This window comes from Aeromonas sp. 96A, assembly GCF_051919165.1.
GTDB lineage: Bacteria > Pseudomonadota > Gammaproteobacteria > Enterobacterales > Aeromonadaceae > Aeromonas > Aeromonas veronii.
In genome coordinates this window covers 859,077-915,994 of sequence record NZ_JBQBFE010000001.1, presented here as the reverse complement: position 1 = coordinate 915,994, position 56,918 = coordinate 859,077, and the positions used below count along the sequence as shown (strand labels likewise).

Genomic DNA, 56,918 nt, shown 5'->3' with positions numbered 1-56,918 from the left:
GCGCGACTGGCTCGCCAGGGTGTGGCAGTGGCCAGAACCCCGCCTGCCGGGGCGAGATGTGCCCTGGGCTGAGTGGCCCGGCGTTACCTACCCCTGGTGACATCCCGCTTAAGGGCATGATTGTGTAACACGCAGCTCCGGGTCGGGGCTGCGTTGTTACCACGTCACCTGGTAACCAACAACTCATATAACAGAACCATGTTGCCGATGGAGGGCGTTTCACCCATATCGGTACGCATTCATCGCTTACAAAGGAGTCTGCTCGCAATGAGTCACGATATTGCGCCCATCTGGCGTAAACCCATGAGTCTGGAGGGGCTCAACGCCACCTCTCGCAACACCCTGATGGCCCACCTCGACATCCTCTACACGGCTTTTGGCACCGATTGGCTTGAAGCGACCATGCCGGTGGATCATCGCACTCACCAGCCCCTTGGCATGCTGCATGGCGGCGCATCTGTGGTGCTGGCGGAAACCTTGGGATCGATTGCCGCCAATATGGCGGTCGGGCCAGATAGCTACTGTGTGGGGCTGGAGGTGAATGCCAACCATCTGCGAGCTAAACGGGAAGGGGTGGTGACCGGGCGTTGCACGCCGCTCCATCTGGGAGCAACAACCCAGGTGTGGCAGATTGAAATTCGGGACGAACGTGAGCGTTTATTGTGCACCAGCCGACTGACCATGGCGGTGCTCAAACACAAGCGGGGCAAGGACTCCAGCGAGGAGTGATCCGCAATAACGCACTATGAGTGCAAAATAAGCAAGCCATACTCGTCAGATCCCTCTATAATTGCCAACGTCTTGAGAGGCTTATCACATTTTTCAAGACAGCAGAACAAAGTGGCGCTATAATCGCCGCCTTTTTGCTATTCCGCGGTGTTAGCCGCCTGCCTTAATCTGGAAGAATCTATGTCTGATACCGAACAACTGCCCCTTTTTAGTGAGCTTGGACTGGCCGCGCCTGTATTGAAAGCGCTGCAGGACGTGGGCTATGAGCGCCCGTCACCGATCCAGGCCGCAGCAATTCCCCACCTGATGGCGGGACACGATCTGCTGGGGCAGGCGCAAACCGGTACAGGGAAGACCGCTGCTTTTGCCTTGCCTCTGTTGTCTCGTCTGGAAGCTGGTAACCGCAACACCCAGATCCTGGTGCTGGCGCCTACCCGCGAACTGGCGCTGCAAGTGGCTGAAGCGTGCCAACGCTACGCCCACCACATGCCTGATTTCCACGTACTGCCCATCTACGGCGGTGCCTCCTACGAAACCCAGACCCGCGCTCTGCGTCGCGGTGCCCAGGTTGTCGTCGGTACTCCGGGCCGCGTGATGGACTTGATCCGTCGCAAGAACCTGGACCTCTCCGGCCTGAAAGCCCTGGTACTGGACGAAGCTGATGAAATGCTGCGTATGGGCTTCATCGACGACGTTGACTGGATCATGGAGCAGTGCCCGAGCACTCGTCAGGTTGCCCTGTTCTCTGCCACCATGCCGGAGCAGATCCGTCGCGTGGCCCAGAAGCACCTGAAGCAGCCCAAAGAGATCAAGATCGCCTCCAAGACTGCTACCGCTACCACTATTCGCCAGCGTTACTGGCAGGTAACCGGTTTGCACAAGCTGGACGCCATGACCCGTCTGCTGGAAGTGGAATCCTACGAAGCCCTGCTGGTGTTCGTGCGTACCAAGAACGCTGCCGAAGAGCTGGCTGGCAAGCTGGCCGCCCGTGGTCACGCCTGTGAAGCGCTGCACGGCGACATCCCGCAGAAACTGCGTGAGCGTACCGTTGACAAGCTGCGTCAGGGCCAGCTGGACATCCTGATCGCCACCGACGTTGTCGCCCGTGGTCTGGACGTTGAGCGCATCACCCACGTAGTGAACTACGACATTCCGTACGACACCGAATCTTACGTTCACCGTATCGGCCGTACCGGTCGTGCCGGTCGTAAAGGCGAAGCCATCCTGTTCGTTGCTCCGCGCGAGCGTCGCATGCTGCGCGCCATCGAGCACGCAACCCGTCAGGCCATCGAGCCGATGAAGATGCCGAGCACCGAGGACATCAACCAGCATCGTCTGGCCAAGTTCAAGGAGCGCATCCGCGAAACCATGATGGGTGAAGAGCTCGAGATCTACCACAACCTGGTGAACGAGCTGATCGAAGAGGATTCTGCCGATCCGCTGGAGCTGGCTGCCGCACTGGCCAAGCTGGTACAGGGTGACCAACCGCTGCTGCTGGATGACTCCATTCCGGATCCGCTGCTGAATGCTGGCAACGATCGTGGTGGCTTCGAGCGCCGTGACTTCAACGACCGTGGCGGTCGTGACTTCGGTGACCGTGGTGATCGTCCTGCCCGTCGGATGCCGTCCCTGGAGCCGCGTCCGCTGAAAGACAACCCGGACGTGGAGATGGAGCGCTACCGCGTAGACGTGGGTGCCCATCACGGCGTCAAGCCGGGCCAGATCGTGGGCGCCATCGCCAACGAAGCGAACATCGAGAGCCGCTTCATCGGCAACATCGACATCGCCGATGACTTCTCTACCGTCGACCTGCCGAAAGGCATGACCGCCGATGTACTGGAAGTGATCAAGAAAGCCCGTGTTTGCCAGCGTCCGCTGCAGATCACCCGCTACACCGAAGTGCCGGCCGGTGGCAACACCAGCAGCCGTCCGCCCCGTGGTGATCGTCCGTTCCGTGGTGACCGTCCTTTCAACAAGGATCGCCGTCCCCAGGGTGACCGCCCGTTCAACAAGAGCGGGGAACGCCGTGAAGGTGGCTTCAACAAAGATCGCAAATTCGGTGGCAAGCGTCGCGAAAGCTGATTGCTGATCCCGTTATGAAGAAGGCCGCTCATTGAGCGGCCTTTTTTGTATCTGCGATAGGGACTACACCGTCAGTTTGCCTGTATGGGGGTTATATTTCTGTTCCACAAGCCAAGTCGTGAACCAAAGGGACATGAATATTTTCCGATGCAGTTGTGACATTCGGAGCCTAGATGTCATGCTTTTAGTGGCATTCGGGTACAGCCTGATGCTGGTTGCCTGTTGTGGTGAGCTGCTTGCCGCAACATTGTTTTGCATTATGACTCTGCCGTTTCCCTGTGGGTGGACAGAGTGAAACCAATAAAACAAACAGTACGCTACGGAGGTCTATCATGGGTGGATGGCTTGTCAGGATGCTGCTGTTATCCGGCTGTCTCGTTTCTGGCATGGTGTTGGCTGATGAGCCTTTCCTCAAGATCAAAGGAGATGGCTGTTGCAATGGTAAGGGGGGGGCGTGTTGACCCGGGCCGAGTTTGAGGCCTTACCTCAGACAGAGGTCAAGACCCAGACCCCGTGGACCGAGGGGGACCACACCTATCGTGGCGTGCTGCTGCGAGATCTGGTCAAGATATATGGTCTCAAGAGTGGGGAGGTCAAGGCGGTCGCCATCAATGACTACTGGGCGGCGGTGCCGCTGGAAGATGGAGATAAATATGCGGTACTGCTGGCCGAGAAGCAGGATGGCAAGGCGTTGACCCTGCGCAACAAAGGGCCGCTCTGGATTATCTATCCCCTCTCTGATCACCCGGAGCTGAACAAGGAGCTCTATCACAGCCGGATGGTGTGGCAGCTGACGGCGATCGAGAGCAAATAAGATGCTGCGCGGCAAGTTTCTGAGCTTGATCCTGATGGTGACTGCCTTTTTGGGGGTCGCCATCTGGTCGGTCTGGAACTATGACCGTGCATTCAATGCAGTGACTCGCTATACCCAGCTCTCCGCCTGGGCGTTGGCGCAGCTGGAGTTGGAAATCCATGGCTTTGATGAAGCGCTCTCTCTCTATCGTACCGGTTCGACCAGTCAGGAAGAGATGAACAAGCGCTTTGATATTGCCTGGAACCGGCTCGATGTCTTCCTGCACGGGGAGGAGGCCAAGCCGGTGAGAACCCGCTTTGGGGCAGAACAGGCAGCAGGCAAGATCATGACTCTGTTCGAAAAGTATGAGCAGGCCGTGGTCAGCGGAGAGCGAGATTCAAAAGAGCTTGCTCGTTTCGCCGAGGAGTTGGCTCGGGATCTGGCTGCCATCCGCGATGTGATGGTGAAAAATTTCACCGGCCCATCCGCTATTGCCCAGCGGGAGGTACTCAACTCGTCGCGTATCCAGAACTTCTTCATTCTGGCTTTCTTGATGTTGGCGACCGTGGTGATGCTGCTGATGCTGTTTCGCGAAGTGCGCCACCAGCACTTTCTTGCGTGGAATGATGCGCTAACCCGCTTGCCGAACCGGGCCTCCTTGATCAAACACCTCAAGCAGCTGACGGGACATAAAGGGGGGCGCAGCAGCGTGACCGTCTGTCTGGTGGATCTTGGCCATTTCAGGGAGGTAAATGACAGCCTGGGCTACGAGGTGGGGGATGCATTGCTGACGCAACTGGCCGAGCGGATCCGCGCGGTATCGGTTGACGGTATCTTTGCCGCCCGCACCGGTAGCGATGAGTTTGCCATCATTATTTCCGGAGTTATGCCCACCTATTTGCGCTTTCCATTTCTGGAGCAGCTGCGTAACGAACTTGCCGGGCTCGCCTTGGCGACTGATCCCGCCCACCGGGTGCGGGTCTTTATGGGGGTCAGCCAGTACGTGCGACCGGTACACACGCCGGAGGAGATGCTGCTGTTTGCCGATATTGCCCTCGACAGTGCCAAGCGCAAGCGGCTGAATCGTTACGTGGTTTTCTCCAGCAGCATGTATCAGCACTATCTGCGTAACCGCCGTTTGTCGACCGAGTTGCGCGAGCTGATCCAGCACCACAGCAATTTGCAGTTGAGCCTCTACTATCAGCCGATTGTCCGTGGTCAAGGCACGGTGCGACTGGGAGCCGAGGTACTGATCCGCTGGAATCACCCGGAGTACGGGTTTATTCCGCCCCTCGATATCATCTCGCTGGCAGAAGATAACGGGCTGGGGGAGGCGCTCGGGTTATGGATCTTCCGGCACTTGCAACATGATCTCGCCACTTTCCCGAGCGACTTGATTGAACCGCTGGAGATCTCGGTCAACCTCTCGAGTTCCATGTTCACTATGGGGTTGGCAGCCCAGTTGGATGAGAACATGAGAGAGGGGCCGCTAAGCCTGCAACAGCTGATCGTCGAGCTGACCGAAACTATTGCTCTGGATGATATCGAGCTGAGCAAGCAGATCATCGATACGCTGCGTCAGATTGGAGTGCGGGTGGCTCTCGATGATTTCGGTACCGGCTGGTCATCGTTCTCCTACTTGCGGGAACTCTATTTCGACAAGCTCAAAATCGACCGCTCATTTATCACGGCCATCGACAATGACACCCGTCAGGCGCTGTTCGTCGAGGCGATCACCAGCCTCTCTCATCAACTCGGTGTGCGGGTTGTGGCGGAAGGGGTGGAAAACAATGATGAGCTGAAGGCGGTGCTGAGCATCGGCGTTGATGAAATTCAGGGCTATTTCTACTCGAGGCCCTTGCCGTTGCAGGACTTTTTGCTGTTCTGCCATCGCTATTTTATCAATCGGAGCATCATGCAGGAGGTGGCGCTGGGTTAGCGAGCGGTACCTTTTCACCGTCACCACAAGCTAACGTGCTGTTGTTTATCTAGTCGAATACAACAAGAAGGCGACCATCTGGTCGCCTTCTTGTTGTGCATTGTGACGTGCAGAGTTCGCAGCCCGAGGGGCTATCAGAGCACCATGGCGGCAATCCAGCCGAAGATCACCAGCGGGATGTTGTAGTGAATAAAGGTGGGCACCACGCTGTCCCAGATATGGTCGTGCTGACCATCTGCGTTGAGGCCGGAGGTGGGGCCCAGAGTCGAGTCGGAGGCTGGTGAACCCGCATCCCCCAGCGCGCCAGCGGTACCAACCAGGGCGATGATCGCCATTGGTGAGAAGCCAAGCTGCAGACAGAGCGGCACATAGATGGTGGCGATGATGGGCACGGTGGAGAAGGAAGAACCGATCCCCATGGTGATGAGCAGACCCACCAGCAGCATCAGGAAGGCGGCGATCCCCTTGTGCTGACCGATGCCGGAGGCGACCACCTGTACCAGAGAGTCGACACCGTGAGTTGCCTTCATCACCGCGGCAAAACCGGCTGCGGAGATCATGATGAAGCCGATCAGCGACATCATCCGCACCCCCTGAGTGAAGGCATCCTGGCTTTCGCGAAACTTGATGACGCCGCCGCAGGTGAAGATGACAAAACCGGCCAGCGCACCCAGTACGATGCTGTTGGTCATCAGTTGTAGCCCCAGCGCCACGCCAATGGCCAGCAGGGCCACCCAGATGTGGGTGAGGTTGAGCTCGACCACTTCGGGCTCGGCATCCAGGATCTTGGCCAGATCGTACTGGCGCGGTTTGCGATAGCTAATGAATACCGCAATCAGCAGGCCCAGTACCATACCAGCGACCGGAATGGCCATCGCCAGCGGGATCTGGCTGGTGGTGATGGGCACGCCGTTATCGATCAGGTTCTTGGCCAGAATATTGTTCAGGAAGATGCCACCAAAGCCGACCGGCAGCACCATATAGGTAGCTGTCAGACCAAAGGTGATGACACAGGCCACCTGACGACGGTCTATCTGCATCTGCGCCATCACATGCAGCAGCGGCGGGATCAGGATGGGAATAAAGGCGATATGAACCGGGATCAGGTTCTGGGAGGAGATCGCCACGGCCAGCACGGAAGAGAGCAGCAGGGTTTTGACCCACATGATGCGGGTCGAGCTGGCATCCTTGCCCAACTGGTTGATCACCTTGCGGGCCAGCAGGTCGGTGATCCCGGAGCGGGAGATGGCAACCGCAAAGGCGCCCAGCATGGCGTAGGAGAGAGCTATCTCGGCGCCACCGCCCAGGCCACCGCTGAAGGTGGTGAGGGTATCGGTCAACGACAGCCCACCGACCAGGCCGCCAGCAATGGCCCCCAGCGCCAGCGAGACCACCACATTGATCCGCAGCAGACTGAGCACCAGCATCAGCCCGACTGCGATAACAACTGGATTCATTTGATTTCCTTATAGTTTGTTATTGCTGTCTGTCATGTGAAGGGGAGTTAGTTTGCGAAAAATGTGACAAATGTCGAGAAAAAAATCAGTCAAACCCCTCATATCGCAGCAGCATGTGGCAAAAGGTTGCTCAACATGAGGGTTTGTGACCTGTTTGTCTCCGTGCATCCCGTGCGCAGCGGTGGATAGTGACGTTGATAGCGATTTCCGGTGCGCTGTGCAATCAATCACTTCCCCAAAAAGCGAAGGCTGCCAGTGGCAGCCTTCATCGGTTTATTCTTGTCCCTCATCATCGGCAGGGGCATCGGTTGTGTCATCATCCGGATGCGCTGGCGGCCAACCCCCCATGCTCTTCCAGCGGTTAACAATATGACAGAACAGCTCTGTGGTGCGTTCGGTGTCATAGAGGGCAGAGTGCGCCTCTTTATTGTCAAACGGGATGCGGGCGCTCTGGCACGCCTTGGCCAGCACGGTCTGACCCAGCGCCAGCCCAGAGAGAGCTGCGGTGTCGAAGGTGGCAAACGGGTGAAACGGATTTCGCTTGAGGCCAGCGCGCTCGGCGGCAGCCATCACGAAGCCGTGATCAAAGGTGGCGTTGTGGGCCACTATGATGGCGCGGCCGCAATCCTGCTCCTTCATCCCCTTGCGGATCCCCTTGAAGATCTCGGTCAGAGCCTCTTTTTCCGAGACAGCGCCACGCAACGGGTTGTAGGGGTCGATGCCGGTGAACTCCAGCGCAGCCTTTTCCAGGTTGGCCCCTTCGAAAGGCTCGACATGAAAGTGGAATACCTGATCGGGAACGAGCCAGCCCTGCTCATCCATTTTCAGGGTGTAGGCCGCGATTTCGAGCAGGGCATCGGTCTTGGCGTTGAACCCGGCTGTTTCAACATCGATGACGACGGGGTAAAAACCACGGAAACGGCCCTTGAGGGTATGAACTGCGTCGGTCATGGGATCTCGGTCGGGATAAAATGAGGCGACATTATGGCAAAAAAGCGCTGGCTTGTCCCCCCATCCCACGCAGTCGGCTGCGGCAAGGTGGCGCCGGATTCAATATCTGTGCAGCCACCAGCGGGCGGCAATCAGCGCCGTGAGCGACCCCAGCAGGGCGCTGGCCAGCACATCCACCGGCCAGTGCATCCCCATTACCATGCGCGACAGACCAATTCCCAGTGCCCACAGTGGCAGCAGCCAGACGCCTGTGGGGGCTCGGGCCAGCCAGATAAGCCCAAAGAACTGGGCCAGGCTGATGGCGGCGATGCTGTGGCCGGAGGGGAAGGCGTAGTTCACCTCGGCCTGCCAGTGGTGGCCGAGCCATTCTGGCAGGGCCAGCAACTGGCTGGCGGCGTGAACCTGTTCACTGCGCACATCGACGCTACTGGCGTAGAAGTGCTTGATGGCCGGGATCAGCGCCTGACTCTCCAGCCAGAGCAGATAGGGTCTGGGCTCTTCGGTCAGGTGCTTGATCAGGCTCTTGATCACCCAGTCGCTGGCAAGCAGGGCCGCCAGTGCACACCCCAGCGCAATGAAGGAGGCCCACTCCAGTCTCAGTTTGTAGCGAGTCAGCATCAGCAAGAGGGCGCCACTGACCCCGATCCCGGGAAGGTCGACCATGCGGGTGAGGGCGTATGACCACCATAACCAGCCTGATTGCAGGGAGCCGGTCAGAAAAGGCTGCCAGGGCAGGGTGGCGAGCAGCAGCAGGGGCAGGATCAACAGGGCAGTGAATCCAAGCACCTGACTGCGGGTGAGTGAGGCGGTTGACGTTGGGAGCGACGAAGCGTGTGGCGGCATGGTGGATATGGGCGATCGCGAAAAAGAGGGGCATTGTGCCACCGTGATATGCCCGGACAAAGCCGAGCAGCACGTTTGTTACCTCTGCTTACACATTTGTGGCGACATCCTCTGTTTTAGCAGGTTGATGGAGAGGCTGCCGCGCAATGTGGTCCCGTTTCGTGCCGGATTGCATCACAGGCTGAAATCTCGGGCGGCTTTGCGCTAGAATGGCGCCCCCGTGGCGGTTGTGACCAAAGAGAGCCCGATGAAGATAGTCGTTGATGAGAATATGCCCCATGCCGTGGAGCTGTTTGCCGAATTTGGCGAGGTGATCCCCTTGCCCGGACGGCAGATGCAGGCCCGCGATCTGCTCGATGCCGATGTGCTGCTGGTGCGTTCGGTCACCCGCGTCAACGGCGATTTGCTGGCGACCAGCCCCAAACTCCGGTTTGTCGGCACCGCCACCATAGGCACAGACCATGTGGACAAGGCCCTGCTGGCAAGCCGCAATATTCCCTTCTTCAGCGCCCCCGGTTGCAACAAGTATTCGGTGGGGGATTATGTGCTCTCTGCCCTGCTGGTGCTGGCGGAGCGCTATGAACTCGACCTCCCGGCCATGACGCTGGCGGTGATTGGCGCGGGCAATACCGGCGAGTGTGTGGCTGGCAAGGCCCAAGCGCTCGGCATGCGGGTACTGCGCTGCGATCCGCCCAGGGCGCGGGATAATCCTGATGCGGGCTTTGTCGATTACCAGACCGCCCTTGGCGCCGATATCGTCAGTTTCCACGTGCCCATTACCCGTGAAGGGCTGGATGCCACCTACCATCTGCTCGATGCCGAACAGATTGCCGCGCGCCCGGCAGGGCAGATCCTGATCAACGCATCCCGTGGCGAGGTGTGGGATAACCGGGCCCTGCTGGCGCGTCAGTTGGGCGATGCGCCATTGCGACTGGTGATGGATGTGTGGGAGAACGAGCCCGAGCCACTGACTGCGCTGGTGCCCCATACCGAGATTGCCACCCCCCATATCGCTGGTTACAGCCTGGAGGGGAAGGCCCGCGGTACCTGGATGCTCTATCAGGCGCTCTGCCAGCAGCTGGGACGCCAGCCTCGTCAGGATTTGAGCCAGCTGTTGCCTGCCCCCGATGTGCAGGCAGTGGTGCCGGGCCGCGCACCGGATCAGGCGCTGATCAAGCAGCTGGTGCATCTGGTTTATGACGTGCGCCGCGATGATGCCCGTTTCCGGACCCGGCTCGGCCTGCCCGGCAGCTTTGACGAGCAGCGCAAACACTATCCCGAGCGCCGTGAACTATCCTCCCTGCAGGTTGAGGGAGCCTTTGCCGACCGGGCGCTGGGCGCGTTGGGATTTGCGCTGTCATGCCCCTGAATCGGGGACCAAGAGTTGGAAGATAACCGGAAGGGGTGAGCCGTATTGGCCACCTCGACCCCATTTTTTACTGAGCTGGCGCAGATGCTACTGCGCCTGCTCAGCCATATCAGGCAGCGTCATCTCGCCGTGCGGGAGCCTGCCGACCATGGCGCCCCCGGCGCCATTGCAGCATTATCAGAGGAGAACAGAATGAGCCAGCAGTTTAACGTAGCGGTATTGGGTGCCAGCGGCGCCGTGGGTCAGGCGATGATCGAGATCCTGGAAGAGCGCGAATTTCCGGTAGCGACCCTCTATCCGCTGGCTTCCAGCCGCAGCGCCGGTGATACCGTGCGCTTTGGCGGCAAGAACCTCGAGATCCTCGATGTGGAGGAGTTTGACTGGAGCCAGGTGCAGATCGCACTCTTCTCCGCCGGTGCCGAGGTCTCGGCCAAGTGGGCGCCGATTGCTGCCGAGCACGGTTGTATCGTCATCGACAACACCTCCTGCTTCCGTTACGACGAAGATATCCCGCTGGTGATCCCGGAAGTGAACCCGGATGCGCTGGCCGATTTTCGCAATCGCAACATCATCGCCAACCCCAACTGCTCCACTATCCAGATGCTGGTGGCCCTGAAGCCGCTGCACGACGAAGTGGGGATCGCACGTATCAACGTGGCCACCTATCAATCCGTGTCAGGCTCCGGTAAAGAGGGGGTCAGCGAGCTGGCGGGTCAGACAGCTCATCTGCTCAACGGCCGTCCGGTGGAACCGACCCTCTATCCGCAACAGATCGCCTTTAACCTGATCCCGCAGATCGACAGCTTTACTGACAACGGCTACACCCGTGAAGAGATGAAGATGGTATGGGAAACCCAGAAGATCCTCGGCGATGCCAGCATTGCCGTGAACCCGACTTGCGTGCGGGTGCCGGTCTTCTACGGCCACGCCGAGGCGGTACACGTCGAACTGCACCAGCCGCTCGATGCCGAACAGGTCAAGGACCTGCTGCGCAATGCGCAGGGTGTGACCCTGTTTGATGACGAAGGGGACTATCCGACCCCGGTGCGTGACGCAACCGGCAAGGATGAGGTGCTGGTGGGTCGGGTGCGCCAGGATATTTCTCATCCAAGTGGTATCAATATGTGGATCGTGGCCGATAACGTTCGTAAGGGCGCGGCAACCAACAGTGTACAGATTGCCGAGCTGCTGGTTCGCGACTATCTGTAAGGCTGGTCAGATGCCACCGATGCGCAGCAGGGAGTGCTGCGCATCCGGCCTGTGATCAAACCGGGGTGTGACCCATGCCGCACTCCGTCACTTCAAGATTCTGTTGCGATATCAACTGATTAAGTTTTTTCCTACACTCAGGGTCAAGTTGGGTGCTAAATGTGTCGGACTGCTGGCTTGCCAGGCGAGCCTGATTTATATTGAACCGACTGTTTTGGGGTAACTATCCAGATTTTTCAATGTGATAGGGCCGTCATACGAAGGAACGAATATGGGACATTCCCGCATAACATTGGCAACGCTACTCGCATTGGGTCTGCTGGGCACCGTCCAGGCTGAAGACTCGGCGCGGGAGCCTTTTTTTGTCGAGCTAAAAGGCCCTGACGAACCCGCACCTCCCGCCGTCAATTCCCAGCCGCTGGCGCAGCCGGTCGCCCGACCCGTCGCTCAACCGGTGCGTACAACCGCCCAGCCGGTGGTGCGTCAGGTCACTGCCAATGCCGGTAGCTATGGCCCTGTTCGTCCGACCGATACCCTATGGAGCCTGGCGAGCAAATATCGCCCCTCCAATCGGGTCAGCGTCTACCAGACCATGGTGGCGATTTACGAGAAAAACCCCCGCAGTTTTGCCGATGGCAATATCAACCACATTCTGGTGGGTTCCCGCATTCTGCTGCCGACCGCGGCCGAGGCGAGCGTCATCACTGATGCACAGGCCCGCGCCAAGTTCCGCAGCGACAACGCCAGCTGGAAGGGGTTAAGCCCCAAATATCTGGCTGACAAGCAGACCCATACCGCCAAGCCGGCTGCCGCCAAACCCGCGAAGGTTGAAGCCGCCAAGACCGAGCTGGTGAAGGCTGCGCCTGCGCCGCTGCCAGTGGCGAAAGCCGCCCCCATTCCCGCCCCGGTGGTGGCTCCGCAACCGGCGGCTGAAACCAAAGAAGTGGCCAAGGTGAGCGAGCCTGCGCCGAAAGAGGCGGTAGCACCTGCTCCTAGCGCAGCAGAAGGCACCACCCCGGCGCCTCTGCCTTCCGATCTGGATAAACCGGTGGGCAAACCGGCTACCGAGATGGCGCTGGCACTGGAAGATGCCAATGCCCAGCTCGGCCAGGTGACCGAGATGAACCACAGGCTCAAGCTGCGTCTGCAATCCCTGACCGAAGAGGTGGAGACCCTCAAGGCCCAGCTGCAGGATCAGACGGCGCTGCAAAAAGAGATTGCCGAGCTCAAGGCCCAACCGGTCCCGCCGGTGGCAGCCGAGCCTGAGCCTGAGAAAAACTGGTTGATGGATCTGCTCTCCTCACCGCTCAACCTCGCCATGATCATCCTGCTGCCGGTGCTGCTGGTATTGGCACTGGTGACTCTGTGGCTGCGTGCCCGTGCCCGCCGCGAACTGGAAGAGCAGGAGAAGAGCCTCTCCGAATCCACCGCCATGATGATGGATCAGGAGCAGAGCGAGTTTGATGATCTGCTGAGCGTCGATGTGACAGACAACGAGCCGGTGCGCCCGGTACCGGATCTCAACACCCCGGATGGCTTTATGCCGATGGAGCCTGACGAGCCGGCCGCCAAGCCGGATGTCGATCTGGTGTTCAGCGACGAGGGCGAGATGGAGCTGCAGGGCTTCGAGCCCGAGCGGATGGCGGCCCAGCCAGCCAGTCGTGACCCGGATCTGGTGCCGGATCTCGATCTCTCGCTGGATGAGCCCATCGCGCTGGCCAACGAGCCCGCCATGGATCTGGCCAGCGAGTTCAACCCCAAGCCTAAGGCCGCTGACGAGATCATGAGCGAAGAGGAGCTGCAGGCAGCCCTGTTTGCCGAGCTGGATGCGGATCTCTCAGCCGACCTCGAGCCCGATTTGAGCTCCATCGACGAAGTCGGTGCCGCTGACGACGATCTGGCGAGCTTCGATCTCGGCGATTTCGACAGTGCCCTCGACGAGCCTGCTGCTGGCAAAGATGATAACGCCATTGATCTCAGTGCCGCAGAGGACGCTGACGAGAGTGCGGATGCCATGCTGGCCGAGCTCGGTCTTGAGCCTGTCAAGGCGAAAGAAGCGGAGCTGGATCTGGAGTGGGATCCCAACGAGCTGGCGCTCTCCGATTTCGAAGATGCGTTCGCCGAGGTGGAATCTCATCCGGCAGATCTCCAGCCCCGTGAGCAGGCACAGGAGAGTGGCTACGTCGAGATCGACAAGCTGCTGGCCGAAGCGGATGCCACCGCGCCGGAGCAGGAGCCTTATCAGGGCTTCTCGCTGGATGTGGGGCTCGATGGCTTCCCCGAGGTGCTACCGGAATCCACCGGATTTGATGTGGATGCCGACGATGGCGGTGTGGGTGCCAAGCTGGATCTGGCCCGTGCCTACCTCGAGATTGACGACAAGGATAGCGCCCGCGAGCTGCTGCAAGAGGCGGCGGAGCAGGGCAGCGATCACCAGCGCGCCGAAGCCGAGAAGTTGCTCAAGCGGTTGGGCTAAAGCATTTCCCATCACGGGATCAGCAAAACGGGGGCAGCCAGCAGGCTGCCCCTCATATTTTGGCGATTTGCGATGGGGGATCATGGCCGCGCAGGCTCGCTATCTAGGCCAATTGCGCGTGTGGTGGGACTTTTCGGGCTGAGCGCGTATAATCCGCCCCGTTTCTTTCACTGCGTTTTCACAACAAGACAAGTTTATCCATGCGAATTGCCCTAGGTATTGAATATGACGGCAGCCGGTATTTCGGCTGGCAGCGTCAGCGTGAAGTGATCAGCGTGCAGGCTGAACTGGAGACGGCTTTGAGCCGGATTGCCAACCACCCTGTCTCCATCCAGTGTGCCGGGCGCACCGATGCCGGTGTCCATGCGACCGGTCAGGTGATCCACTTCGATACCGAGGCGAACCGTGCCGAAGGGGCCTGGACCCTGGGGCTCAATTCCAACCTGCCGCCGGATATCGCCGTGCGCTGGGTCAAGCAGGTAGACGAGAGCTTCCACGCCCGCTTCAGCGCCACCGCCCGTCGCTACCGCTATGTCATCTACAACCACAACTACCGGCCGGCGATCCTCGGCAGTGGCGTCAGCCACTACCACGAGACCATCGATGCCGAGTTGATGCACCAGGCGGGCCAGAGCCTGCTGGGGGAGCACGACTTCAGCACCTTCCGTGCCGTCGCCTGCCAATCCAACACCCCGTGGCGCAATGTGACCCATCTGTGTGTCAGCCGCTCCGGCCCCTACATCGTGCTCGACATCAAGGCCAACGCCTTCCTGCACCATATGGTGCGCAACATCACCGGCTCCCTGCTGCTGGTGGGGCAGGGGCTCAAACCGGTGGAGTGGATTGCCGAGGTGCTGGCTGCCAAGGATCGCAATCTGGCCGGGCCGACCGCCAAGGCCGGTGGACTCTATCTGGTCGACGTGGATTACCCGGCCGAGTTTGCTCTGCCGCAGTTGCCGCTCGGCCCGCTGTGGCTGCCGGACTCGGCACCGGGTACGACCAGTTTTTAGTAACTGCGCCCGAAAAATTGTGGTTTAATGACCCGTCATTTGTTGCCATCGAGCTATTAAGTCATTGAACAATCTAGGCTCGATGCGTTTTGTCAGGCACAAAAGCATTAAGGAATTCCATGAGCTGGCTTGAGAAGATTCTTCCCAAGAGCAAGATCACTGCGCCTCGTCGTCACAACATTCCGGAAGGGGTGTGGACCAAGTGCAGTGCTTGTGAACAGGTGCTCTACCGGGCAGAGTTGGAGCGCAACCTCGAAGTGTGCCCCAAGTGTGATCATCATATGCGCATCAGCGCCCGCGCCCGTCTCGAGAGCTTCCTCGATGAGCAGGGTCGTACCGAGATCGGTGCCGAGCTGGAGCCGCAGGATGTACTGAAATTCAAGGATTCCAAGCGCTACAAGGATCGTTTGTCTGCCGCTCAGAAAGAGACGGCGGAGAAAGATGCGCTGGTGGTGATGAAAGGGACCCTCAAAGGGGTACCGGTTGTCGCCTGTTCGTTCGAATTCTCCTTCATGGGTGGCTCCATGGCCTCCGTGGTCGGTGCCCGCTTTGTGCGCGCCGTCGAGGAGTGCATCAAGGAAGGCCGTGGCCTGGTCTGCTTCTCCGCCTCTGGTGGTGCTCGCATGCAGGAAGCCCTCTTCTCCCTGATGCAGATGGCCAAGACCAGTGCTGCGCTGGACCGACTCACCAAGGCGGGCCTGCCCTATATCTCCGTGCTGACCGACCCCACCATGGGTGGCGTCTCTGCCAGTCTGGCGATGCTGGGTGACATCAACGTGGGCGAGCCCAAGGCGCTGATCGGCTTTGCCGGCCCGCGCGTTATCGAGCAGACCGTGCGCGAGAAACTGCCGGAAGGCTTCCAGCGCTCCGAGTTCCTGCTGGAAAAGGGTGCCATCGATATCATCATCGATCGCCGCGAAATGCGTAACCGTCTTGCCAGCCTGCTCGCCAAAATGCTGAATACTCACGTCATCGAAGAGTGAAGATGAGTTCAAACATGCAACAATCCCAAAGCCGGTCGCTTGTCGACTGGCTTTCTTATTTGGAGCAGATCCATCCGGTCAATATCGACATGGGGCTGGATCGGGTCGGTGCCGTTGCCCGGCGCATGGGTCTCACCCAGCTGCCGTTCAAGGTGATCATGGTGGCGGGTACCAACGGCAAGGGCTCCAGCTGTGCCATGGCGGCCAGCATTCTGATGGCCGCAGGCTACAAGGTCGGCGTCTACTCCTCGCCCCATCTGCTGCGCTTTACTGAGCGGGTGCGGGTCAACGGGCAGGAGCTGCCTGACAGCGATCACTGCGCCGCCTTTGCCGAGGTGGAAGCTGCTCGTGGCGAGATTGCCCTTACCTTCTTCGAGTTCGCCACCCTGGCCGGCTTGTGGCTCTTCTGCCGCGCCGCGCCCGATGTGCTGCTGCTGGAAGTGGGACTGGGCGGTCGGCTCGACGCCACCAATGTGGTGGAGTCCGATGTGGCGATGATCACCTCCATTGCCCTCGATCACTGCGACTGGCTGGGGGATACCCGCGAAGCAGTGGCGGTGGAGAAGGCTGGGGTCTATCGCGCTGGCAAGCCCGCCATCAGTGGCGAGCCCAATCCGCCTGCGACTATCGCGAGCGAAGCCCAGCGTCTTGGCGCCAACCTGCGTCAGGTCGGTATCGATTTTCGTGGCGATGAGCACGAGAGCGGTTGGGATTATCACGGCCTCAACCAGTGGCGGGATCTGCCAAAACCGGCGCTGCCGCTGATGAACGCGGTGACCGTGCTGGCGGCGCTGGAATCCCTCGGCTTGCCGCTGCCGGAGTCCGCCATTCGTGACGGGCTTGCCAATGCCCGGCTGGCTGGCCGGATGCAGCAGCTGCAAAGTGCGCCGCTGGTGATCGTCGATGTGGCCCATAACCCCCATTCGGCAGCCTATCTGGCAGCGCAATTGCGCAAGATGCCCTGCTCGGGTGTACGCCGCGCCGTGGTCGGCATGCTCAAAGACAAGGACATGGCGGGATCCCTTGCCGAACTCGATGGCTTGATTGGCGAGTGGTATCTGGCCAGTCTCACCGGCCCACGCGCCGCCACTGCTGCGCAACTGGCTGCGGCGCTGGGGGAGGGCAAGGGGCCTGCCAGAGAGTTTGATGATGTCAGCGCCGCTTATCAGGCTGCGTTGGCCGCATCGAGTCCGGACGATATGGTCATTGTGTTTGGTTCGTTTTACACTGTCGCCGACATTCTGGCGGGTGTCGCCGTCTAGGCCACATCCCGGCTCCCCGGCCTTCGGGCGGGGAGCCAAATCGCATATTGAGTTACGTAAAGGTAGGATTCAACTTGGCCTCGAAGTTTCAAAACCGTCTGGTGGGCACCGTCATCCTGGTGGCCCTGGTTGTTATTTTCCTGCCGGACTTGCTGGATGGTCACAAGCTGGCACAAAAGGAGGAGGCCTTTGCCAAGATCCCGCTGCGCCCCGAGCTGGAGCCTGCCAAGCCTGCGCTGCAGGTCTCGGCAGCCAGCAGCCTGCCAGCCGATCATCTGGCCAGCCAGCAACAGGCCTCTGCGGCCCAGCAGTGGCAAGTGGAAGAGGTGGCTGACCCCATGACCCTCGCCGGTCAGGGCAACGGTGCGCAGCCGGCGACAACCCCTGCCGCACCGGCACCGGTTCAGCCGCAACAGAATGCCCAACCCAAGCCACAGCCCAAGCCGGAAGTGGTGGCCAAAAAACCGGTAGAACCGCCAAAGCCAGCACCCAAGCCGACGCCAGCCAAACCGGTTGAAGTGGCCAAGGCACCCGCACCGACCAAGCCGCAGGCGGGTCAGATCAAGTCCCTCGACGATCTGATTGAAAGCAAGATGACCCAGCCGACCACTCCCGCGCCTGCTGCGGCACCGGCACAGGGTAGCTGGATCCTCCAGCTTGGCGCCTTCAAGAACGTCGACAGTGTCAACGCGCTGGTGAGCAAGCTGCGGGCGGCGGGCTACTCTGCCCACACCTCGCCGCGCACACCGGTGCAGGGTCAGCTCAACCGGGTCTTTATCGGACCGGATGTCTCCAAGGCCAAACTGCAAGGGATGCAGGGGAGGATCTCCCAGATGACCGGCCTCAGTGGCTCGGTGGTCTCTTACAATCCCTGACGGCTTGCCGTTGGCAATGGCCATCTGAAACAAACACCGTGCCCCGTGCGCGGTGTTTTTTTATCTGGCCGTCGTGATTTTTAAGGACGACGTCGTACAGGCCACCCCCCGGTTGGGATTTTCGGGCAGTTGGGGTAGTCTGAGCCCTTCTGCTACTCACAGGAGTTCAAGATGATCCTCTCGACGACCCCCACGCTGGAAGGTAAAACCATTCGTGAATACCGCGGCATCGTGGTTGGCGAAGCCATTCTCGGCGCCAACATTTTCAAGGATCTCTTTGCCGGGATCCGCGACATCATCGGCGGCCGCTCCGGCGCCTATGAAAAAGAGCTGGCCCGTGCCCGCGAGATCGCCTTCGATGAGCTGAAAGAGCGCGCAGCGGCCCTTGGTGCCAACGCAGTGGTCGGCATCGATATCGACTACGAGGTGGTGGGGCAAAATGGCAGCATGCTGATGGTCAGCATCAGTGGCACCGCCGTGGTGGTCTGATCGGACATCCGCCTCTGCATGGGCAATGAGCCGATAACCGAGTTATCGGCTTTTTTATTGCCTGTCTGATACGTGGCGGATGGCGGGATTGTCACTCAACTAATTGATTTTAAATATTTATATTTATTAATAATTCCACTGACCGGTTTTATTTTTTTTAACTGGGTAGCCCGAGAGGGTCAAGCTAGAGTGCCGCCATCAGGAACGACACCGCTCACGGACGAGGTTCTCTTCTTTTGAAGGCGTATCACTATGAATCAAAAACCTGCTCTGCTGACCCTTGTCATGTTGGCCATGACCGCCCATGCCGGCAGTGCCCTCGCGGCGCTGCCCAACTTCAGCGCCACTTGTCCCACCGATATCCGGGTCAAGTCGCAAGGGGGCAACGTCTTTATCAATGGCAAGAAGGCGACCCTGAAAACGCTGGCGCCCGCCGCCTATTCGGCCACAAACGGCAAGGTGGTCATCGGGATCACCTTCGATCTGCCCGCCAGCGAACCCACCCTGGATTACGTCATCAAACATGATCGCCGGGCTCATGGCTTTTGCACCGTGCACGCCTGGTCGGCGGGCAAGGCAGCCGCACTGCCGATGGCCAAGGGGGACTCGCCCTATCAGGGCAAGTGGACCGCCAAAAACCGCGAGACAGGTGCCACGGTGGCCAATATTCAGGTGGATGGCAAGGAGCAGGTGTGGGTCAACGGAGTCAAGGTGAAGGCCAAGCGGGCCGATGGCGCGCTGCAGTTTCGTCAGGGCACCATCCTCTACACCTTGCAGGGGGATCCGCGCATTCGCGATGAGAGCGACTGGAATGACAGCGATGTTCAGAATACCGGCCCCATCCGGCTCGAGTAACAGACACGCCGTGCCACAGCTTGGTCATTGATGCAAAAAACAGAGAGCGGCATGGCCGCTCTCTGTTTTGTTGTCTCTATTGGGTGATAGCCGTGCGGGGTTAGATGCCGTGGATGGCGTTGGCTTCCCCATACCAGTCCAGCTTGTCGGCCAGAGTGACCACGGTGCCGATGATGATGAGGCTCGGGCTCTTCACCTGACGGGCCAGTTCGGCCAACTGCTGCAACTCGCCGCGCACCACCCGCTGACTGAGCTGGGTGCCTTGCTCCACCAGCGCCACCGGGGTGTGACCGGGCATGCCGTGGGTTTGCAGCGCATCCTGAATGCGGGCGGCGTGGGCCAGCCCCATGTAGAACACCAGGGTCTGGCGGGGGGCCGCCAGCGCCGACCACTCCTGGGCGATATTGCCCTCCTTGTCGTGGCCGGTGATGAACTGCACCCGCTGGGCGTGATCGCGGTGGGTGAGGGGAATGCCGCTGTAGGCGGCGCAGCCTGAGGCTGCCGTGATGCCCGGTACCACCGAGAAGGGGATGCCCGCCTCGGCCAGGGTTTCCAGCTCCTCGCCACCCCGGCCAAAGATAAAGGGATCGCCCCCCTTGAGCCGCACCACCTGTTTGCCCAGCTGCGCTTGTTCCAGCAACAACTGGTTGATCGCCTGCTGGGGCACACAGTGGCGGCCCGCCTCCTTGCCAACAAAGATCCGCTCGGCATCCCGGCGAACAAGCGCCAACACCTCCTGCGAGACCAGCCGGTCATAGACCACTACATCCGCCTGTTGCAGCTGCTGCAAGCCGTTCAGGGTGAGCAGCCCCGCATCGCCGGGGCCGGCGCCCACCAGGGTGACGCTTCCCTTGCTCTGTAGCGGCTCATTCAATAGCTCTGTGACGCTCTGCTCGGCTGCCTGTTGCTGGCCGCGGGCCAGCTGGCATGCCAGTCGCTCATGGCTAAAGAGCCGCTCCCAGAAGCGGCGGCGGGCCAGCTTGTCCGGTATGGCCTTGACCCGCTCGCGCAGCTTGCCCGCCAGCGCCGCGAGCTGGCCGAGGTGCTGCGGCAGCAACGCTTCAAGTTTTTCCCGCAGCTGGCGGCTTAGAACCGGCGCCGCGCCTGCGCTGGAGATGGCCACCATCAGCGGCGAGCGGTCAATGATCGCGGGCATGATGGCGCTGCAGTGGGCCGGGGAGTCCACCACATTGCAGAAGATCTGGCGCAGGTTCGCCTCATGAAAGACCTGCTGGTTGACCTCTTGCTGGTTGGTGGCGGCTATCACCAGCCACTTGCCATCGAGCAGTTCGGGATGAAAGCCGGCGGCGCAGACGGTCAGGCGACCCAGCTCGGCCCAGCTCATCAGCTGGGGTTCCAGATGCGGGGCATTGATGGTGATCTTCGCCTTGGTATCGAGCAGCAGGCGCGCCTTGCGCACCGCCACCTCACCGCCGCCGACGATCAGGACCGGCTTGTTTTGCAGCTGACAGAAGAGAGGGAGAAAGTCCATAACAGGCTCCGGATGCTGGCCCGCTCGCAATGCCGCGCCGGGCGAGATAGCAGGGCACGCCGTGACGCACCCCGGATGGTCGGGGGAAAGATCCCCCGACGGGAATAAAAAAGGGGAAGGGTGATCTACGCCCGGGCCAACGACAGATCCCCACCGGTGTCGGCCACTTGATCACGCTTCCCCAAACGAGGTTTTTCCTATTGCACCGCTTTGACGTGCATGTTGGCGACGTACTGATCTTCGGCCCAGAAGATGCGGTCAGCGACCATGGCTTCCGGGTTGAGGGTGACACCGCGCAGCACCCGCTCCTTGAACTTGTGATAACCGGCCCGGTCGATAAGGTGACCCATGTGCAGGTAGATGGGTTTGCCATCCAGCATCTCGGCCTCGAACTCGAACAGGTTCTTGATCACTGCGTGCAGCACCTCTTCGGTCACCCAGTTGAGGAACAGTTTGCCGGTACGGGGGGTCTTCTTGCTGGTGCGTCCCCCCAGCTTGACCATGTAGAGCTGCTTGGGATCCCGTTGCCAGGCCAGGGTCGGGCAGGCCAGCACGCACTCGCCACAGCCGATGCACTTGCTCTCCTCTTTGACCGCCTTGCCATGCTTGATGGCGAGGCAATCCACCGCGTGGTGGCTACATGCCTTGACGCAGGCGCCGCAGCCGATGCAGCGCTCGGCATTGAAGTGGATCTTGGCGATGCCGAGGATGCCGAAGTCGGCCATGTTGGCCTTGGCGCAGTCGTTGGGGCAGCCGGCGATCACCATCTTGAGGTGATAGGGGTTGGGGTAGAGGTGTTTCTCCATCCGCTGGGCCAGCCCGGTGCAGTCGATATTGCCCTTCTGGCATATGGTATTGCCCTGACAGGCGACGATGTTGCGCCCGCCGATGGTCTGGTAACCGGCTGTGGTGTCCTCTACCTCGATGCCGCAGGTCTCCACCTCGATCTCCTTGATAAAGGGTTCGAGGGCGGCGTTGACCTTGTCCATGTCCTGATACTTGATGCCGGGCATCGCCAGCTTCTGGCGGGTGGTGAGGTGGATCAGGCCGTTGCCGTACTGTTCGGCGATCTGCTGGGCCACCGCCAGCAGGTGGGCGGGCATGATCCCGCCGGGAATGCGTACGCTGATCATCGCTTCGCCGCGCACCTTGGAGAGGCGGTATTCGTTCTTGGCGCGGGCCTTGATGATGTCGATATCGAGACTCATGGTGTTCTCCCTCAGTCGATCAGATGCTGGGCCTGGTCAAAACGAAAGACCGGTCCATCCACGCAGATATAGGTGTCGCCCATCCGGCAGTGGCCACACTTGCCCACGGCGCAGGCCATGCGGCGTTCGTAGTCGACCCAGATGCGATCCTTGGGGATGCCCCGCTCGAGGAAGGCGAGCACCACGAAGCGGATCATGATGGGGGGGCCGACCACGATCACCTGGATATCCTCCTTGTCAGCGAGATCCAGCTGGTCGATGTAGTCGGTGACCCGGCCGATGCGAAACTGCTCGCTCTCCTTGCCCTCGTCCAGGGTGACGATGAGGTTCTGCTGCTCGGCCCAGAGCGGCATCTCGTGGCGATAGAGCACCGCCTGCTCGTTCTTGAAGCCGAGGATCATGTCGAGGGACTTCACCTCTTCCGGGTGTTTGCTGAAGCGGCGCAGCAGCCCCTTGACCGGGGCGACGCCGGTACCGCCCGCCACCACGATGAGGTGCTGGTTGCGGTAGGTTTCCAGCGGGTAGCCGTTGCCGTGGACGCCGCGCATCCATACCTTGTCGCCCACATCGAGGGTAAACAGCGCATCGGTCACCTTGCCGACCTTGCGGATCAACAGATCCACATAGCCATCGCCATAGTCGGAGACCGAGATGGGCGCTTCGCCGACGGTGGGCAGGGAGATCTCCACAAACTGGCCGTAGTGGACATCAAAGTCGCGGGAGACCCGAAAGTTCCACTCCAGCTCGGTGTGGCGCTCGATGGCCAGAATGGTGTAGGCCTTGGGCAGCAGGCGGTTTTCGACCATGTCCTGCTGCGGTTCTGCTGTTGCGGTTTGCTGGCACTGGCACATATCAGTTCGCCCCCTGCGCGTTGTCGGCTGCGATGGTCTGTTCGACCACATCGGTCATCTTGTTGATGATGTTGCTAAAGGAGATGTAGTGAGGGCAGCGATCGTCGCAGCGGCCGCAGCCGACGCACATGTGCTCCTCTCCCTGACGGGCCTTGTAGTCGTTGACCTTGTGCAAGGCGCGATAACGCAGGCGCTCACCATGCTTTGCGCGAAAACCGTGGCCACCGGCCATGTCGCTGAAGCCATCCACCATGCAGCTGGCCCACTGGCGACGGCGCTCGCCCTGCTGGGGGTTCTCCGCATAGGTGAGGTCGTGCACGCTGTAGCAGCTGCAGGTCGGGCAGGAGGTGGTACAGCGGCCGCAGCCGATGCAGCGGCTGTCGTACTTGGCCCAGACCGGATGAGCGATGAGGATCTGGCGGATCCACTGCGGGTCGTCACAGACACTGTCCGGCGTGCGCACCTTGACCGGGTTGCTCTGGACAAATTCCGGGGTGAAGTCGTCGGGCTCGCCCAGCTCGGCAAAGTAGCCGAGCAGTTCGGGATCCTTCACCTCGATGCGAGCCCCCTCATCGCTCAGACGAATGGCGGCGGCGTAGTCCCGGGTCTCATTGCTGCCCATGGAGACGCAGAAGCAGTTCTCGAAGCTCTCGCGGCACTCCAGCAACACCAGCTTGAGCTTGCTGCGCAGCCGGGCGTAGTAGACGTCGCTGTTCTGGCCATTTTTCAGGTAGACCTGATCCAGCCTGCGCAGAGCGTGGATATCGCAGCTGCGCAAGAACAACAGGGTGGGCTTGGCCTCCACCTTTGATTCGCGCAGCTCCAGATTGTCGAAGTGGAACAGGGTCTGGGTGATGGGGAGCACCACCTCTTTCGGGGAGAAGTGGGACTTCTCCTGCCACACCAGATCGGCCGGATGACGGATGCTGTGGTAGGTGACGTTGTCGGTGTCGGAGAAGCGGCCGCCCCGATATTCGGCCGTGGGCGCCATGATCCGGTAATCGGGCAGCAGACGCTCGAACAGCTGCGCCAGCGCGGGATGGGTGAGAAGAAACGACATAAATAAACACCTTGTATGAGGGTGAGATGCCCTGGCATAGGGATGAGGAGCGGGCCGGTCAGGATGTCTGGCATCGGTTCTGGCCGCGCTTGCCTCGCCACGGTCTGTTTTTATGACTCATGTTGCTCAACTGACCCGATTGTTATCGTGTTGGCGGCGCGTGCGTCGCGGCAGGTCGGGTCATGCCTGTAAAGCTCTTGTCAATTGAGCAGGGCGGCCTGATAGCCTGCGCACTTGCCCATCACGTATCCCATCTCCAGTTTGTTGATATCGCGGGTAAAACGGGAAACGGGGAAGTAGTCTGCCGGGGCGATCACCTCGATCTGGCAGTCCTCCGGCGGATTGGCGATAAAATCGAGCGCCTCGTTGTAGCTGCGATCCCGCTGCTCCAGCGCCTGTGCCAGCGCGGGGCGGGTCTTGAGCAGGGTACGGATCATCCAGGGGAAGGGCATCGGCTTGAGCCGATAGCCAAGGGGCTCGGAGAGGATCACCGTCAGGTGACGGGCACCGCGGCGGTAGGCCTCGATCACCGGGATGGAGTCGGCCACCCCGCCATCTGTCATCGGCACCCCGTGCACCTCCGGGTATTCGTGGGAGGCGAGGGGAATGGCGCAGCTTGCGGGCAGCACCTCGTTCATGTTCTCCGGCTTGACCCGGATGTACTCAGCCTTGCCGGTCAGGGTATTGGTCACCACCGCATAGAAGGGGATGCCGGTCTCCCGGTAGGCGTGAATGTCGAGGGGATACTTGCGGCAGCTGGTGTTCCACAGCCAGTGGATATCCACCAGATTGCCCCCCTTGGCAAAGCGCAGGGGATCCATAAACTGCTGGCTGCACGCCAGTTTGGTCAGGATTTCGTGGCTGCGGCCATGCTGGCTGGCGAGATAAGCCAGCAAGTTGGTGGCCCCCGCCGAGACACCGATGGCGAAGTCAAAGGGGCGATAGTCATGCTCGATAAACGCATCCAGCACGCCGCTGGCAAATATGCCGCGCATGGCACCGCCTTCTACAACCAATGCGCTGGGGGATGCGTTTTTGTTCATGACAGGCACCTCATTGATAAGTCAGAGAGAAAAAGTGGGAAAGAGAACGTTCGGGCTGTCAGGCCGAGCATTCTGACAACCAACCGGGGTTGGCCATCGCAATGAGGTCATTCTAGGAAGGGGATGGTGTTTAGAATATCTGTTAATAATGAATCAAGTGTTTTGTATTTCTAAACGATGGTGATAAACCTGTTGTGATCAAAGGGGTTGTGTAGGAGTCTCAACAAGTCTGTGATGGCTGGATATTGGCAAGGATGAGTGTGTCATGACGTTATTGGTTCCCCCGCTGCTCCGACGTGGCGATACCATCGCTTTTTTCTCCCCCTCCAGCGCGGCAACCGCCTGGGCCCCCAACCGTTTTGCCCGTGCCAGGGCGTTTCTTGAGGGGCAGGGCTTTCGGCTCAAGGCGGGCAGCCTCACCGGCCAGCAGGATCACTGGCGCTCTGGCTCCATTGCCGCACGGGCCGAAGAGCTCAACGCCCTTATTCGCGACCCCGACGTGCGCTGCATCATGTCGGTGATTGGCGGCAGCAACTCCAACTCCCTGCTGCCCTACCTCGATTTTGAGGCGCTACGGCGCGATCCCAAGATCATCGTCGGCTACTCCGACGTGACGGCGCTGCTGCTCGGCATCCATGCCCAAACTGGCCTGGTTACCTTTTATGGCCCGGCGCTGGTGGCCTCATTCGGCGAGTTGCCACCGCTGGTGGACGAGACGCTGGCCAGCTTTTTACAGATTGCGTTGGCCGATGAAGCTGGCGTCCCCTGCACGCTGCCTACGCCAGCGCAGTGGAGCGATGAGCGGCTGGATTGGGAAAACCAGACCCGGGCCAAGCAGTGCAAGCCCAATCGGCTGATCTCGGTAGGCTCAGGCCGGGTTGAGGGACGGTTGATTGGCGGCAACCTCAACACCATTGCGGGGATCTGGGGCGCCCCCTATATGCCGACCATCGAGCGCGGCGACATTCTACTGTTGGAGGACGGCCTCTTATCTGCCGAGATGGTGGAGCGCTCCTTCGCCCATCTCAAGCTGTGCGGCATTTTTGATCGGATCGGCGGCCTTATTCTCGGCAAGCACGAGCTGTTTAACGATCAGGGCAGCGGCAAGCGCCCCCTCGATATCTTGCTGGAGGTGGTGGGGGAGCCGGATTTCCCCATTCTGGCGGAGTTTGATTGCGCCCATACCCACCCCATGCTGACGTTGCCGCTGGGTATCGAGGTGGCGCTCGATCTTGACAGTCAGCAGCTCACCTTGCTGCAGCCCTGGTGGCGAGCAGAATGAGTGCGAAATTAATGTCCAACAACAAGGCCGCTGATGCGGCCTTGTCTGTTTTTGTGGGGCGTGATCAGGGTAGGGCATCGGGCCGGAAGCTGGCGCGGATCTGCGGCACCAGGCTTGAAGGGTCGAATCCCTTCTCTTCCCCCAGCACCGGATGGAGCAGGGGTTTCTCTTCGATAGGGGTGATATCCCCCGCCAGTAGTTGGCGGGTGGCCTGACCCATCTGGTAGAGCTGGCGCACCGGCGCAAACTGGGTCGCCAGATTGAGGGGATCATCAGCGCGGGCAAAGGCCATCATGGGGATCTGGTAGGTGGCATCCCGCGCGGGTTTGTCACCGTGAATGCCCTTGCTGGCGGACATCAAAAACGGCTGGTGATCGCCAAAGGCCACCACCAGATAGCGCTTGCCTGACTGGTCGAGGGTCTTGAGCAGCCGCTCCAGCGAGGCCATGGCATCCACCACCCCGGTGTAGTAGGTGTTGAGCAGCTGGGTGTCGCTCTCGCTCTGGTTCGGGCAGGCGCCGCTGCGCTCCTGCCCCTGATAGCGGGGACCATCGAAGGGGCCGTGGCCCTGCATGGTGACCGCGTAGGCAAACAGCGGCTTGTCATCCTGATCGCTGCGCTTGAGCATGTGGTCGATCAGCGCGTCGTCGGAGATATAGAGCCCCTTGTGCTCAAGGGTGGTGAAGCTGGTATCGAACCAGCGCTCCTCATACCCCAGCGCCGGGATCGCCTTGGCGCGGCCCCAGAACTTCTCCACATAGGGGTGGGCAAACAGGGTCTGGTAGCCGCTCTGTCTGGCGCTCTGGGCCAGCCCCGGCACCTGCTCAGAGAGGTAGTAGTAGGGCACTACTCCCTGCTTGAGCAAGCCCACCGGCAGGCCGGTGTTCATCTCGAACTCCGCCAGCACTGTCATGCCGCCGGTGGTGGGGGAGTGGATAGTCTTGTGCCACTGCTGCACGCTGGCGGGCAGGGAGAGGGTAGGGGCAGGGGCGCAGATCCGCCCCTTCCAGTCGAGCCAGAGCGACTCATATTGCAGCACGATCACCAGATCCCAGCGCGGCGCAATGCCCTGGGGCGGATAACTCAGCTGCGGGGTCAGCTCGTTGATCTGCAAGGGGTAGCGAAACACGCTGCCGCTTTGCAGCATCTCGTCCACCAGATTGAACAGATAGAGGCCGGGGCCGGAGCGGATGATGTCTCTGTGGTAGTTGACCGCGCGATCCACGTAGCGAATGTTGGCCCCCAGCAGCTTGTTGCCGGTCTGGGTGGCAAAGACGCACAGGGCAAAGAAGGCGACGGTGGCAGCGGCAGTGCGCAGCACCCAGCGTGACAGGGCAAAGCGCCAGCAGAGAAACAGTGCCAGCAACACGGTGAAGATGGGCAGGATGGGGTGCTGGTCGAGCAGGATCCGCAGCAGCGCCAGCAGGTTGCCAAAATCATCCCCGCCGAGCGGCACGCCGTAGATGGCGATCTTCATAAAGTTGGCGAGCAGACCTATGCCAGAAAGCGCGGTAAAGACCAGCCCCATATAGAGGTTGAAGCCCGCCAGCGCGCAGAGGCTCCAGCCCAGCACCATGCTGCCCCAGGCCAGATAGTAGTGCTCCGGCCGAAAGCCTGACCAGAGCAGAAACTCCCCCAGCTTGAACACCACGAAGCCGTGCAGCAGCACGAAGGTGAGGTTGCCGAGCAGCAGGCTGCCGATGATCCGCCAGCGCAGGCTGCGGCGCAGCTTTGGCAGCACCGTTTTGAGCACGGCGGCGCTCAGGGTCAGCACCAGCGTCAGGCTCACCACCAGATAGGTGAGGTTGAAGCCCTGCTCCGGCAGGGTTTGCAGGATCTGGCTGAAGTCGCCGCTCTCGGGGCGATCCTTGAGCAGCAGACCGATGCGCAGCTGATAACGGCTGGCCAGCGCGTCATCCGGGGCGCGCAGGGTACTGTTGAGATCCAGCGAGCAGCGGTTATTGCGGCATACCTGACGTTTATCCACCGCTTGACTGAGCTGGTCGATCCGCTCCCCCTTGTCGTTGAGCAGCTCCACTCGCACCTTGTCCCCCGCTTGCAGCGGCCCTCGCAACTGCCACTGGCTGCGCACCACCAGATAGAGGCCGCGGCTGTCGCTTTTATAGAGCAGGGCGTGGCGGGTGAGGGTAGCCAGCGGATTGTCGGCGGGGCCCAGCACCAGCGGCTGGGCACGGCCCAGCCAACTGCCGGGATTGATCAGCGGCAACAACAGGGTCAGCAGCAGCAATCCGCCCAGCAGGGCAAGCAGCAGAGAGGGCAGACTCAGGACGCGGGGGCGGCCTGAGGAGGGGCGATTCATATAAGCTCATCCTTTGAGCGAGTGAGGGAGAGATCGTTCATCCGCATAGAGTTTGACCCGATGGTGCGGGCCTTGTTTCAGCTTGTCAATTTAATGACCACTTAATGAATATTTGGTTACAGCTCAACCTTGCAAATTGTGATCCCGATCGAGGGGTTGTTCGGAATATGTGATGAAAGCGTCATCATGGGGTTTTGCCACTGGCTTGGGAGGGAGCTGCTGTTTAGTCTCTCGATAGCGACTGGAGGTACATGTATGAATCCCAAAGTGATGGCACGTCAGGCCAGATTGCTGCGCATGCTGGAGAGCAAGGAAGAGATCCGGATCGGACGCGAGCGCGACTGCCCGCTGCCGCTGGCCCAACTGGTCAAGCTGAAGGATAGCCATCCGGCTGTGGTCAAGGTCTATCGCCACGGTCTCACCGCCGAGGTGTTTCACCTCAAGGTGGAGGGGCATCACTGGTGCCTCAAGCGGCGCCGTCAGGATTCACTGGTGGCCAACCTCGATGGCAAGACCGCCTTTCTGACCGAGCTGGAGCGGCGGCGAGAAATCGAGGCGCTGCGCGAGTTGCATCCTACTGTCCTCTCCCACGTGGTCTGCACCAGCTTTGGCTCGGCGCGAGCCGGGGTGCTGGTCTCCCCCTGGTTGCGGGGCGTGCCGGTCCATCAGCTCAACGAACGCAATCTGGCCCAGATGCTGGAGGTGCAGGGTGAGCTGGCCCGCTGGGGCTGGTTTGACTGGGACCCGAGCCCGGGCAACCTGCTCGATGACGGCGAGCAGATCTGCGTGTTCGACTTTGGCTATATGTGGACCTTCGATCCCCGCTTTGAATACAACTCCAATGGTCTGGTCGACCCGCAGTTCCATGTACCGGAGCGGTTGGAGACCCGCACCCTCTCGGGGCTTTGGCTCGATGAGGCCGATCCTCTGCCGCAATTTCGCTACTGGCGCGAGCTTTGTCTGAAATGGGTGAAACGGGAGATCCACCACCTGATCCGCGAAGGAGCCAGCGCGCCAGTGCTGGCCCGCCTGCACGCCCTGCAGGGGGAGTGGAGCGCCGCGCTGGCGAGCGACGAGGCGCTGGTCGCCAACTGGTGGCGGGACATGTATCGCAGCCACCGGCTCGATGTGGCCGATGATCTGAGCGGCCAGAGTTGCGGCCCGCTCACCCTGCGTCGCCTCGACTGGTTGATGCAGGCGGTAACGGATCACTATCCGCTGCTGGTGGACAATCTCTCGCCTCAGGAGACTGAGTTGGGCCAGACCGGGCTGCTGGCCCGCTTGCAGCAGCTGCGCCGGGAAGCCGTCGCCTGCCAGTTGCCTGCCACCAGCCTTGCCTGAGCCAACACATCTGCGAAATACAAATGAACAGGGCGCCTTGCTGGCGCCCTGTTGCATGGTCTGGTTCGCCTCGCGGTGAGGGTCAGTCCAGCAGCTCCTGATGGAGGCGGTTGACGATATTGCCCGCCTCGCTCTCCTTGACCAGGAAGCAGAGGTTGTGGGCGCTGGCGCCGTAGCAGATCATCCGGATGTTGTGCTCGCGCAGGGCGTCAAAGACCTGACTACCGACCCCGTTCACTTCGCTCATCCGGTTGCCGATGAGCGCCACCAGTGCCAGACCGGTTTCCACCTCCACCTTGCAAAGCTGGCCCAGCTCGGCCAGTACCTTGTCGCTCAGGATCGGCTCGCCGTTACTCTGGCTGCCGGTGTGATCCAGCGTCAGCGACACGCTCACTTCCGAGGTAGTGATGAGATCGACCGAGATGCGGTGACGGGCCAGAATGCCGAACACTTCGGCCAGGAAGCCGTAGGCGTGGAACATGTTGAGGCTGTGCAGGGTCACCAGCACCTGCTGGCGGCGCAGGGCGACGGCGCGAAACAGCGGGCTTGAATCTGTGCTGGCACGGATCCAGGTACCACCGGCGGCAGGATCCTTGGCGGAGCCGACAAACACCGGAATATTCTGGCGCACCGCCGGTTGCAGGGTGGCGGGGTGCAGCACCTTGGCGCCGAAAGTGGCCATCTCGGCTGCTTCGACAAAGCTGATTTCGGGAATGGGGCGGGCGCGGGTGACGAGGCGCGGATCCGTGGTGTAGATGCCGGGCACATCGGTCCAGATCTCGATACTGGCGGCATCGAGCGCTTCGGCGAGCAGGGCCGCGCTGTAGTCAGAGCCGCCGCGCCCCAGCGTGGTGGTGCGGCCATCGCCATCGGCACCGATAAAGCCCTGGGTGATGATCAGGCTGTCGCCAAGCTGCGGGCCCAGCGTCTGCTGGCAGAGGGTACGGGTGGTGGCCAGATCGACGGTGGCCTTGCCAAAGCGGCTGTCGGTGCGCATCAGCTGGCGCACATCCTGCCAGTGGGCCTTGACGCCGCGCTGGCGCAGCAGTTCGGTAAAGAGGCAGGTAGACATCAGCTCGCCGCAGGCGATGAGGCGATCGGCCAGCTCCGCATCGGTATGTTGGTGGGCTTGCTGGGCCATGAGGCGAATTTCGTCCAGCTGGCCATGAATGAGGGCGCTCACATCAACAGGGTTGCCGAGATCGGTCAGAATGGCCTGCTGGATCCCGGCCAGTTTGGCCAGCTGCTCGTCGCGGCCCGCTTCGTCCAGCTCCCCTTGTGCCAGGGCGACCAGCAGGTTGGTGACACCGGCGCTGGCACTCAGTACCACCACCCGGGTGGCGGGATTGGCCAGCACGATATCGGCGCAGTGATTCATGGCCGGGAAGTTGGCGACACTGGTTCCGCCAAACTTGGCGACATTGATCGGGCTCATTGCTTACTCCTGTCTTATTTTAAGATTCCGGTTCCATCGGGCAAAAAAGAGAGGAGGAGGCTGAAAATGGCAGGAATGAACGAAGCTATCCCGGCCAGAAGCACTCCACCTGCAGAGCCCATCCCGTACCGCCCCTGACAGGGCGCGGTGGGGGATGATCACTACCGATGACAACCCGGGGGATTCAGCCCCCGCAGCCGACGTTGAGGTCACCAGTCTCCTCACTCGTCTCGGCGCTGCTCCCCCTGACCCAAGTTCACCGGACGCTGGCGTCCTCCCTTGGGCTGCCTGGGCAGCGCTCCTCTTCTGGCTCCACCAGGGCGGTGGAGTGCATTTAGAAATACCCTGCGTTGGATTGCACTGTCAATCGAGTTTGTGAAAAAGTTCAAATTGTCGGCTAACTCAACACAGAATCAATGGCTTAGGCAATTGTCTTTGACAAAACCTTGGAACGGCGCTGCCAGTTGTAGAGACGCTGGCGCGCCACCGGCAGATCTTCCACTTCCAGCGGATCGAATCCCCGCTCCCGGAACCAGTGGATGGAGCGGGTGGTGAGCACGAACAGGCGACGGATCCCGAGCCGTTTGGCCCGCTCGGCCACCTTGGCCACCAGCTGATCCCCCCGGTTGGAGTTGCGATAGTCGGGGTGGATGGCGACGCAGGCCATCTCCGCCATCGCCTCTTCCATAAAGCAGTAGAGGGCCGCGCAGCCGATGATGAGGCCATCGCGCTCGATGATGGTGAACTTGTCGATCTCCATCTCCAGCTGCTCGCGGGAGCGGCGCACCAGAATGCCTTCCTCCTCCAGCGGACGAATGAGATCGAGAATGCCGCCGATATCTTCGATGGTAGCGGCGCGGGCCTGCTCGGCACTTTCCCGCACTATCTGGGTGCCGAGACCGTCGCGGCTGAACAGCTCCTGCAGCATGGCGCCGTCATCCTGATAGCTCACCAGATGGGAGCGGGGCACCCCGCCACGGCAGGAGGCAATGGCCGCGCGCAGATAACGGGCGGTGCCGGACATCTCTTCGCCAGCCTGCTCCAGCTCTACCAGCAGCTCTTCGGCCTGTTCGGGGAAGAGCTCGGAGATGGCTTCGCCGCGTCTGTCCATTACCCCCTGGGTGCTGCTAAAGCAGATAAGCTTGTCCGCCTTGAGATCGACCGCCACCCGGCGGGCCACCTCTTCGGAGCTCAGGTTAAAGCTCTCGCCGGTGACCGAGCAGCCGATGGGGGAGATGAGCACCAGACTCTTCTGGTCGAGCTGGCGGGTGATCCCCTCCACGTCGATGCGGCGCACCCGGCCGCTGTGGCAAAAGTCGATGCCATCATCCACCCCCAGTGGCTGGGCAGTGACGAAGTTGCCGCTCACCACGCTGATCCGCGCCCCCTGCATGGGGGTGTTGGCGAGCCCCATGGAGAGCTGGGCGGTGATGTCGTATTGCAGGCCGCCACACACTTGCTTGATGATGGTAAAACTCTCGTCATCGGTGACCCGGATCCGCTTGTGATACTGGGCCTCGATACCGGCGCGGGCCAGCGCTTCATCGTTTTGCGGACGTGAACCAAACACCAGCACCAGGCGTATGCCCAGTGTCTGCAGCAGGGCGATATCGCTGACGATATTGGCGAAGTTGGGGTGGCAGATGGCTTCTCCCCCCATCATCAGCACAAAGGTGGCACCCCGATGCACATTGACATAGGGGGTGGATTGCCGGAAGGCATTGACCAGACTGGGTTCGCGTTCACGCACTTGATATTTCTTCCATAAAAAAACAGCGATTGGCTCAATATATGAAAATTAATTCACAAATCAAGACTAAATATTGATTTTGGCCGTTTCTGGTCTACGATGGGCGGCTTGGCCGTGCGGATCGGGAAAGAGTGACGGACGGTGCAGATAGCCGTTGGAGCGAGCGGGGAGGGGCCCGCCGGTTGATCCGGCGCGATAAACTGCTATCTTCGATGCTCCTTTTCGTCAGCTGTGTGATTTCACAGGGTTTTATACAAGGACAGAATTCATGGAACAGATTATTTCACCGGCAGATGCCCTGCCGGGACGACGCGAAGCGATGGTGATTGGTCAGCAGCATGCGGTGAATGGCAACCCGACCCAGGGCCCCTGGCCACAAGGGATGGCGGTGGCCTGGTTTGGCATGGGCTGTTTCTGGGGCGTTGAGCGCCTGTTCTGGCAGCAGCCGGGCGTCTACTCCACCGCGGCAGGTTATCAGGGCGGCGTGACCCAGAATCCCACCTACAAAGAGGTGTGCAGCGGGCTGACCGGCCATGCCGAGACGGTGCAGGTGGTGTTTGATCCGGCGTTGATCAGCTACGGCGATCTGCTCAGACTGTTCTGGGAACAGCACGATCCGGCGCAGGGGATGCGTCAGGGTGGGGACATTGGCACCCAGTATCGCTCGGTGATCTTCTATGGCGACGAGAGCCAGCAGATCATTGCCCAGCAGAGCATGGCGGCCTATCAGCAGGCGATGGCGGCAAGCGGCGACAGTCGTGCCATTACCACCCGCATTTTGCCGCTGGCGCCCTTCTACTACGCCGAGGATTACCATCAGCAATATCTGGAGAAAAATCCGGATGGTTACTGCGGATTGGGTGGCATTGGAGTCTGTTTGCCACCCAGCCTGAACCGCTGAACAGGTTTGTAGTCGATTTCTTAATAAAAGTGAAAATAAATGGTCGGAGGAGGGAACTTATTGCGACCAGTCGGGACTAACTAGGTAGCGTCCAGGGATCGGATGCAAAGTCCAGACACATTTCTTGCCTTGATAACCGCCTGATGAATGAACGCACTGGCGGGTTGAAAATGATAGCAAGCAGGGCTGCCCACCAAGGCGGCCCTTTTCCTTATCTGCTGTTCTGAAATCTTGCGTTGGGCGGGAGGGCCGGACGGCAGATCAGCCGATGGCGCTATCGAACAGGTTCTTGATGAGATCGATAAACTCGATGAGGAAGGTTTTCTGTTCCGGGGTCGGGGCGCGCAGCCAGACGGCAGAGAGCACCTCTTCCAGATCGGCGACCACGGCGTCGGCCTCCTGCATGATGGCGAAACGTACCTTGGGATCGAGCTGGGGGTTTTGCTCGCAAATGGCCATCAGGTTGCTGGCAACACGGCCACTGACCAGATCTTCGATGGTCTCTTCACCATCGTTCTGCTGCTGGGATTCAAACAATCCCAAACTCTCCACCAGATACTCGATCAGCGAGATATAGCCTTCACTTTCTACCACCATGGTTGCTGCCTCAATACAGTAACAATACGAAAATTAAGCGTATTTTAGTGGCTTGCCCTAGCTTGGCAAGCAGCAGTGCAGGCGATGGCGAGTAAAACTGACTCCGCCCCGCTCCACGCACTCCAGCCCGGTCAACGTAAAGCCATGTCGTAAAAATAGCTCATAACTGAAGGCGCTGGCCTCGGTGGTGATGAGGTTCATACCGAGCCCTCTGGCCCCCGCGAGCGCCGTGGTGAGCAGCAGATTGCCCAGTCCCTGGCGCTGATGGTCGGCGCTCACATAGAGCAGACTGAGGTGGCCATCGGGGCTCAGAGTGACAAAACCGAGGGGCACATTTGCCTGCTCCGCCACCCAACCGTGATGTTCGCGCAGCTGGCTGACAAAGCCCGGATGTTGTGAACCGAGGGCCCACTGCTCCACCTGTTCGGCGCTGTAGTGCTCGGGGCCGCTGCGTCGCACCGCCTGCTCAAACAGGCTCACGAGGGCGGGGATATGTGCCTCGCCAAGGGGGACAATACAAAGTGCTGGACTAAGTGCTGGCGTCATAAGGTTGGGTCGTCAGTGGGGGAGAGGGGGCGCGGCGCCTGTGGCCGTTTGGCTTTGGGCAGACCTGCGACAACCCGCTCGTAGGAGTGGTGCACCCAGCCCTGCCACAGATCATCCGGCAAGGTGCTGTTCAGGGTCACTGTGTTCCAGTGTTGCTTGTTCATATGCCAACCCGGTTTGACCTCGGGGTGGATCTCGCGCAGCAGCAACGCCAGTTCTGGCTCGCATTTGAGGTTGATGGTGAGCGGATCGGCCTGCCAATCCACCAGCGCAAACATCTTGCCCGCGATGCGGTAGACCAGGATCTCCGGGCCAAACGGGGTATCTTCGGTGGCGCCCGGCAGGGTCAGCAGAAAGTGGCGCAAACGGGTCAAATCCATGGTGGGTTCTCGCGCAAGGGGTGATCCGGGTCATGTCAGGCGCATATCTATCGGCGGGCCTGTTCTGTTAATATGCGCGCAGCCGAGTATACCCCCCATCACCAAGGGAGCCTATTGGATGTTGTATCACAAGACTTTCGAACTGGGTCCCGAGCGGGATTGGGTGGTGTTTGTCCACGGCGCCGGTGGCAGCTCCTCCATCTGGTTCAAGCAGCTGCGCGCCTATCGCGAACACTTCAACGTGCTGCTGCTGGACTTGCGCGGCCACGGCCAGTCCCACCAGTTGCAACAGGTGGTCAAGGGCCACTACAGCTTTCGGGAAGTGACCGAAGATATCGTTCGGCTGCTCGATCATCTCGATATCCGCCGCGCCCACTTTGTCGGCATCTCCCTTGGCACCATCCTTATTCGCCATCTGGCCGAGCTCTGCCCGGAGCGGGTCAAGAGCATGGTACTGGGAGGCGCCATCCTGCGGCTAGATATCCGCTCGCGGGTGCTGGTGCAACTGGGCCGACTTGGCCAGCACTTCCTGCCCTATATGTGGCTCTACCGGCTGTTTGCCTTCATCATCATGCCGCGCCAGCACCATCAGGAGTCGCGCAACCTCTTTGTGCGCGAGGCCCGCAAGCTCTGCCAGAAAGAGTTCAAACGCTGGTTCCGCCTCGCCACCGAGGTTAACCCGCTGATGCGCTATTTCCGCGAACGCTCCCTGCCCATTCCCACCCTCTATGTGATGGGGGAGGAAGATCATATGTTTCTGGCGCCAGTGCGCGAACAGGTGGCCCGCGATGCCAGCTCCTCGCTGGCGGTCATTGAGCAGTGCGGCCATGTCTGCAATGTGGAGCAGCCGGAGCAGTTTAATCGCCGTACCCTGGCGTTTATTCAATCGCTGGGGGGCGGGAGGAAGTAATCAGTTATCCATTCAGTTTTTTGACGTCTGTATAATAGTAAAAAAGACTACTGCCAGTTAATCACTGGCAGTGGAGAGCATGGTTCAATTTATACGCTTATTTATTTTTACCTTTCCTATTTTTATTATATTCATCCAATGCTATCTGCAACCAGTTTTTATGCTCCGTAATGTTTTTTACTACCCATGTTATGAATTTCTCTGAATATCTTGCTCGATCAGTAAAGTTGTACATTTCAGAGTTCGTGTTTTGTTTGATCTTATGTTTAAAAACAATTGCTTGAAAGGAATGCCTATTTATTTTGTTGGTTTTCTGTTTAGTGTTTATAGCCAATATTGCATCATCGGTGAAATATGGGTGTGTATCGTTTAGATCTTTTGCTTGGGTTATTATTATTGCTTTCTGTCCTTGATCTCCACAGCTTAATGTTAGGTCGGATTTATTTGGGTTTTTGACGAGGGCAAGTTTGTATTCTATGTTGATAGAGAATTTTTCTGAATTGAGTTCTCTATTCGTACTTTCAAAGGCATTGATGAATTTTTCAACCTCTGTTGCTGTTAATGTCCCATAGTTCTCTTTAATAATACCTATTTCAGGTATAGGGCCATCTATAACCAAACTAAGCATTCCAACACTTTGTCCTGCAAGAGGGGAATTTCCCATTTGATTTTTATATCTTTCTTGATAATTTAATACATTAGATTGAAATAACCTTGAAAGTTGAGGTTGCAATTCTGGAATGAGTAAGTGAGTTGCTTGGTCTCGTAATAAAATTAATGTCTCGATGTTTTTCTTTACAGGGTCACTATTTTGAATTCTCAGAGGAAGTGCGTCGGATATTGATATGCTTTTTCCATTTTTGTAAAAAACTTTATCTTCACCTAATATATCTAATATCTCAGCCTTTAAAAAAAGCTCCCATGCATTGACCATTAAAATAGTGAATGCTTCAACTCGATTGCACAGACTAGGCCTATTATAAACTTCTAAAGCAAGAATGAATGCATCTAAACTCCTCTTGATTAGTTGCTGGTACATTCTTTCCTGTGGCGTTATCTCTTTTGAAGAGGTACTTTGGGACATAAGTCTAATAAAGTCATTGTTTGATATCTTGGTCAGGCCTTTAGAAATGAAATTATTATTGTCAAACTTGAAAATAAACTGGCCTTTTAATTTTTCATTTATATATTTGATTATGCTTTTAGCATTGTAACCTGTTGCAGCTGCCGCTTGTGTAACTGAAAAAGACTCATGATTTTCTTCTCTTTCTCTGAAAAATTCCAATAGTAATATCCGTTTATCTTCTCTAGTCATTTACATACTCCAGTATTAGAAATTTTTCAAAACATTGATATGTCTATTTAATGTCATTCTGTAATCTTTGAATAATATAATCTTGTAATGCAACACCTTGTAGTTTTTGCTTACATCCATTAACCCTTACCCAAGTATTACCAGATGAGTTGAAATGTAAGCCAGATAAGTTTGATTTAGGTATGCGCACTTCAAGAACATAACCACAATCTACGCCGGTAACATCATGAAAAATTATATTTATTCTAGTGGGGTCAATTGATGGTTCAATGGTGTTTATTTTAAGGTTAATGGCTTTGTTTATTTCATCTTTTAGTCGATTATCTAACTTTATACATTTTACTACGCCATCATCTTGGATTCCCCAAAAAACACTACCACCCGAACTATTGAGAAATGCCAGTATATACTCATCAACGATGTTCTGAATTGACTTGGTTGGGTTTTGGCCCTTTATCTCTTTAAATTCATTGCGTAAGTCTTCTTCTAATCCGCAATGCTTACCTTCACGAAATCTATGAATTTTAGATTGGGTTGAACTTTCAAACTCATCAGGTAGTAACTCAAATAAGGATCTCAAATTTTTTATAGTCCTTGAGGACATCCGTACGGACTTGGACATTTTATTGATTGAGCCATATTCAAGGATTAAATAATCAAGCTCACTCAATGCCCTTGATTTACCAACCAGTTGTCCCCAAGTTTCTATCAATCTATTTCGTTGTGGGCCGCTTTGCATACCACCTGGATAATATTTTTCATTTACTATCTCAAATGTAGTTTGAAGGCTCCAATTTTTATTAATTAGCAATTTTATACCTCAATCTGCAACCAGATAAATGTGATGAAAAGTAAATTGTATTCAATGCTTGGTTGGCGTTTATTTATAACGGCGATTAAAATGTTTGAGTTGAAAAATGAATGTTAATAATTAGTGTGTGAATAGCTGAGTTGAATTGTGGAAAGCCGATCTTGCACAGTCAGTAAAAAGTCAGTCATGGTCTGGTTCTTATTTTTTTCAACCGAACTTCTAGATTACTGGAGCTCCTTATATGGCAAGGCTCAGGTGTGCTGTAGCTTGAATTTGCTACTTAGACATATGTGATGGTGATAAACGAGATAGCTACCGCACGGGGTTACAGCTCCCCGAGTGCTGCTTTTAAACAGATTGGATGTTGATCAAACAACGGCTTACCTCGGCTGCCTTTGGGGCTGTGAGTTCCGGATGAGAAAGATATCAAACGGAGATCAATTTAAGTGAGTGAAAAGTTAGTTATCGCTCGGATTTTGAAAGGTTTTTTGACGAGGATCAGACTTGAGCCAAGTTGGCTGCGGGTTGAGTGGGTAAGGAGAGTTCAATTAATAGACAGATAAAGCATCCTTGGCTACTGCCGCCAAGTGACAGAAGTGGCTGGGCAATATCACAGTGATGCCCTGTTATAAGGGCTATGGGTTTCGGGTCATCGAGCAGACCGGCCACGTTTGTCGAGGGGGTTCAGTAGCCGGTCATCTCCAGATAGCCGACCCCCTTGGCATCCCCCGAGATAGAGACAGCGCCCTCCCAGTAGTCAAAGCGACCTGTCATGGCCTGATTGGGCTGACGGGCCTTGATGGTGAGGCTCATTCCGGCGGCGTTTAGCTGCCACTCAACGGGGTAATCCTGCCCCTTGGGGCCGCGCCAGGTGTTGCCCGGCGTAAGGCGAATCGCGTCGGGGGCGAGCACCCGGCTGCTGCCGTCCCGCTCAATGAGAATGCCGTAGCGGTTTTCTGGCTGGTTTTCGGGATTAGCGCGGCCCGCCTTGGTGCGCAGGCGAAACAGCATCAGCTCGCGGCCATCGTTCAACTGGAGCGAAAACCAGTCCCAGCCCGATTGCCACTCCGCCAATACCGAGCTGCTCCACTCGTGATCAAACCACCCTTGTCCGGTGACGGTGCGGGTCTCGCCATCGCTGATCAGGGTGCCGCTTAAATGCAGGCGTGGGTAGGAGTAGTAAAAGGAGGCGTTGCCCGGGCTCTTCTCGCTGTAACCGGCCTTGCCTTGCAGCACCAGCGGCTTGGCAGCAGTGACGGTGAGGTTCAGGTCGCCAATCTTGCTCTGCACCTTGAGGGTGGCGGGGAACAGCGCCGCCCCTTGCGAGGCAAGCCGCCACTCCCTTAGCCAATATTGACCGCCGCTGGCCCCCGCCAGTCCCGGCCCCTGCCGACTGGCCCGTTCATCTTGCTGATGGCTGCCACGGTCGAGATCCGTGATGGCAAATTGGGCCAGCCAGAGCTGGGGGGTGAGCCAGGGGTTGCCGGTGCGGAGTTCTTGTTCGATAGCTTGTCGAAACAGGGTCCACTGCATGCCATATTCGCGCCCCTGTTCATCCTTGAGGTTGCCGGTGAGATACCACCACTCGGAGCGGTAATCGGGGTGGGCGGCGTGATCCTCCGGCAGCTGGATGGTTTGCCCCGGCTGCACCTTTTTAAAACTGTCGCTGCCGCCGCCGAGCAGGGCGCCCAGATCGCTGGCAGCGATAGTCCCACTATAGAGCGTCCAGAGCATACCCAGCGCCAGCGGCCACCCTTTGATCTGTTTCATACCACTCTCCTTGCCGCATACCAGGAGGCCAATGCGCCACGTATCAGGTGTGAGAGCCAGCATGCGGGCGTATCTCGCGGTTGTTGGCTCATACCACTCTCCTTGCTGCATACCAGGAGGCCAATGCGCCACAGACCGGTGCCAGCAACAGGGCAGTGACCGCATGAAGGGGAGCGGCCTCGAAGGCGAGGCGCCAACCAAAGGCGCGGGGGTTGACCACCTCGATCAGCACCCAGGCGAGGCCATACCCCACCGGCAGGGCCAGCAGGGCGGTGAGCAGCCCCAATCCCGCTCCTTGCCACACCAGCAGCTGGCGGCAGTGGCGGGGGCTCAAGCCCAGATTCTGCAAGATCTGCAGCTCGCCACGGCGCGCCAGCCCCAGCACCATAAAGGCCGAGCCAATGCCGACAAAGGCGATACCGAGGATCAGCAATTTCAATAACTCGGTCACCACAAAGGTCTGGTCAAACACCTTGAGGGCCGCGCTGTGAATGGCGGGGGCGGAGAGCAGATTGAGCTGCTCGCCAAAGCGCTCGCGCAGGCGGTCGGCCAGCTGCTCGGGGTCGTTGCTAAAGAGGGCGAGGGATTGCACCGCACCCACCTCGAATGCGTGCAGGATCTGCCCCTTGTCGCTGCCGTAATCCTGATAGACGCCGGTGACGGTGAACTGCCTTGGCCCCTGCTCGCCGCTGATCGCCAACTGCTGGCCTATCTTGACCCCGAGGCGCACCGTCAGCGGTTCGCTCGCCAGCACCTCGTCAGGACGGGTCGGCCAGCGTCCGGCCAGCAGCGGATAGGCCGCTTTAAGCTGGGGGATAAAGTCCATCTGCGCCCACTCGATGGGCTGCCCCTGCCAGCGGGCAGGGTGAACCGAACGGCGCGAGGCGGCGCTCACCAGCGGATTGGCGAGCAAGGTCTTAAGGGTCGCTTCGTTCAAGGTGCCCTTATTGCCCGCCACCCCCTTGGGGGCGGTGACATAGAGATCGGCGGCCAGACGCTGGCCGAGCCAGATCTCCACGCTGGAGCGAAAGCTCGACACCATGACGCCGATGCCGATGGCCGCCGCGATGGCGAGCTGCAACGCCATCACCGCGATGGCGGTGCGATCGAGGTGATAGAGGGTCTCTGCCACCCCGAGCCGGGCGGTAAGGGGGCCGCCCGCGCGCCGTCGCAACCAGCCAAGCAGGCCGCGCAGTGCATCGGGCAGCCAGAGCGCCATGGCCAGCAGCCAGCCACCGGCGATAAAGAGGGCGCCAGTGAGACCGGTTTGCGGCAACCACAGGCACAGAGCGCACAGCAGCAAGATGGCGATGGCCAGCACGCGCCGTCGCCACGGGTGAGCGGGGAGACGGCTGCTGCCAGCGCGCAGTTCGAGGGGGGATTGGCGCAGCAGTTGCCACCAGCCGGGCAGGTTGGCGGCCAGCGTGCCGAGCAGCCCGATCAACAGCGCCTTGAGCAGGCTCACAGGGGAGAGGCGCAACAGATCGATGGGGTTGGGCCCATAGAGATCGGCCAGCGCCTGGGTCAGTTGCCCCATCAGCGCCAGCGCCAACAGGCTGCCGAGCAGCACCCCTAGCAGGGTGCCGAGGGTGGCGAGAATAAGCAGCTCCAGAATGAGCCAGCGGAGCACCCGACTCGGCCCCATCCCCAGAATGATCAACTGGGCCAGCTGGGGGCGGCGCACGCTCTGGACAAATCGCTGGGCGTTGAACACCAGAAACAATCCCACCGCCATGGCGAGCAATGAGAGCGCCGTCAGGTTAAGGGCCAGCGCATCGCCAAGCTGGCTGGCATCGAGCGCCGGGCTGATGGGCTCAAGCCAGAGGGGCTGGTTCGGGTAATCGGTTTGCAGGGTGGCCTGCAGGGTGCGAGCTTCTGATTCGCTTAGCTTGAAGACGATGCGATCGAGCTGACCCGCTTTGCCCAGCAACGGCTGGGCGAGGCCGATGTCGGTTATCAGCAGCCGCTCCATGGGCACGGCGCCCGGTTCAAAGGTGCCTGCCAGCGTCAGGGTCAGGGGTTTGGCGCTGGCGCCATCGTTGCCGCCCAATACAAAGCGGCGGCTCTGGCCCGCCTGCCAGCCAAGGCGCTCCGCTTCGGGGGCCGCCAGCCAGATGCTGTCGGCACGGTTGAGGGAAAAGTCGGGCTCGCTCGCGGGTCGGGCGCCAAACAGCTGGCGCAGGGGGCCGGGGTTGAAGAGATCCATTCCCAGCAGTTGAAAGCTGCGCCCCTCTTCATCCTTGAGCCAGCCATGGAGCTGGGGCATGGCATCGAGGGCGGGTTGGCTGGTCACCAGCTGTACGTAAAGCTGTTCATCCAGCCCGTCAGCGGGGGCCAGCCGGTAGTTGGCTTCCCCTGCCAGCTGGCTGCGAGCGGCGACGAAGTTGGTGCGAGCGCTGTGATTGAGCAGCTCGATGGCCACCACCAGCGATACCCCCAATACCAGCCCGGCCAGACTCATCAGCAGCAACCAGGGGTGACTGCGATAGAGGCGCAGCAGCGCTTTGAGTGGCAGCATCAGCGTGTCTCCGGCTGGCGCTGTTGCCGCTTAGTCATGACGGGGCCCCTTGAGCTCGATAAGTTGCCCCCCTTCAAGGCGCAGCACTCTGTCGGCCAAGGCCGCATAGGCGGGGTTGTGGCTCACCAGCAGCAAGCCAGCGCCGGTATCGCGCACCGCCGCCACCATCAGCGCCATCACCTGTTCGGCATTGTGCTCATCGAGGCTGCCGGTGGGTTCGTCGGCGAGCAGCCACTGGGGCTGATGGATCAGGGCGCGGGCCAGCGCCACCCGCTGTCGCTGACCGCCGGAGAGCTGCTCCGGCCAGGCATGGCGCTTGTGGCTCATATCGAGCCGGTGCAGCAACTGGTCAATCCTGGCCTCATCCGGTGGCAGAGCGTTGATGGCGAGCGGCAGGGCCAGATTCTCGGCCACGTTCAGGGTCGGCAGCAGGTTGAAATCCTGATAGACGATGCCGAAATGGCGGCCCCGCAGGCGCGCCCGCTCGTCGGGTGAGCGGGTGTCGATCCGGGTCTCCCCCAGCCAGATCTCCCCCTCGTCCGGTGCAATCAGCCCGGCGATCAGATTGATCAGGGTCGACTTGCCGCAGCCGCTTTGGCCCAGCAGCAGGGTGATCTCGCCAGCGGGGAGGGCGAGATCGAGATGGTGGAACAGCGGCAGTCGTTCACTGCCGTTATCGAAGCTCTTGCAGAGGTTGCGCAGGGTCAGCATGGGATAACCGTTTGATGGTCAATGGCTTTCATCATGCTTGGTACGCTAGCACGGCCGGCATTGATCAACACCCCTTACGGTTGATCAAGAGTGCCAGTTAGTGATCAAGGCGGCAAAAGAGCAGTGGATCCTCGCTGGATCCCGCTTGCCCGAGGTGGTTAGAATAGGGGCTTCCATGGGTCACAGGATGAGCAAGGATGTTACACAAGCAAGTCAGTTTTATCATCGATAGCAAGGGCAACAAGCAGGCTGCCGTCGTCCCCATCGAGATCTACAACGAGCTGATGACCCTGCAAAAGGCACTCTCCGATAACCGGCCGGGGGAGCGCGAGCTCTACCACTTCAACGGCAAAGGGGCCGAGGCCCACGGTTATCCGGTGGGCAAGCGGCAAAATCCGGGCTTTATGGTGCTGGCCGGTTCCACCGCCAATGGCGAGGATGCCGCCTCCCTGCGTGAAGCAGTGATCGAGCTGCGTCACGAACTGCTGGAGAAGGGGGTCATAGTGCCCCGCAGTCAGGGTGGCTTTGTCTTTACCGCCGATCAGCTGTTCAACAGCCCGAGTCTGGCCGCCAGTCTGGTGGCGGGCAATAACCGCAGCGGTCTGGATGCCTGGCAAAACAGCGCAGGCTATACCCTCAAACAGTCGGGTTTCGGCAAGAAATAATCCCGCGTTTCGATAGCAAACCAATTAAGCGTTAATTGACCTGGATGAATTTTTCTTTTCATCCAGGTGCTAGCATCATTGCCAGACGGTTCTAAAAGGAAGAGACCATGTCTGCGCTCACCCCTGTTATTTTGCTGCTGTCCCTGTTTATCCCTCCCGCCCATGCCAGTAGTGGCCCAGTTCTGTTGACATCCTCCTCAATCGGACTTTTTTGTGTCGGATTGTTTGTGTTGGCCTACGCCCTGGTGATGGCTGAAGAGTATCTGCAACTGCGCAAGTCCAAACCCGTGCTGGTGGCCGCCGGGGTGATCTGGATCCTGATCGGTATCGCCTATGCACAGCAGGGGATGAGTCCTGTCGCCGAGCAGGCATTTCGCCATACCTTGCTGGAATATGCCGAGCTGATGCTGTTCCTGCTGGTGGCGATGACCTATATCAACGCCATGGAGGATCGGCGGCTGTTCGATGCCCTGCGCGCCTGGCTGGTGCGATCCGGCTTTCACTTGCGCACCCTGTTCTGGTTGACCGGAGGGCTTGCTTTTTGTATTTCGCCGGTGGCAGATAACCTGACCACAGCGCTCTTGATGTGCGCCGTGGTGCTCAAGGTGGCCAACGGTGATCGGCGTTTTGTCAATCTTGCCTGCATCAACATAGTGATCGCCGCCAACGCCGGAGGGGCGTTCAGTCCCTTTGGCGATATCACCACCCTGATGGTGTGGCAGGCGGGCAAGGTGCAATTTGGCCAGTTCTTCACCCTGCTTATTCCCTCTCTGCTCAATTTTCTGGTGCCAGCCATCCTGATGAGCCTGATGGTGCCGCGTCATGTGCCGGAGGCTGATAACGAGGTGGTCGATCTCAAGCGGGGGGCCCGCCGTATCGTCGCGCTGTTCTTGCTGACCATCATCACGGCGGTGCTATGCCACAGTTTCCTCCATCTACCACCCGTACTGGGCATGATGCTGGGGCTCGGTTATCTGCAGTTTTTCGGCTTCTTTTTGCGCAAATCGCTGCCGCGATCCCTTGCCCGCAAGCGTGCGCTCTATGAACGCAATGGTGATGAGGTGCGGTTGCGCAGTCTGGGTTCTGTGGTGCCATTTGACGTGTTCAACAAGGTGGCCAAGGCGGAGTGGGATACCCTGCTCTTCTTCTACGGGGTGGTGATGTGTGTCGGTGGGCTGGGCTTTATGGGGTATCTGGAGCTGGTGTCACACTGGCTGTATGACGCTGGGGACCCCACCATGGCCAACATCTTCATCGGGGTCTTGTCCTCCGTCATCGACAACATTCCCGTGATGTTTGCCGTGCTGTCGATGAACCCGGATATGGCGCTGGGACAGTGGCTGCTGGTGACCCTGACCGCCGGAGTGGGCGGCAGCCTGCTCTCCATTGGCTCTGCGGCCGGGGTGGCCCTGATGGGACAGGCCCACGGCATGTATACCTTTTTTGGCCACCTGAAGTGGCTGCCTGCCATCTTGCTCGGTTATCTGGTGAGCATAGGGGCGCACCTCTGGCTCAACAGCGCCCAGTTCTGAACGTCTGGGCGCCAGTACGAAAAGAGGCTTCCGTTGACGGAAGCCTCTTTCGTTTTCCTGACAGGGGGGAGGGGGATCAATCGCCTCGCTTGCCAGTCAGCAGCCAGTAACTCAGAGTCGAACCCACGCCGCAGCAGGCGATGGCGATGGCCATGGGCAGCGGCGAGTGGGGCGGATTGAGGTTGACCAGAATGCCGACCAGGGCGCCGATGCCAAATCGCAGGGTGCCCGCCAGTGCCGAGGCGGTGCCCGCAGATTGCGGGAAGTGGCCCATCAGGCCGGTCATGGCGTTGGCCCCCACCAGACTGATATGGCCGACAAACAGCACCACCGGAATGACGATGCCCCACAGACCGCCGGTCTGGCTCCAGGCGTTGTAGACCAGCAGAGCGCCCGCGCAGGGCAGCACCAGCAGACCGTATTGCAGCATCCGCTCGGCGCCCACCCCTTTCACCAGTCGGCTGTTGACGAAGGTGACCACCATCATCAGCAGGATATTGAGGCCAAACAGCCAGCCGTAGTGCTCGGTCGGTACCTTGAAATACTCGATATAGACGTAAGGGGAGCCGCTTAAGAAAGCGAACATGCCGGAGCTGGAGAGGGAGCCGCACAGCACATAACCCATGGCGCCGCGATGGGAGAGCACCCCCCAGTAGTTCTTGAGGATCTGGCCCAGATTAAGGGGTTGGCGATGTTCCGGTTTCAGGGTCTCCTGAATTTTCCACTGCATCACCAGACAGATCAGCAGGCTGATCCCCACCAGCAGCCAGAAGATGACCCGCCAGTCGGCGTGGGCACTGATATAGCCGCCCACCACAGGGGCCACCAGCGGCGCCAGCGTCATCACCAGAATGACGAACGACATGGCGCGGGAAAACGCATCCTTCTCGAACAGATCGCGCAGCAGGGCATTGACCACCACAGAGCCCGCTGCACCGCCCGCTGCCTGCAACATCCTATAGGCCAGCAATTCGGGCAGGGAGTCTGCCATGGCGCAACCCACCGAGGCGATGGCAAACATCACCAGCCCCGCCAGGATCACCGGCTTGCGGCCATAGCTGTCGGCCAGCGGGCCGTAGAAGAGCTGGCCGATGGCAAAGCCGCCCAAAAAGGCGCTGATGGTGAGCTGGGCGCCGTCGATGCTGGTGGCCAGATCCCGGGCGATGGCCGGAATAGCGGGCAGATACATATCCACCGCCAGCGGGGTCAGACCCGCCAGGGCGCCCAGCAGGATAAACAGGAAACGGGGGGAGAGGGCGGCAGCCTGAGCTGTTGGCGATTGGGGCATAGGGTGTCCAGTTGATGCGAAACGTCGGGTTGAAAAGCGCGAAAAAAGCAGTCTATCAGTTTTGTCGCGGCTATGGATCCGGTATGGCGAGCCAGAGGCCGGGCTCGGCGGCAAAGCGCGGGGCAAACCAGTGCTGGCGCACCGCACTGGGCATCTCGCTCGCGGCGATGGGGCGGCGACTGAGGCGACAGGCTCCCTGAGAGAGCGCCAGCGCCGCATCTCCCTTGTACCAGCCGTCCGTCACCGGCAGTGCCGTGGTCTCCCGCAGCAATCTTACCCCCCACTGGGTCACCAGCGCAGGGCACGCTTTCTCTGCCAGCCTTGCTGCCTGCACCATGGCGGGCGGACGGGGCAGGCTAAAGGTCGCGCCGAGCAGCAGCAATCCGGCTACCGCGACCAGCCACTCGCCACGATGTGGCAGCCAGCCTGCCAGCAGCACGATACCGAGCAGGGTGATGGGGGCCAGATGGCGGGGATTGTCCGGGTTCTGGCCAAACAGGGTCCAGAGCAGCAGGGCGAGCCAGTAGAGCGTCCAGAGCACGGAGGGGGTCGCATTGTGATCCTTTGACCGTTGCCAAAGCGGCAGCATCAGCAGCGCCCCGACAGCCAAGGGCCAGAGCGGGGTAAGCTGATCGTTGAAGGTGCGGGCCCAGCTCAGCAGCCGATCGCCGTGGGCCGCTGCCGTGTTGCCCCATAGGGTAAAGTGGCCGTCGGTAAAGCGCCGCCCTTCGCTGAAATAGGCCCAGCTATCGGCCTGCCAGACAAACAGCAGGCTGATAAGCCCCACCAGCATGATGGGGAGCACAAATCTGATGCGTGTTCCCTTTTGCGCCATCCCCAGCCACAGGGGCAGCAACGCCAGCACAAAATAGGAGGGACGCAGCGCCAGCAATAGACCCAGCAGCAGACCCGCCAGTGCAATTCTGCGCTGCTGCAAGGCCAGCAGCGTCCCGAGCCAGACTGCGAGCGCGGAGCCGTCCGAAAGGCCGGAGAGCGCCAGCGTCGGGGTGAGCGGCAGGGCCAATACCAGCAGCCAGACGGGTGCCAGCAGGCTTGGCCGTTGCCATAGCTTCACCGCCAGCAAGGCAGCGAGCGGCGCCAGCAAACTGCTACCGAGCAGACTTGCCCACTGCACCGCGCGGGCCGGGTCGTCCACCAGCAGATTGATCAGCCGTGCCAGCCAGATAAAGGCGGGGTAGCCCGGAAAGTGGGGGGAGAACTCCAGCACGCTAAAGCGCGTCACCCCGTGGGCGAAATTGAGGGCATCGTCGGAATCGAGGGCCACCGGGAAGGCCAGCTGCCAGCCGAGCCAGGCCAGTTGCAGCAGGATCAGTAAGTAGGCTCGATTAGCGAAGCGTAATCGGCAGTGAAGACGTCCCCCTTCTCCCCTTGCGGGAGAAGGGTTGGGGATAAGGGGGGCCGTCGTCATCGATGAGAGGTCATCAAAGCGGCGCCAGCACGGCCATCAGCGCTTTTTCTGCATCGCTAAAGGCGGCGGCATCGGCGGGCTTGGCACCTACCCCGAATACCCCCGGGTTACCGATGGCATCCAGCACCTTGGCCAGCGCCTGTTCGGCTGCCTTGCGATCCCCTTCATTGAGTGATGGGAGGATCAAGTCGAGGAAGCGCTTGCTCTTGACCACCAGCACCTTGGCGGTCTGGTAGTCGCCAAGATTCTGGCTGGCCCCTTCGAGGCGGCGCTCGATCTCCGCCTTGTAGGCGCGGTTGAGCAGGGCGGCGGTGGCTGCGGCATCTTTGGCCTTGATGGCGGCGGCCAGCGGCCCTTGCAGCTCCACCTTGTGGTGCTGTTCCAGATAGCTCAGCTCCTCGGCAATCTCGCTCAAGGTGGCGCTGGCATCCTTGCCGCCAGTGGCGGCGCCCAGCAGTGCCTCGCGGGCGTCGATCAGTGGCTCCTTGCCGGCGGCGGCGTAGGAGTAAGCTTGCGCCTGCCCGCAGAGTGTCAGCAGCAGGGTAAGGGCGAGTAAACCCGGGCGTATGGTCATCCTGTTCTCCTTACTTATGCCAATGGCGCGGCACTCAGGCCACGCTCTGGGTTTCAATCACGGTATTTTCGTTGCGATGGTTAAAGGTGTTGCGGCGTCTGTCTACCTGTTGGACACCGACAAGCCTCACGCCACGCTCTGGGTCTCGATCACGGTGTTTTCGTTGCGATGGTTAAAGATGGCGTGGCGTCTGTCCACCCCGTCGATCACCATGTCGGCGGCCATCATCCCCATCTCCATGGCGGTGTCAGTGAAGATGTAGCGGAATGTCCCCTGACGGCCGGTCATGATGAGGTTGGTGATCGGCATCAGCGCCTTGATGGCTTCGTTGCGGCGCGCCTGATAGCCAAGGTCCATCAGCGGATAGGCGTATTCGCTGCGGGCCTCGAAGGTCTCATCGCCAAGTTTCTGGGTATCGACGCCAAGGCTCTCCAGATCGGCGGTAACCCGCCCGCGCAGATCGGCCAGCGGCGCCTGCCAGGTGGCATCCCCCGGGTTGCAGGGGATCTCCAGCATCACCGAGGTCTGGCCCTGGGGCGCCATAAAGGGGCTGCGGCGGCGCGGCTCCTGCAGACGGGTCGCCAGAATATGGGGGTCGGAGAGGTACTGCCAGGTGTTGTCCGACAGGTTCTCCTGTTTGAGGGGCATATTGACGAAGCGAAGCGACCGGTATTGGAGATCGCACGGCAAGCCCAGATGCTGGCAGGTGAGCGGCAGCGGCAGGGTGGAGATCACCTGATCAAAGCGTTCGCTCTGTTCAACGTCATCTTGTTTCCAATACACCCGTTCGATGCGGCCATCGGCCTGCTCAAGGCGGGTGATGGTGGCGCCAGTTTTCAGCTCAACGCCCTCTGCTACCAGCCGCTCCCCCAGGGTGGTGAAGATCTGGCCGAAGCCATATTTGGGGTAGCGGTATTTGCGGGCATAGGTGCGCACCGAGATACTGCCGTTGCGTCTTGGCAGCAGGCGGCGGGCCACGTCTTTGAGATCGATGAGGCTGATGCGCTGGCCGGCCCAGTCGGCGGAGAGCTTGTCCGGATTGATGCCCCACAACTTGCCGGTGTAGCCCTCGAAAAACTGGCGGTAGAGGGTGCGACCGAAGTGACTCTGGATCCACTCGGCAAAGCTCGCCTTGGCAAAATCATCCGGCTTCTTGCTAAAGGGCAACAGCAGCAAGTCTTTCACCGCACCGGCCATCAGGGCGAGCGGCGCCGTCTTGAGCAGGTTGGGCAGGTTCAATGGGTAGTCATAGGTGCGCCCACCAAAGCGGATGACGCTCTTGCGCTCGGCGTGGAGCAGGTCATCCCCCATCAGCTCGTCGATAAAGGCGAGCAGCTCGGGGTTTTTGGTGATAAAGCGGTGACCGCCGTAGTCGAATCGATACTCCCCATCGCGTCCCTTGAAGGTCTGGGTGGCGCACATGCCGCCGACCACCGGCTCCTGCTCGAACAGGGTGACTGCAAAACCGGCGCGGCGCAGGCGCCAGGCCGCCATCAAACCGGCGGGGCCAGCGCCCAGCACTGCAATGCTTTTCTTGTTGTTATCGCTCATGACCTATTCCGAAACTGCTTGATAGATAAGGGAACCGCGCCAAGGCGCGGCTCCCGAATGGTGTTGTTACCCCGTGCCCTTGTTGCCACAGGGCGTGCGGGCTCAGCCCTTGCCAGTCGCGGCACTTACCTGCGGGCGATAGCTGCGCTGCCAGAGGGTAACGAAGATCGCCAGATAGAGGGCCCAGGTCAGCAGCTGCAAGCCAGCGGGTGAGGCATTGTAGCCAAACAGGGCACGCAGGAAGGTACCAAATACCCCCTGATCGTCGAGAATGTGGCTGATGTCGAACACCGGCGTGGTCCAGAAGGTGATGATATCCGCCGCCTGCAACATGTTGACGGCAGACGATAGCAGACCTGCGGCGATGATGATGATAAGCAGGCCAGTCCAGCGGAAGAAAGGTGCCAGCGCCACCTTGCGGGTGGAGCGCAGCAGCCCCCACACCAGCGCGATGGAGACCAGCAGCCCCGCCAGCGCGCCCATCAGGCCCGATTGCAGATCCACCCCTTGCCCGGAGTAGAGCAGGGCGGAGAAGAAGAGCACGGTTTCAAACCCTTCGCGCATCACCGCCAGGAAGGCGAGCAGCACCAGACCAAACAGGTTGCCGCCATCGATGGCCGCATCGATGCGCGCCGTCATGGCCCCCACCTGGGATTTGGCCTGTTTTTGCATCCAGATCGCCATATAGGTGAGCACCAGAGTGGCGAAGATGAGGATCCCCGCCATCAAGAGGTGGTTGTAGCGCTCGCTCTCGAACTGGCTCACCACCACCTGGAACAGGAAGGCGACGATAAGGGAAGCGATAAGGCCGAGCCCCACCCCCAGATAGATGAACTTGTTGTAGCGACTCGCCCCCAGCTTGGCGAGGTAGGAGAGGCAGATGCCGACCAGCAGGAAGGCTTCCAGCCCCTCGCGCAGGGTAATCAGAAAACTTGCAAACATCAGGATTGAGGCTCCGTAGCGGGCGTGACGGGGAGAGGCTGCAAGGTAAGTTGCAACCGATTTAGCTGCACTATGGGTGGCTCCGGCAAGCTGGGCTCGGCGGCGCGCACCGCATCATTGACCCACTTGGGGTAGGTGCGGAAATTGAGTTTGATATCGGCCTTGAAGGGCCCTTGGGCATCTGCTGGCAGCGGCCAGGCTTCATCGCGCCAGCCATCTGCCGGAATGCGGGTATCTTCCAAGAGCTTGGCGTAGCGCCAGAACTTGAGCCCCACCGGCTTGCCCTCGGCATCGCCGAACACTTTGCGAAACAGCCGCGCATCTTCTGGGACAGCGCCATCCACCGGCTGGCCGCTGGCAAGTACCAGCTTGCCGCTGGCGTCGGTGACGGTCAGCTCCAGCCAGAGTTCACGAAAATCAGCTACTCCGGTGGGCAGGGCATGGCCCGCGCCGGTATTGGCGACCCGCACCACCAGCTGCTGACTATCGGCAGCCTGTTCGATACGGGCGGAGAGGGTCGCGCTGGAGCGCAAGAGCGCCAGGCTCTCTTGTTCAAGGTCGGGATTGCGCAGTCCCACCAGCTGGTGCTGGGCGCCGGTAAAGTTGTGGCGATAGAGCCGCGCTTTCATGGTGCCGTTTTCGGTGGACTGGCCCGCCACCGGCGCGCCGCCATTGCCCGGCTCCGGGTTCATATGGCAGTCGATGCAGGTGCGCCGCTTGGCGGGATCCTCCGCGTTTGCGAAGCTGGATTTTTCCCACTCGTCCCAGGTGTTGACGATATTGGCGCCGGTGCCCGGGGCAAACTCGTTGTGGCACGATTTGCACAGAGCCGCGTCGCGGTAGAAATCCTTCTGATAGGAGGCTTTGTGGGCCGCCGGACGGGCGTTGATCTGCCGCTCGGCCAGCCAGTGCTGGAGGCTGCCACCCGCGGCATCCTCGAACACATAGCTCTCACGGTCTTTCAAATTCACGGTAAAGGCGCTGTTGCCGCCCGCATCTTCCACCTTGGTGATGCGATGACAGAGTACGCAGCCAGTCCCTTCTTCAACCACAGGTTCGCCCGCCTTGTGGGCTGCAATCAGCGAGGCGCCGCCCTGCTCGAACATGTGGGAGCCCTGGGGCAGATCCAGCTGGCCTGTCATCACCTGCTGGGGCATATGGCAGCCTTGGCACCACTGACCGAACGCTTCCCCTTCGGTTTCGCGGGCCAATGCCTGCACCACCTTGTAGTAGGGGTGGGAGTTGCCCATCAGCCGGTGGTTGCTCTCGCTCCAATCCTTGAAGGCCTGTTGGTGGCAGTTCTGGCAGGAGGCGGAGTTGAGCCACTCCTTCGGGTGGGTAGTCGGCGCCTTGGCGGGATCCGTGCGCGGAGCATCGAGTCGCAGCCAGTTGGCGAGATAGGGGAGGTTGTCATCGGCGGTGACGAAGGCGTGTAAGTCCTCCATCATCGCCTTCACCTCGGGCTGGGGCTTGGCGGGGTCAACCGCTTCGGCCCCATCGCGGGTGTCGTGCCCCATGCCACCCTGGGTCTGCTGGGTCATGCGCAGGTATTCGCCGACAAAATCCCCCGCCACCATGTTGGTGAGGTTAGCGTGGCCGTTGATGGCGTTGTCGCCGCTCTTCTGGCGATGGGCCGCCATCAGATAGCGGTTGGTGAAGTTGAACCCGTCCAGATGGCAGGAGTTGCAGCTCATCCAGTTGTCTCCCGCCATGGGGAAGCGTGAGTTGGACGCTGTGTTACCTAGGTTGAACAGCCGCTCGCCGCGCTGAAGCGGCTCGGGACGCGGATCCGTCTCTACCAGCTTGGCAAAGTGGGGCACATCCACGGTGACCCGGGCAAACGGGCCGCTGCCGCCGCTATTGAGGCGGGTGAGATCCTGCCCCATGGCGTTGTGCACCAGAATATGGTCACCGTCGATCAGCAGATCCCGCGGATTCTGGCCCGGCAGGTGACGCAAGAGCTGGGTCGCTTTGGCGCCCCCCTGAAACTTCTTGCGGCGGTGGCGGTTGTTGTTGGATTTGCCGCTGCGAGAGAGGTCAAACACCAGCAGATCTTCCGAGCCCGCCAGCGTCAGATAGACCCGTTTTCCGTCGGCGGCGAAGCGCGCAGCAAAGGGGTTGGAGACGATCTGGCTGCGGTTGCCGACGCTTGGCAGGTTGATCTGCAAAAAGAGCTGTTTTCTTTCATCGACCCGCTCTTTCTCCTCATCGAGATCGATGATGGAGACGGCCGGAAAGACGGTGCTCTGAAACTGGAAGGGGTGGCTGAAGCTCCACAGCACATGGGGCAGCCAGGCCTCGCTGCCATCGGGGGAGAGGGCGATGCCATCGAGCAGGCGCGGCAATCCCTGAGAGTCGCTCGGCGTGTCGCTATGGGTCTCGGTCAGGGTGATGAGCTTGGGCTTGGGAAGCGAAGAGCCCTTGGCGCTGTGGCCAAGCTTGGCTAGATCATAGATGGCGAGCTGGCCGGTCATGGCGTGGGTCAGCAGCAGGCGATCGTCGTCGGTCAAGGCCAGCCCGCGCGGGGTCTCGGCGGTTTCTGCATCCAGCTTGAGGTTGCCGGCGCTGTCGTAAGCCTGCAGACGAGCGGGTTCGAACAACGTGACCCAGAACCACTGCCGCTTGGCATCGAAGATGACTCCATAGGGGCGGTGGCCGGTGGGGATCGTCTTTTCCAGATCGAGATCATCATCCAGCAGCAACAGGCGATCACCGCTGTAGTCGGTGACCAGCAGAGTGCCATCATCGGCGCGGGCAAGCTGGCGCAGATCGCCTCCCAGCTGCACCTCTTTGAGCCGCTCGCCGCTATCGCGCTCAAGCAGGGTGACGGAACCTGCGCTCAGGTTGGCGGTGACGAGGCGCGGGGCGTTCCCCTCGTCATAGGCAATCATGGCGGTGCCCATCTCCTGGGCCGAGGCGGTCCCCAGCAGCAGAGCGGTCAACATCAGGGATAACAACAACTTCAACATAAGATCAGGAGCGCCATTTCAAGATGGTCCAGCGCCAGGCGTGGCGCAGCACCAGAGGAGTTAACGCCAATGCGCTCAGCCAGTGGGCCCAGCTGGCGAGGTTGCCCATGGCATCGCCCGGGGTGCCGTGCAGCACCAGCAGCAGGCCGCTGGCCAGACAGATCAGCAGCAGGGCTTCGATAATCCGCCCCGTGGTGCGCAAAAAAGGTTTGTTGCTGCGATTCAACAAGCTGCGATGGGAGAGCCAGAAGGCGCCAAACAGCAGCGGGAACAGGGTGAGCGAGAGCATCACATGGAAAAACAGATTCCAGCGTGCCAGCGACCAGAGCGGGGTCAGCGGTTCCCACAGCAGCAGGCCGGAGAAGAACATCAGATAGAGGGTGCCCTCGGCGGCCTGATGGTGGTAGGCCAGCCACTGCCAGAATTGTCGGGGTGAGAGAGAAAGGCTTGTCATAAAGGCTCCAGCACCCGGGCGGGGCAGCCCGGGGGGAGCAAGTTTATAACGCAGTAAGAGTAATGAAAAGTGTTATCAATTGTATTGCAAGTGAATCAAGGCTGAACAAGCACAGTGATCCGGCTCGACTATTTATGCTCCGCCATCCGCTCGGTCACCGCATAGATGAGCGCGGCCAGCGAGAAGGCGAGAAACACCACCACGGACCACTTCATATCGACTTCATTGATGATGCCATCTTCGAGGAAGGCTTTGAGCACCTCCACTCCGGCGATGGTCACCAGCGAGTTGATGACAATGAGCTTGAGGGAGGCAAAGTTGATCTTGCTAAGCCAGTTGCTGCTAAGGGAGGCGCGCTGCTCTTCCGTCTGGATAAATTGCACATAGCCACAGATAGCAACCAGGATCAGCATCTGGGCCACCAGTATAAAGTCCACCAGGGTCAGCACGCCGGTAATGAGGTCCAGATAGGGGATCTCGAAAATGTTTACAGAAAGCTGATAGAGCTGCATAGCAAACTTCACCATCAGCAATACCACGCAGATGAGAATGCCAATGTAGAAGGGGAACATCATCAATCTGCTGCCATTGAGCATGAAATTGAATCGACGCATGAGAACTCCGATGTTGGGTACAGGGGTAAATAGAGTGAGTATGGCGCGAGCAGCCCGCAGCGTTGCAAGGCAGTGGGGGCTCATTATGTCGGGTCGCCCCCTGCTTGCGCCTATAAAAAAATAAAAAGCCATCATAAAAATAAAACCGCATCCCGCTGTCTTATTTGTGATTTTTCCCTGCCGTAACATGCCGCTTCTCAATTCTGGGGGGCGACTGCCTCCCTCCTATTTATCAGGCTCGGTCCACCGAGAGTGGCCGCTTGCCAGGAGTGTTGCGATGCGTATTGGTCTGCTGTTGAGTATGGGGATGCTGGTTGCAAGCGGGGTTCAGGCACAAGCTCTGGGAGCCATTCCTGGGGAATCTGGCTTTTCCGGCAGTGTACTGGCGGGGGCCAGCGTTGGCGAGACCAAGTCCAATTTGGCCACGGGGAGTGCAGGTCGCGAGCGGATTGACACTTTGGGTGCTGCGGCGCAGCAGCGCCACCTTGATCCGGTGATCAACGGGGATCTTCGCTACACCTTTGCCTCCACCGGTAGCCAGCTGTTTTTGGGCAACCTCATTCAGGATGCCATTCGCGGCGACGGTACCCAGCAGTTCGGGCTGCGCCAGCAGCTGGGGGATAAGGGGATCGTGGCCGGTTCGCTGGTGTTCAATGCCACCCCGGTCAAGGTCTGGCGCGATCCCTTTGCGGTGGGTGTGGCACGTCAGGAAAGTGATGTGCGATCCCACGGCGCCCGTCTGGCGTGGGACAACATCTGGGGCAGTGCGATCAGTGGCAGCGTCACCAGCCGCGACGTCAAGGTGAATGGGGAGTCCAGCGGCGAGCAATATGGTCGTGCGGTGATGGGGATGCTGGATCGCAATGGCCGGGTCAACTCCGCCGAGCTCTCCTACCAGTTCTTGCTGGCAGACGATCAGTTCCTCGAGCCAGCATTGCGCTATGAGAAGGCTGGTCTGGCGGGCAGTGCCGAGTCTTATGTGAGCAAGGGGTTGCAGCTTACGTACGCCAAAACCTCGCCCCGCTGGTCATTTGTCAGCAACCTCTATCTGGGCAAGCGGGACTATGATGAGGCCAACCCGCTGTTTGGCCAGCATGCCGACAGTCGCGACATGGCCATCGATGCCACCCTCTTCTGGCACCAGCTGTTTGGCATTGCGCCGCTCTCTGCACTCCTGAGCGCCAGCTACGCCACGGCAAACTCCGGGATCGACTTTTACGATATTCGCGCCACCAGCCTCACCACAGGTCTGCTCTACCGTTTCTGATCCCGGCATCCGGCAGTGAGATGAGGTGCATACAAAGGGGCTGGTCAATCCAGCTCTTTGTTTATGGGAT

48 protein-coding genes and 1 riboswitch (1 of these 49 only partly in view) are annotated in these 56,918 nt (G+C 59.7%); of the genes, 21 read left to right on the top strand and 27 right to left on the bottom strand.

Annotation, left to right across the window (positions count from 1 at the left end; all coding sequences use genetic code 11):
- The 5 genes from ACTG2W_RS04180 to ACTG2W_RS04160 form a co-directional block, all read left to right on the top strand.
- Nucleotides 1-100 carry the end of a hypothetical protein gene (locus ACTG2W_RS04180; RefSeq protein WP_106842971.1) on the top strand. The gene continues 389 nt to the left of window position 1, outside the view, so 100 of the gene's 489 nt are visible here — the last part of the coding sequence; its start codon lies beyond the left edge, outside the window; the stop codon is at nucleotides 98-100.
- A gap of 167 nt (nucleotides 101-267) precedes the next feature.
- Entirely contained in the window at nucleotides 268-729 is a 462-nt protein-coding gene (locus ACTG2W_RS04175) for a hotdog fold thioesterase (RefSeq protein ID WP_106842970.1), read from the top strand.
- A gap of 180 nt (nucleotides 730-909) precedes the next feature.
- Nucleotides 910-2,811: a DEAD/DEAH box helicase gene (locus ACTG2W_RS04170; RefSeq protein ID WP_005337260.1), complete on the top strand. Its 1,902-nt coding sequence runs from the start codon at nucleotides 910-912 to the stop codon at nucleotides 2,809-2,811.
- Between the two features lie 454 nt (nucleotides 2,812-3,265).
- Nucleotides 3,266-3,625, top strand: a complete 360-nt coding sequence (locus ACTG2W_RS04165; protein WP_235656988.1) for a molybdopterin-dependent oxidoreductase — start codon at nucleotides 3,266-3,268, stop codon at nucleotides 3,623-3,625.
- A gap of 1 nt (nucleotide 3,626) precedes the next feature.
- Nucleotides 3,627-5,543: a putative bifunctional diguanylate cyclase/phosphodiesterase gene (locus ACTG2W_RS04160; protein WP_106842969.1), complete on the top strand. Its 1,917-nt coding sequence runs from the start codon at nucleotides 3,627-3,629 to the stop codon at nucleotides 5,541-5,543.
- A gap of 134 nt (nucleotides 5,544-5,677) precedes the next feature.
- Here ACTG2W_RS04160 and ACTG2W_RS04155 read toward each other — a convergent pair whose 3' ends face one another.
- From ACTG2W_RS04155 to ACTG2W_RS04145, 3 genes are all read right to left on the bottom strand, one after another.
- Complete coding sequence (locus ACTG2W_RS04155; RefSeq protein WP_106842968.1) at nucleotides 5,678-7,000, bottom strand: Na+/H+ antiporter family protein; 1,323 nt, start codon at nucleotides 6,998-7,000, stop codon at nucleotides 5,678-5,680.
- A 273-nt stretch (nucleotides 7,001-7,273) separates the two neighbouring features.
- Nucleotides 7,274-7,951 (bottom strand): ribonuclease T, encoded by a 678-nt coding sequence (gene rnt, locus ACTG2W_RS04150; protein ID WP_005333780.1) that lies wholly within the window; start codon nucleotides 7,949-7,951, stop codon nucleotides 7,274-7,276.
- Between the two features lie 99 nt (nucleotides 7,952-8,050).
- Nucleotides 8,051-8,794: a phosphatase PAP2 family protein gene (locus tag ACTG2W_RS04145; RefSeq protein ID WP_106842966.1), complete on the bottom strand. Its 744-nt coding sequence runs from the start codon at nucleotides 8,792-8,794 to the stop codon at nucleotides 8,051-8,053.
- Nucleotides 8,795-9,041: 247 nt separating this feature from the next.
- On the opposite strand from ACTG2W_RS04145, the gene ACTG2W_RS04140 reads away from it, so the two are divergent.
- The 9 genes from ACTG2W_RS04140 to ACTG2W_RS04100 all read left to right on the top strand — a co-directional run bounded on the left by ACTG2W_RS04140 (nucleotide 9,042) and on the right by ACTG2W_RS04100 (nucleotide 19,322).
- Entirely contained in the window at nucleotides 9,042-10,163 is a 1,122-nt protein-coding gene (locus tag ACTG2W_RS04140; RefSeq protein WP_106842965.1) for a 4-phosphoerythronate dehydrogenase, read from the top strand.
- A 192-nt stretch (nucleotides 10,164-10,355) separates the two neighbouring features.
- Nucleotides 10,356-11,372 carry an aspartate-semialdehyde dehydrogenase gene (locus tag ACTG2W_RS04135; RefSeq protein ID WP_106842964.1) on the top strand — a complete coding sequence of 339 codons (1,017 nt, stop codon included), beginning with the start codon at nucleotides 10,356-10,358 and terminating at the stop codon, nucleotides 11,370-11,372.
- Between the two features lie 271 nt (nucleotides 11,373-11,643).
- Nucleotides 11,644-13,848, top strand: a complete 2,205-nt coding sequence (locus tag ACTG2W_RS04130; RefSeq protein WP_106842963.1) for a FimV/HubP family polar landmark protein — start codon at nucleotides 11,644-11,646, stop codon at nucleotides 13,846-13,848.
- 200 nt (nucleotides 13,849-14,048) lie between these two features.
- Nucleotides 14,049-14,858 carry a tRNA pseudouridine(38-40) synthase TruA gene (gene truA / locus ACTG2W_RS04125; RefSeq protein WP_040066446.1) on the top strand — a complete coding sequence of 270 codons (810 nt, stop codon included), beginning with the start codon at nucleotides 14,049-14,051 and terminating at the stop codon, nucleotides 14,856-14,858.
- 119 nt (nucleotides 14,859-14,977) lie between these two features.
- Nucleotides 14,978-15,841, top strand: a complete 864-nt coding sequence (gene accD / locus ACTG2W_RS04120; protein ID WP_005333765.1) for an acetyl-CoA carboxylase, carboxyltransferase subunit beta — start codon at nucleotides 14,978-14,980, stop codon at nucleotides 15,839-15,841.
- A gap of 2 nt (nucleotides 15,842-15,843) precedes the next feature.
- Nucleotides 15,844-17,103, top strand: coding sequence for a bifunctional tetrahydrofolate synthase/dihydrofolate synthase (gene folC / locus ACTG2W_RS04115; protein ID WP_181281585.1), 1,260 nt, complete (start codon nucleotides 15,844-15,846; stop codon nucleotides 17,101-17,103).
- A 74-nt stretch (nucleotides 17,104-17,177) separates the two neighbouring features.
- Nucleotides 17,178-17,978 (top strand): cell division protein DedD, encoded by an 801-nt coding sequence (dedD, locus tag ACTG2W_RS04110; RefSeq protein WP_040066443.1) that lies wholly within the window; start codon nucleotides 17,178-17,180, stop codon nucleotides 17,976-17,978.
- Nucleotides 17,979-18,149: 171 nt separating this feature from the next.
- Nucleotides 18,150-18,467, top strand: a complete 318-nt coding sequence (locus ACTG2W_RS04105) for a heavy metal-binding domain-containing protein (RefSeq protein ID WP_005333757.1) — start codon at nucleotides 18,150-18,152, stop codon at nucleotides 18,465-18,467.
- Nucleotides 18,468-18,719: 252 nt separating this feature from the next.
- Entirely contained in the window at nucleotides 18,720-19,322 is a 603-nt protein-coding gene (locus ACTG2W_RS04100; protein ID WP_106842962.1) for a hypothetical protein, read from the top strand.
- Nucleotides 19,323-19,422: 100 nt separating this feature from the next.
- On the opposite strand, the gene cysG is transcribed toward ACTG2W_RS04100, so the two are convergent.
- The 5 genes from cysG to ACTG2W_RS04075 form a co-directional block, all read right to left on the bottom strand.
- Nucleotides 19,423-20,814 (bottom strand): siroheme synthase CysG, encoded by a 1,392-nt coding sequence (gene cysG / locus ACTG2W_RS04095; protein WP_106842961.1) that lies wholly within the window; start codon nucleotides 20,812-20,814, stop codon nucleotides 19,423-19,425.
- A 197-nt stretch (nucleotides 20,815-21,011) separates the two neighbouring features.
- Nucleotides 21,012-22,022 (bottom strand): sulfite reductase subunit C, encoded by a 1,011-nt coding sequence (gene asrC / locus ACTG2W_RS04090; RefSeq protein WP_040066440.1) that lies wholly within the window; start codon nucleotides 22,020-22,022, stop codon nucleotides 21,012-21,014.
- A gap of 11 nt (nucleotides 22,023-22,033) precedes the next feature.
- Nucleotides 22,034-22,873: an anaerobic sulfite reductase subunit AsrB gene (gene asrB / locus ACTG2W_RS04085; protein ID WP_106842960.1), complete on the bottom strand. Its 840-nt coding sequence runs from the start codon at nucleotides 22,871-22,873 to the stop codon at nucleotides 22,034-22,036.
- A gap of 1 nt (nucleotide 22,874) precedes the next feature.
- Nucleotides 22,875-23,933, bottom strand: a complete 1,059-nt coding sequence (gene asrA, locus ACTG2W_RS04080) for an anaerobic sulfite reductase subunit AsrA (protein WP_106842959.1) — start codon at nucleotides 23,931-23,933, stop codon at nucleotides 22,875-22,877.
- 200 nt (nucleotides 23,934-24,133) lie between these two features.
- The gene (locus tag ACTG2W_RS04075) at nucleotides 24,134-24,976 is read right to left on the bottom strand and encodes a patatin-like phospholipase family protein (RefSeq protein WP_005333746.1); all 843 of its coding nucleotides are present in this window, start codon (nucleotides 24,974-24,976) and stop codon (nucleotides 24,134-24,136) included.
- 265 nt (nucleotides 24,977-25,241) lie between these two features.
- On the opposite strand from ACTG2W_RS04075, the gene ACTG2W_RS04070 reads away from it, so the two are divergent.
- A complete protein-coding gene (locus ACTG2W_RS04070; protein ID WP_106842958.1) occupies nucleotides 25,242-26,258 on the top strand; it encodes a S66 family peptidase in 1,017 nt (338 codons plus the stop codon).
- Between the two features lie 64 nt (nucleotides 26,259-26,322).
- Here the strand turns inward: ACTG2W_RS04070 and ACTG2W_RS04065 are convergent, their stop codons facing one another.
- Nucleotides 26,323-28,578, bottom strand: a complete 2,256-nt coding sequence (locus ACTG2W_RS04065) for an LTA synthase family protein (protein WP_440016065.1) — start codon at nucleotides 28,576-28,578, stop codon at nucleotides 26,323-26,325.
- Between the two features lie 255 nt (nucleotides 28,579-28,833).
- On the opposite strand from ACTG2W_RS04065, the gene ACTG2W_RS04060 reads away from it, so the two are divergent.
- Nucleotides 28,834-29,919 carry a hypothetical protein gene (locus ACTG2W_RS04060; protein ID WP_005333743.1) on the top strand — a complete coding sequence of 362 codons (1,086 nt, stop codon included), beginning with the start codon at nucleotides 28,834-28,836 and terminating at the stop codon, nucleotides 29,917-29,919.
- 82 nt (nucleotides 29,920-30,001) lie between these two features.
- Here ACTG2W_RS04060 and lysC read toward each other — a convergent pair whose 3' ends face one another.
- Both lysC and argA read right to left on the bottom strand, forming a co-directional pair.
- Nucleotides 30,002-31,354, bottom strand: coding sequence for a lysine-sensitive aspartokinase 3 (gene lysC / locus ACTG2W_RS04055; protein WP_440016064.1), 1,353 nt, complete (start codon nucleotides 31,352-31,354; stop codon nucleotides 30,002-30,004).
- Nucleotides 31,355-31,444: 90 nt separating this feature from the next.
- A riboswitch (Lysine riboswitch) is annotated at nucleotides 31,445-31,668 on the bottom strand.
- A gap of 107 nt (nucleotides 31,669-31,775) precedes the next feature.
- Nucleotides 31,776-33,104 carry an amino-acid N-acetyltransferase gene (gene argA, locus ACTG2W_RS04050; RefSeq protein WP_005345063.1) on the bottom strand — a complete coding sequence of 443 codons (1,329 nt, stop codon included), beginning with the start codon at nucleotides 33,102-33,104 and terminating at the stop codon, nucleotides 31,776-31,778.
- 268 nt (nucleotides 33,105-33,372) lie between these two features.
- On the opposite strand from argA, the gene msrA reads away from it, so the two are divergent.
- Nucleotides 33,373-34,005 carry a peptide-methionine (S)-S-oxide reductase MsrA gene (msrA, locus tag ACTG2W_RS04045; protein ID WP_440016063.1) on the top strand — a complete coding sequence of 211 codons (633 nt, stop codon included), beginning with the start codon at nucleotides 33,373-33,375 and terminating at the stop codon, nucleotides 34,003-34,005.
- Nucleotides 34,006-34,266: 261 nt separating this feature from the next.
- On the opposite strand, the gene ACTG2W_RS04040 is transcribed toward msrA, so the two are convergent.
- The 3 genes from ACTG2W_RS04040 to ACTG2W_RS04030 are packed head-to-tail and all read right to left on the bottom strand — an operon-like array spanning nucleotide 34,267 to nucleotide 35,528.
- Nucleotides 34,267-34,602 (bottom strand): DUF3802 family protein, encoded by a 336-nt coding sequence (locus ACTG2W_RS04040; protein WP_005333735.1) that lies wholly within the window; start codon nucleotides 34,600-34,602, stop codon nucleotides 34,267-34,269.
- Between the two features lie 57 nt (nucleotides 34,603-34,659).
- Nucleotides 34,660-35,148 (bottom strand): GNAT family N-acetyltransferase, encoded by a 489-nt coding sequence (locus ACTG2W_RS04035; protein WP_317113522.1) that lies wholly within the window; start codon nucleotides 35,146-35,148, stop codon nucleotides 34,660-34,662.
- Nucleotides 35,145-35,528 carry an MmcQ/YjbR family DNA-binding protein gene (locus ACTG2W_RS04030; RefSeq protein ID WP_279505077.1) on the bottom strand — a complete coding sequence of 128 codons (384 nt, stop codon included), beginning with the start codon at nucleotides 35,526-35,528 and terminating at the stop codon, nucleotides 35,145-35,147. Before ACTG2W_RS04030 ends, ACTG2W_RS04035 begins: the two co-directional genes overlap by 4 nt.
- Before the next feature lie 118 nt (nucleotides 35,529-35,646).
- Here ACTG2W_RS04030 and ACTG2W_RS04025 point away from each other — a divergent pair, with 118 nt between their 5' ends.
- On the top strand, nucleotides 35,647-36,438 hold the full coding sequence (locus ACTG2W_RS04025) for an alpha/beta fold hydrolase (protein WP_005333728.1): 792 nt from the start codon (nucleotides 35,647-35,649) through the stop codon (nucleotides 36,436-36,438).
- Nucleotides 36,439-36,535: 97 nt separating this feature from the next.
- On the opposite strand, the gene ACTG2W_RS04020 is transcribed toward ACTG2W_RS04025, so the two are convergent.
- The 5 genes from ACTG2W_RS04020 to ACTG2W_RS04000 form a co-directional block, all read right to left on the bottom strand.
- Nucleotides 36,536-37,753: a DUF3644 domain-containing protein gene (locus ACTG2W_RS04020; RefSeq protein ID WP_224967761.1), complete on the bottom strand. Its 1,218-nt coding sequence runs from the start codon at nucleotides 37,751-37,753 to the stop codon at nucleotides 36,536-36,538.
- 43 nt (nucleotides 37,754-37,796) lie between these two features.
- Nucleotides 37,797-38,564, bottom strand: coding sequence for an ATP-binding protein (locus ACTG2W_RS04015; RefSeq protein ID WP_440016062.1), 768 nt, complete (start codon nucleotides 38,562-38,564; stop codon nucleotides 37,797-37,799).
- Between the two features lie 684 nt (nucleotides 38,565-39,248).
- Nucleotides 39,249-40,334 (bottom strand): lipocalin-like domain-containing protein, encoded by a 1,086-nt coding sequence (locus ACTG2W_RS04010; protein ID WP_106842952.1) that lies wholly within the window; start codon nucleotides 40,332-40,334, stop codon nucleotides 39,249-39,251.
- Between the two features lie 88 nt (nucleotides 40,335-40,422).
- On the bottom strand, nucleotides 40,423-42,852 hold the full coding sequence (locus tag ACTG2W_RS04005) for an ABC transporter permease (protein WP_106842951.1): 2,430 nt from the start codon (nucleotides 42,850-42,852) through the stop codon (nucleotides 40,423-40,425).
- A 30-nt stretch (nucleotides 42,853-42,882) separates the two neighbouring features.
- Nucleotides 42,883-43,563: an ABC transporter ATP-binding protein gene (locus ACTG2W_RS04000; RefSeq protein ID WP_106842950.1), complete on the bottom strand. Its 681-nt coding sequence runs from the start codon at nucleotides 43,561-43,563 to the stop codon at nucleotides 42,883-42,885.
- A 197-nt stretch (nucleotides 43,564-43,760) separates the two neighbouring features.
- Between ACTG2W_RS04000 and ACTG2W_RS03995 the strand changes: the two genes are divergently transcribed.
- The gene (locus ACTG2W_RS03995; protein ID WP_005333716.1) at nucleotides 43,761-44,228 is read left to right on the top strand and encodes a DUF4357 domain-containing protein; all 468 of its coding nucleotides are present in this window, start codon (nucleotides 43,761-43,763) and stop codon (nucleotides 44,226-44,228) included.
- A gap of 107 nt (nucleotides 44,229-44,335) precedes the next feature.
- Nucleotides 44,336-45,760, top strand: a complete 1,425-nt coding sequence (gene nhaD / locus ACTG2W_RS03990; protein ID WP_047438892.1) for a sodium:proton antiporter NhaD — start codon at nucleotides 44,336-44,338, stop codon at nucleotides 45,758-45,760.
- A 76-nt stretch (nucleotides 45,761-45,836) separates the two neighbouring features.
- On the opposite strand, the gene ACTG2W_RS03985 is transcribed toward nhaD, so the two are convergent.
- The 8 genes from ACTG2W_RS03985 to ACTG2W_RS03950 all read right to left on the bottom strand — a co-directional run bounded on the left by ACTG2W_RS03985 (nucleotide 45,837) and on the right by ACTG2W_RS03950 (nucleotide 55,581).
- On the bottom strand, nucleotides 45,837-47,048 hold the full coding sequence (locus tag ACTG2W_RS03985) for a Bcr/CflA family multidrug efflux MFS transporter (RefSeq protein WP_042055658.1): 1,212 nt from the start codon (nucleotides 47,046-47,048) through the stop codon (nucleotides 45,837-45,839).
- Between the two features lie 70 nt (nucleotides 47,049-47,118).
- On the bottom strand, nucleotides 47,119-48,477 hold the full coding sequence (locus tag ACTG2W_RS03980; RefSeq protein ID WP_235656986.1) for a hypothetical protein: 1,359 nt from the start codon (nucleotides 48,475-48,477) through the stop codon (nucleotides 47,119-47,121).
- Nucleotides 48,478-48,490: 13 nt separating this feature from the next.
- Entirely contained in the window at nucleotides 48,491-49,051 is a 561-nt protein-coding gene (locus ACTG2W_RS03975; protein WP_106842949.1) for a hypothetical protein, read from the bottom strand.
- 126 nt (nucleotides 49,052-49,177) lie between these two features.
- Nucleotides 49,178-50,602, bottom strand: coding sequence for an NAD(P)/FAD-dependent oxidoreductase (locus tag ACTG2W_RS03970; protein WP_106842948.1), 1,425 nt, complete (start codon nucleotides 50,600-50,602; stop codon nucleotides 49,178-49,180).
- 102 nt (nucleotides 50,603-50,704) lie between these two features.
- On the bottom strand, nucleotides 50,705-51,544 hold the full coding sequence (locus tag ACTG2W_RS03965) for an FTR1 family iron permease (RefSeq protein WP_106842947.1): 840 nt from the start codon (nucleotides 51,542-51,544) through the stop codon (nucleotides 50,705-50,707).
- A complete protein-coding gene (locus ACTG2W_RS03960; RefSeq protein WP_106842946.1) occupies nucleotides 51,544-54,513 on the bottom strand; it encodes a YncE family protein in 2,970 nt (989 codons plus the stop codon). Before ACTG2W_RS03960 ends, ACTG2W_RS03965 begins: the two co-directional genes overlap by 1 nt.
- Before the next feature lie 4 nt (nucleotides 54,514-54,517).
- Nucleotides 54,518-54,967, bottom strand: coding sequence for a hypothetical protein (locus tag ACTG2W_RS03955; protein WP_005352687.1), 450 nt, complete (start codon nucleotides 54,965-54,967; stop codon nucleotides 54,518-54,520).
- Between the two features lie 128 nt (nucleotides 54,968-55,095).
- Nucleotides 55,096-55,581 carry a YqhA family protein gene (locus tag ACTG2W_RS03950; RefSeq protein ID WP_005333692.1) on the bottom strand — a complete coding sequence of 162 codons (486 nt, stop codon included), beginning with the start codon at nucleotides 55,579-55,581 and terminating at the stop codon, nucleotides 55,096-55,098.
- Between the two features lie 277 nt (nucleotides 55,582-55,858).
- On the opposite strand from ACTG2W_RS03950, the gene ACTG2W_RS03945 reads away from it, so the two are divergent.
- Nucleotides 55,859-56,848, top strand: coding sequence for a DUF2860 family protein (locus ACTG2W_RS03945; protein ID WP_106842945.1), 990 nt, complete (start codon nucleotides 55,859-55,861; stop codon nucleotides 56,846-56,848).
- The last annotated feature ends 70 nt before the right edge of the window (nucleotides 56,849-56,918 follow it).

Bases quoted from the DNA above. Each gene is read 5' to 3' on its own strand.
- ACTG2W_RS04175 (WP_106842970.1), top strand. From the start codon at position 268: ATGAGTCACGATATTGCGCCCATCTGGCGTAAACCCATGAGTCTGGAG.
- ACTG2W_RS04170 (WP_005337260.1), top strand. From the start codon at position 910: ATGTCTGATACCGAACAACTGCCCCTTTTTAGTGAGCTTGGACTGGCC.
- ACTG2W_RS04160 (WP_106842969.1), top strand. From the start codon at position 3,627: ATGCTGCGCGGCAAGTTTCTGAGCTTGATCCTGATGGTGACTGCCTTT.
- ACTG2W_RS04155 (WP_106842968.1), bottom strand. From the start codon at position 7,000: ATGAATCCAGTTGTTATCGCAGTCGGGCTGATGCTGGTGCTCAGTCTG.
- rnt (WP_005333780.1), bottom strand. From the start codon at position 7,951: ATGACCGACGCAGTTCATACCCTCAAGGGCCGTTTCCGTGGTTTTTAC.
- ACTG2W_RS04145 (WP_106842966.1), bottom strand. From the start codon at position 8,794: ATGCCGCCACACGCTTCGTCGCTCCCAACGTCAACCGCCTCACTCACC.
- ACTG2W_RS04140 (WP_106842965.1), top strand. From the start codon at position 9,042: ATGAAGATAGTCGTTGATGAGAATATGCCCCATGCCGTGGAGCTGTTT.
- ACTG2W_RS04135 (WP_106842964.1), top strand. From the start codon at position 10,356: ATGAGCCAGCAGTTTAACGTAGCGGTATTGGGTGCCAGCGGCGCCGTG.
- ACTG2W_RS04130 (WP_106842963.1), top strand. From the start codon at position 11,644: ATGGGACATTCCCGCATAACATTGGCAACGCTACTCGCATTGGGTCTG.
- truA (WP_040066446.1), top strand. From the start codon at position 14,049: ATGCGAATTGCCCTAGGTATTGAATATGACGGCAGCCGGTATTTCGGC.
- accD (WP_005333765.1), top strand. From the start codon at position 14,978: ATGAGCTGGCTTGAGAAGATTCTTCCCAAGAGCAAGATCACTGCGCCT.
- folC (WP_181281585.1), top strand. From the start codon at position 15,844: ATGAGTTCAAACATGCAACAATCCCAAAGCCGGTCGCTTGTCGACTGG.
- ACTG2W_RS04105 (WP_005333757.1), top strand. From the start codon at position 18,150: ATGATCCTCTCGACGACCCCCACGCTGGAAGGTAAAACCATTCGTGAA.
- ACTG2W_RS04100 (WP_106842962.1), top strand. From the start codon at position 18,720: ATGAATCAAAAACCTGCTCTGCTGACCCTTGTCATGTTGGCCATGACC.
- cysG (WP_106842961.1), bottom strand. From the start codon at position 20,814: ATGGACTTTCTCCCTCTCTTCTGTCAGCTGCAAAACAAGCCGGTCCTG.
- asrC (WP_040066440.1), bottom strand. From the start codon at position 22,022: ATGAGTCTCGATATCGACATCATCAAGGCCCGCGCCAAGAACGAATAC.
- asrB (WP_106842960.1), bottom strand. From the start codon at position 22,873: ATGTGCCAGTGCCAGCAAACCGCAACAGCAGAACCGCAGCAGGACATG.
- asrA (WP_106842959.1), bottom strand. From the start codon at position 23,933: ATGTCGTTTCTTCTCACCCATCCCGCGCTGGCGCAGCTGTTCGAGCGT.
- ACTG2W_RS04075 (WP_005333746.1), bottom strand. From the start codon at position 24,976: ATGAACAAAAACGCATCCCCCAGCGCATTGGTTGTAGAAGGCGGTGCC.
- ACTG2W_RS04070 (WP_106842958.1), top strand. From the start codon at position 25,242: ATGACGTTATTGGTTCCCCCGCTGCTCCGACGTGGCGATACCATCGCT.
- ACTG2W_RS04065 (WP_440016065.1), bottom strand. From the start codon at position 28,578: ATGAATCGCCCCTCCTCAGGCCGCCCCCGCGTCCTGAGTCTGCCCTCT.
- ACTG2W_RS04060 (WP_005333743.1), top strand. From the start codon at position 28,834: ATGAATCCCAAAGTGATGGCACGTCAGGCCAGATTGCTGCGCATGCTG.
- lysC (WP_440016064.1), bottom strand. From the start codon at position 31,354: ATGAGCCCGATCAATGTCGCCAAGTTTGGCGGAACCAGTGTCGCCAAC.
- msrA (WP_440016063.1), top strand. From the start codon at position 33,373: ATGGAACAGATTATTTCACCGGCAGATGCCCTGCCGGGACGACGCGAA.
- ACTG2W_RS04040 (WP_005333735.1), bottom strand. From the start codon at position 34,602: ATGGTGGTAGAAAGTGAAGGCTATATCTCGCTGATCGAGTATCTGGTG.
- ACTG2W_RS04035 (WP_317113522.1), bottom strand. From the start codon at position 35,148: ATGACGCCAGCACTTAGTCCAGCACTTTGTATTGTCCCCCTTGGCGAG.
- ACTG2W_RS04030 (WP_279505077.1), bottom strand. From the start codon at position 35,528: ATGGATTTGACCCGTTTGCGCCACTTTCTGCTGACCCTGCCGGGCGCC.
- ACTG2W_RS04025 (WP_005333728.1), top strand. From the start codon at position 35,647: ATGTTGTATCACAAGACTTTCGAACTGGGTCCCGAGCGGGATTGGGTG.
- ACTG2W_RS04020 (WP_224967761.1), bottom strand. From the start codon at position 37,753: ATGACTAGAGAAGATAAACGGATATTACTATTGGAATTTTTCAGAGAA.
- ACTG2W_RS04010 (WP_106842952.1), bottom strand. From the start codon at position 40,334: ATGAAACAGATCAAAGGGTGGCCGCTGGCGCTGGGTATGCTCTGGACG.
- ACTG2W_RS04005 (WP_106842951.1), bottom strand. From the start codon at position 42,852: ATGCTGCCACTCAAAGCGCTGCTGCGCCTCTATCGCAGTCACCCCTGG.
- ACTG2W_RS04000 (WP_106842950.1), bottom strand. From the start codon at position 43,563: ATGCTGACCCTGCGCAACCTCTGCAAGAGCTTCGATAACGGCAGTGAA.
- ACTG2W_RS03995 (WP_005333716.1), top strand. From the start codon at position 43,761: ATGTTACACAAGCAAGTCAGTTTTATCATCGATAGCAAGGGCAACAAG.
- nhaD (WP_047438892.1), top strand. From the start codon at position 44,336: ATGTCTGCGCTCACCCCTGTTATTTTGCTGCTGTCCCTGTTTATCCCT.
- ACTG2W_RS03985 (WP_042055658.1), bottom strand. From the start codon at position 47,048: ATGCCCCAATCGCCAACAGCTCAGGCTGCCGCCCTCTCCCCCCGTTTC.
- ACTG2W_RS03980 (WP_235656986.1), bottom strand. From the start codon at position 48,477: ATGACGACGGCCCCCCTTATCCCCAACCCTTCTCCCGCAAGGGGAGAA.
- ACTG2W_RS03975 (WP_106842949.1), bottom strand. From the start codon at position 49,051: ATGACCATACGCCCGGGTTTACTCGCCCTTACCCTGCTGCTGACACTC.
- ACTG2W_RS03970 (WP_106842948.1), bottom strand. From the start codon at position 50,602: ATGAGCGATAACAACAAGAAAAGCATTGCAGTGCTGGGCGCTGGCCCC.
- ACTG2W_RS03965 (WP_106842947.1), bottom strand. From the start codon at position 51,544: ATGTTTGCAAGTTTTCTGATTACCCTGCGCGAGGGGCTGGAAGCCTTC.
- ACTG2W_RS03960 (WP_106842946.1), bottom strand. From the start codon at position 54,513: ATGTTGAAGTTGTTGTTATCCCTGATGTTGACCGCTCTGCTGCTGGGG.
- ACTG2W_RS03955 (WP_005352687.1), bottom strand. From the start codon at position 54,967: ATGACAAGCCTTTCTCTCTCACCCCGACAATTCTGGCAGTGGCTGGCC.
- ACTG2W_RS03950 (WP_005333692.1), bottom strand. From the start codon at position 55,581: ATGCGTCGATTCAATTTCATGCTCAATGGCAGCAGATTGATGATGTTC.
- ACTG2W_RS03945 (WP_106842945.1), top strand. From the start codon at position 55,859: ATGCGTATTGGTCTGCTGTTGAGTATGGGGATGCTGGTTGCAAGCGGG.